This window comes from Knoellia remsis (assembly GCF_003002895.1).
Lineage (GTDB): Bacteria > Actinomycetota > Actinomycetes > Actinomycetales > Dermatophilaceae > Knoellia > Knoellia remsis.
Genome location: NZ_PVTI01000004.1, coordinates 57,672 through 113,409, shown reverse-complemented (window position 1 = coordinate 113,409; position 55,738 = coordinate 57,672). Strand labels below are relative to the sequence as shown.

56 protein-coding genes (2 of these 56 only partly in view) are annotated in these 55,738 nt (G+C 71.5%); 34 read left to right on the top strand and 22 right to left on the bottom strand.

All coding sequences use genetic code 11. From position 1 onward, the window contains the following. On the top strand, positions 1-1,624 hold the 3' portion of the coding sequence (ctaD, locus tag BCF74_RS03990) for an aa3-type cytochrome oxidase subunit I (RefSeq protein ID WP_106296717.1). Its footprint begins 98 nt before the window's first position; the window shows 1,624 of its 1,722 coding nt (coding positions 99-1,722); the start codon falls outside the window, past its left edge; its stop codon occupies positions 1,622-1,624. 3 nt (positions 1,625-1,627) lie between these two features. Further along, the gene (locus tag BCF74_RS03985; RefSeq protein ID WP_106296660.1) at positions 1,628-2,032 is read left to right on the top strand and encodes a cytochrome c oxidase subunit 4; all 405 of its coding nucleotides are present in this window, start codon (positions 1,628-1,630) and stop codon (positions 2,030-2,032) included. Positions 2,033-2,099: 67 nt separating this feature from the next. Here the strand turns inward: BCF74_RS03985 and BCF74_RS03980 are convergent, their stop codons facing one another. Continuing rightward, on the bottom strand, positions 2,100-2,453 hold the full coding sequence (locus tag BCF74_RS03980) for a metallopeptidase family protein (RefSeq protein WP_106296659.1): 354 nt from the start codon (positions 2,451-2,453) through the stop codon (positions 2,100-2,102). 150 nt (positions 2,454-2,603) lie between these two features. Between BCF74_RS03980 and BCF74_RS03975 the strand changes: the two genes are divergently transcribed. Beyond that, complete coding sequence (locus BCF74_RS03975) at positions 2,604-2,897, top strand: DUF167 domain-containing protein (RefSeq protein ID WP_245889198.1); 294 nt, start codon at positions 2,604-2,606, stop codon at positions 2,895-2,897. Here BCF74_RS03975 and qcrB read toward each other — a convergent pair. The 4 genes from qcrB to ctaE all read right to left on the bottom strand — a co-directional run bounded on the left by qcrB (position 2,887) and on the right by ctaE (position 7,458). Beyond that, positions 2,887-4,734, bottom strand: coding sequence for a cytochrome bc1 complex cytochrome b subunit (gene qcrB, locus BCF74_RS03970; protein WP_106296657.1), 1,848 nt, complete (start codon positions 4,732-4,734; stop codon positions 2,887-2,889). The genes BCF74_RS03975 and qcrB overlap by 11 nt on opposite strands. Then, positions 4,731-5,861: a cytochrome bc1 complex Rieske iron-sulfur subunit gene (gene qcrA / locus BCF74_RS03965; RefSeq protein WP_106296656.1), complete on the bottom strand. Its 1,131-nt coding sequence runs from the start codon at positions 5,859-5,861 to the stop codon at positions 4,731-4,733. Before qcrA ends, qcrB begins: the two co-directional genes overlap by 4 nt. Before the next feature lie 64 nt (positions 5,862-5,925). Beyond that, a complete protein-coding gene (gene qcrC, locus BCF74_RS03960; RefSeq protein WP_106296655.1) occupies positions 5,926-6,729 on the bottom strand; it encodes a cytochrome bc1 complex diheme cytochrome c subunit in 804 nt (267 codons plus the stop codon). 60 nt (positions 6,730-6,789) lie between these two features. After that, positions 6,790-7,458: an aa3-type cytochrome oxidase subunit III gene (gene ctaE / locus BCF74_RS03955; RefSeq protein ID WP_106296654.1), complete on the bottom strand. Its 669-nt coding sequence runs from the start codon at positions 7,456-7,458 to the stop codon at positions 6,790-6,792. Between the two features lie 139 nt (positions 7,459-7,597). Here ctaE and BCF74_RS03950 point away from each other — a divergent pair, with 139 nt between their 5' ends. After that, positions 7,598-8,050: a response regulator transcription factor gene (locus BCF74_RS03950; RefSeq protein WP_106296653.1), complete on the top strand. Its 453-nt coding sequence runs from the start codon at positions 7,598-7,600 to the stop codon at positions 8,048-8,050. A gap of 17 nt (positions 8,051-8,067) precedes the next feature. Further along, positions 8,068-9,138 (top strand): anthranilate phosphoribosyltransferase, encoded by a 1,071-nt coding sequence (gene trpD / locus BCF74_RS03945; protein ID WP_177426628.1) that lies wholly within the window; start codon positions 8,068-8,070, stop codon positions 9,136-9,138. A 21-nt stretch (positions 9,139-9,159) separates the two neighbouring features. Here the strand turns inward: trpD and BCF74_RS03940 are convergent, their stop codons facing one another. Together BCF74_RS03940 and BCF74_RS03935 are read right to left on the bottom strand one after the other, a co-directional pair. After that, positions 9,160-9,441, bottom strand: a complete 282-nt coding sequence (locus BCF74_RS03940; RefSeq protein ID WP_106296651.1) for an Lrp/AsnC family transcriptional regulator — start codon at positions 9,439-9,441, stop codon at positions 9,160-9,162. Between the two features lie 54 nt (positions 9,442-9,495). After that, a complete protein-coding gene (locus BCF74_RS03935) occupies positions 9,496-11,217 on the bottom strand; it encodes a DEDD exonuclease domain-containing protein (RefSeq protein ID WP_106296650.1) in 1,722 nt (573 codons plus the stop codon). A 111-nt stretch (positions 11,218-11,328) separates the two neighbouring features. Between BCF74_RS03935 and BCF74_RS03930 the strand changes: the two genes are divergently transcribed. Together BCF74_RS03930 and BCF74_RS03925 are read left to right on the top strand one after the other, a co-directional pair. Then, positions 11,329-11,601 carry a hypothetical protein gene (locus BCF74_RS03930; protein WP_106296716.1) on the top strand — a complete coding sequence of 91 codons (273 nt, stop codon included), beginning with the start codon at positions 11,329-11,331 and terminating at the stop codon, positions 11,599-11,601. 72 nt (positions 11,602-11,673) lie between these two features. Continuing rightward, positions 11,674-12,705: a hypothetical protein gene (locus BCF74_RS03925; RefSeq protein WP_146132867.1), complete on the top strand. Its 1,032-nt coding sequence runs from the start codon at positions 11,674-11,676 to the stop codon at positions 12,703-12,705. Here the strand turns inward: BCF74_RS03925 and BCF74_RS03920 are convergent. Together BCF74_RS03920 and BCF74_RS03915 are read right to left on the bottom strand one after the other, a co-directional pair. Further along, positions 12,662-13,969: a hypothetical protein gene (locus BCF74_RS03920; protein ID WP_177426627.1), complete on the bottom strand. Its 1,308-nt coding sequence runs from the start codon at positions 13,967-13,969 to the stop codon at positions 12,662-12,664. The two genes, BCF74_RS03925 and BCF74_RS03920, sit on opposite strands and share 44 nt — an antisense overlap. Positions 13,970-14,156: 187 nt before the next feature. Further along, on the bottom strand, positions 14,157-15,950 hold the full coding sequence (locus BCF74_RS03915; protein WP_106296648.1) for an AMP-dependent synthetase/ligase: 1,794 nt from the start codon (positions 15,948-15,950) through the stop codon (positions 14,157-14,159). Positions 15,951-16,087: 137 nt separating this feature from the next. Between BCF74_RS03915 and BCF74_RS03910 the strand changes: the two genes are divergently transcribed. From BCF74_RS03910 to BCF74_RS03865, 10 genes are all read left to right on the top strand, one after another. Then, positions 16,088-16,540 (top strand): SRPBCC family protein, encoded by a 453-nt coding sequence (locus BCF74_RS03910; protein WP_106296647.1) that lies wholly within the window; start codon positions 16,088-16,090, stop codon positions 16,538-16,540. Between the two features lies 1 nt (position 16,541). Further along, positions 16,542-17,792 (top strand): ArsA family ATPase, encoded by a 1,251-nt coding sequence (locus BCF74_RS03905; protein WP_106296646.1) that lies wholly within the window; start codon positions 16,542-16,544, stop codon positions 17,790-17,792. Then, the gene (locus tag BCF74_RS03900) at positions 17,782-18,186 is read left to right on the top strand and encodes a hypothetical protein (RefSeq protein WP_106296645.1); all 405 of its coding nucleotides are present in this window, start codon (positions 17,782-17,784) and stop codon (positions 18,184-18,186) included. The genes BCF74_RS03905 and BCF74_RS03900 overlap by 11 nt, the downstream gene beginning before the upstream one ends. Then, positions 18,183-19,139 (top strand): ROK family glucokinase, encoded by a 957-nt coding sequence (locus BCF74_RS03895; RefSeq protein WP_106296644.1) that lies wholly within the window; start codon positions 18,183-18,185, stop codon positions 19,137-19,139. The genes BCF74_RS03900 and BCF74_RS03895 overlap by 4 nt, the downstream gene beginning before the upstream one ends. A 10-nt stretch (positions 19,140-19,149) precedes the next feature. Next, complete coding sequence (locus BCF74_RS03890; RefSeq protein ID WP_146132865.1) at positions 19,150-19,947, top strand: endonuclease/exonuclease/phosphatase family protein; 798 nt, start codon at positions 19,150-19,152, stop codon at positions 19,945-19,947. 80 nt (positions 19,948-20,027) lie between these two features. Next, a complete protein-coding gene (locus BCF74_RS03885) occupies positions 20,028-21,101 on the top strand; it encodes a sigma-70 family RNA polymerase sigma factor (RefSeq protein WP_106296643.1) in 1,074 nt (357 codons plus the stop codon). Then, positions 21,098-21,991 (top strand): STAS domain-containing protein, encoded by an 894-nt coding sequence (locus BCF74_RS03880; RefSeq protein ID WP_106296642.1) that lies wholly within the window; start codon positions 21,098-21,100, stop codon positions 21,989-21,991. The genes BCF74_RS03885 and BCF74_RS03880 overlap by 4 nt, the downstream gene beginning before the upstream one ends. Next, positions 21,991-22,374 (top strand): STAS domain-containing protein, encoded by a 384-nt coding sequence (locus BCF74_RS03875; RefSeq protein ID WP_106296641.1) that lies wholly within the window; start codon positions 21,991-21,993, stop codon positions 22,372-22,374. The genes BCF74_RS03880 and BCF74_RS03875 overlap by 1 nt, the downstream gene beginning before the upstream one ends. Continuing rightward, the gene (locus tag BCF74_RS03870; protein ID WP_106296640.1) at positions 22,371-22,688 is read left to right on the top strand and encodes a phosphatase RsbU N-terminal domain-containing protein; all 318 of its coding nucleotides are present in this window, start codon (positions 22,371-22,373) and stop codon (positions 22,686-22,688) included. Before BCF74_RS03875 ends, BCF74_RS03870 begins: the two co-directional genes overlap by 4 nt. Positions 22,689-22,968: 280 nt before the next feature. Further along, positions 22,969-23,511 carry an ABC transporter substrate-binding protein gene (locus BCF74_RS03865; RefSeq protein ID WP_177426626.1) on the top strand — a complete coding sequence of 181 codons (543 nt, stop codon included), beginning with the start codon at positions 22,969-22,971 and terminating at the stop codon, positions 23,509-23,511. Positions 23,512-23,613: 102 nt separating this feature from the next. Here the strand turns inward: BCF74_RS03865 and BCF74_RS03860 are convergent, their stop codons facing one another. Beyond that, positions 23,614-24,198 carry a hypothetical protein gene (locus BCF74_RS03860; protein WP_106296639.1) on the bottom strand — a complete coding sequence of 195 codons (585 nt, stop codon included), beginning with the start codon at positions 24,196-24,198 and terminating at the stop codon, positions 23,614-23,616. 190 nt (positions 24,199-24,388) lie between these two features. Between BCF74_RS03860 and BCF74_RS03855 the strand changes: the two genes are divergently transcribed. Genes BCF74_RS03855 through BCF74_RS03835 form a run of 5 tightly spaced genes read left to right on the top strand, consistent with a single transcriptional unit; the run spans position 24,389 to position 29,633 of the window. Then, the gene (locus BCF74_RS03855; RefSeq protein ID WP_106296638.1) at positions 24,389-25,198 is read left to right on the top strand and encodes a lysophospholipid acyltransferase family protein; all 810 of its coding nucleotides are present in this window, start codon (positions 24,389-24,391) and stop codon (positions 25,196-25,198) included. Positions 25,199-25,213: 15 nt separating this feature from the next. Further along, positions 25,214-26,398, top strand: coding sequence for a MacS family sensor histidine kinase (gene macS / locus BCF74_RS03850; RefSeq protein WP_106296637.1), 1,185 nt, complete (start codon positions 25,214-25,216; stop codon positions 26,396-26,398). Further along, the gene (locus BCF74_RS03845; protein WP_106296636.1) at positions 26,395-27,132 is read left to right on the top strand and encodes a response regulator; all 738 of its coding nucleotides are present in this window, start codon (positions 26,395-26,397) and stop codon (positions 27,130-27,132) included. The genes macS and BCF74_RS03845 overlap by 4 nt, the downstream gene beginning before the upstream one ends. Before the next feature lie 52 nt (positions 27,133-27,184). Beyond that, entirely contained in the window at positions 27,185-28,537 is a 1,353-nt protein-coding gene (locus BCF74_RS03840; protein WP_106296635.1) for a class II 3-deoxy-7-phosphoheptulonate synthase, read from the top strand. 52 nt (positions 28,538-28,589) lie between these two features. Continuing rightward, positions 28,590-29,633, top strand: coding sequence for a threonine aldolase family protein (locus tag BCF74_RS03835; RefSeq protein WP_106296715.1), 1,044 nt, complete (start codon positions 28,590-28,592; stop codon positions 29,631-29,633). Here the strand turns inward: BCF74_RS03835 and BCF74_RS03830 are convergent. After that, positions 29,614-30,249: a DMP19 family protein gene (locus BCF74_RS03830; protein ID WP_106296634.1), complete on the bottom strand. Its 636-nt coding sequence runs from the start codon at positions 30,247-30,249 to the stop codon at positions 29,614-29,616. The genes BCF74_RS03835 and BCF74_RS03830 overlap by 20 nt on opposite strands. 146 nt (positions 30,250-30,395) lie before the next feature. Between BCF74_RS03830 and BCF74_RS03825 the strand changes: the two genes are divergently transcribed. Then, the gene (locus BCF74_RS03825) at positions 30,396-32,381 is read left to right on the top strand and encodes an HNH endonuclease signature motif containing protein (RefSeq protein ID WP_106296633.1); all 1,986 of its coding nucleotides are present in this window, start codon (positions 30,396-30,398) and stop codon (positions 32,379-32,381) included. A gap of 15 nt (positions 32,382-32,396) precedes the next feature. On the opposite strand, the gene BCF74_RS03820 is transcribed toward BCF74_RS03825, so the two are convergent. From BCF74_RS03820 to BCF74_RS03810, 3 genes are all read right to left on the bottom strand, one after another. Continuing rightward, a complete protein-coding gene (locus BCF74_RS03820) occupies positions 32,397-33,335 on the bottom strand; it encodes a DMT family transporter (RefSeq protein ID WP_245889197.1) in 939 nt (312 codons plus the stop codon). 1 nt (position 33,336) lies between these two features. Next, positions 33,337-35,289: a Stk1 family PASTA domain-containing Ser/Thr kinase gene (gene pknB, locus BCF74_RS03815; RefSeq protein ID WP_106296631.1), complete on the bottom strand. Its 1,953-nt coding sequence runs from the start codon at positions 35,287-35,289 to the stop codon at positions 33,337-33,339. A gap of 62 nt (positions 35,290-35,351) precedes the next feature. Further along, positions 35,352-36,482, bottom strand: coding sequence for a LysM peptidoglycan-binding domain-containing protein (locus BCF74_RS03810; RefSeq protein ID WP_106296630.1), 1,131 nt, complete (start codon positions 36,480-36,482; stop codon positions 35,352-35,354). A 170-nt stretch (positions 36,483-36,652) separates the two neighbouring features. Between BCF74_RS03810 and BCF74_RS03805 the strand changes: the two genes are divergently transcribed. Further along, positions 36,653-37,108: an Rv2175c family DNA-binding protein gene (locus BCF74_RS03805; RefSeq protein ID WP_342747542.1), complete on the top strand. Its 456-nt coding sequence runs from the start codon at positions 36,653-36,655 to the stop codon at positions 37,106-37,108. Between the two features lie 93 nt (positions 37,109-37,201). Here BCF74_RS03805 and BCF74_RS03800 read toward each other — a convergent pair whose 3' ends face one another. After that, complete coding sequence (locus BCF74_RS03800; RefSeq protein WP_106296629.1) at positions 37,202-38,287, bottom strand: polyprenyl synthetase family protein; 1,086 nt, start codon at positions 38,285-38,287, stop codon at positions 37,202-37,204. Between the two features lie 110 nt (positions 38,288-38,397). Between BCF74_RS03800 and metF the strand changes: the two genes are divergently transcribed. Further along, a complete protein-coding gene (metF, locus tag BCF74_RS03795; RefSeq protein ID WP_106296628.1) occupies positions 38,398-39,285 on the top strand; it encodes a methylenetetrahydrofolate reductase [NAD(P)H] in 888 nt (295 codons plus the stop codon). A gap of 26 nt (positions 39,286-39,311) precedes the next feature. On the opposite strand, the gene BCF74_RS03790 is transcribed toward metF, so the two are convergent. Continuing rightward, complete coding sequence (locus BCF74_RS03790; protein ID WP_106296627.1) at positions 39,312-39,734, bottom strand: nuclear transport factor 2 family protein; 423 nt, start codon at positions 39,732-39,734, stop codon at positions 39,312-39,314. A 201-nt stretch (positions 39,735-39,935) separates the two neighbouring features. Continuing rightward, positions 39,936-40,457 carry a YbaK/EbsC family protein gene (locus BCF74_RS03785; RefSeq protein ID WP_106296626.1) on the bottom strand — a complete coding sequence of 174 codons (522 nt, stop codon included), beginning with the start codon at positions 40,455-40,457 and terminating at the stop codon, positions 39,936-39,938. A 171-nt stretch (positions 40,458-40,628) separates the two neighbouring features. Here BCF74_RS03785 and BCF74_RS03780 point away from each other — a divergent pair, with 171 nt between their 5' ends. From BCF74_RS03780 to BCF74_RS03750, 7 genes are all read left to right on the top strand, one after another. Beyond that, complete coding sequence (locus BCF74_RS03780; protein WP_177426625.1) at positions 40,629-40,964, top strand: DUF6504 family protein; 336 nt, start codon at positions 40,629-40,631, stop codon at positions 40,962-40,964. Between the two features lie 12 nt (positions 40,965-40,976). Beyond that, positions 40,977-41,399, top strand: coding sequence for an SAV_6107 family HEPN domain-containing protein (locus BCF74_RS03775; RefSeq protein ID WP_106296625.1), 423 nt, complete (start codon positions 40,977-40,979; stop codon positions 41,397-41,399). Positions 41,400-41,405: 6 nt separating this feature from the next. Further along, entirely contained in the window at positions 41,406-45,329 is a 3,924-nt protein-coding gene (locus BCF74_RS03770; protein WP_106296624.1) for a DNA polymerase III subunit alpha, read from the top strand. 53 nt (positions 45,330-45,382) lie between these two features. Beyond that, positions 45,383-45,871: an iron chaperone gene (locus tag BCF74_RS03765; RefSeq protein ID WP_106296623.1), complete on the top strand. Its 489-nt coding sequence runs from the start codon at positions 45,383-45,385 to the stop codon at positions 45,869-45,871. A gap of 79 nt (positions 45,872-45,950) precedes the next feature. Then, positions 45,951-46,736, top strand: a complete 786-nt coding sequence (locus tag BCF74_RS03760) for a class I SAM-dependent methyltransferase (RefSeq protein WP_245889196.1) — start codon at positions 45,951-45,953, stop codon at positions 46,734-46,736. Positions 46,737-46,752: 16 nt separating this feature from the next. After that, on the top strand, positions 46,753-48,006 hold the full coding sequence (dinB, locus tag BCF74_RS03755; protein WP_106296622.1) for a DNA polymerase IV: 1,254 nt from the start codon (positions 46,753-46,755) through the stop codon (positions 48,004-48,006). A 59-nt stretch (positions 48,007-48,065) separates the two neighbouring features. Next, the gene (locus BCF74_RS03750) at positions 48,066-48,524 is read left to right on the top strand and encodes a DUF3040 domain-containing protein (RefSeq protein WP_342747541.1); all 459 of its coding nucleotides are present in this window, start codon (positions 48,066-48,068) and stop codon (positions 48,522-48,524) included. 8 nt (positions 48,525-48,532) lie between these two features. Here BCF74_RS03750 and BCF74_RS03745 read toward each other — a convergent pair whose 3' ends face one another. Together BCF74_RS03745 and BCF74_RS03740 are read right to left on the bottom strand one after the other, a co-directional pair. Beyond that, positions 48,533-49,030 carry a DUF456 domain-containing protein gene (locus BCF74_RS03745; protein ID WP_106296620.1) on the bottom strand — a complete coding sequence of 166 codons (498 nt, stop codon included), beginning with the start codon at positions 49,028-49,030 and terminating at the stop codon, positions 48,533-48,535. Positions 49,031-49,053: 23 nt separating this feature from the next. Further along, positions 49,054-49,272, bottom strand: a complete 219-nt coding sequence (locus BCF74_RS03740) for a DUF7455 domain-containing protein (protein ID WP_106296619.1) — start codon at positions 49,270-49,272, stop codon at positions 49,054-49,056. A 280-nt stretch (positions 49,273-49,552) separates the two neighbouring features. On the opposite strand from BCF74_RS03740, the gene BCF74_RS03735 reads away from it, so the two are divergent. Both BCF74_RS03735 and BCF74_RS03730 read left to right on the top strand, forming a co-directional pair. Beyond that, positions 49,553-51,700, top strand: coding sequence for a DNA gyrase/topoisomerase IV subunit B (locus BCF74_RS03735; protein ID WP_106296618.1), 2,148 nt, complete (start codon positions 49,553-49,555; stop codon positions 51,698-51,700). A gap of 132 nt (positions 51,701-51,832) precedes the next feature. Then, positions 51,833-53,302: an APC family permease gene (locus BCF74_RS03730; RefSeq protein ID WP_106296617.1), complete on the top strand. Its 1,470-nt coding sequence runs from the start codon at positions 51,833-51,835 to the stop codon at positions 53,300-53,302. A gap of 34 nt (positions 53,303-53,336) precedes the next feature. On the opposite strand, the gene BCF74_RS03725 is transcribed toward BCF74_RS03730, so the two are convergent. The 3 genes in view from BCF74_RS03725 to BCF74_RS03715 are tightly spaced (at most 3 nt apart) and all read right to left on the bottom strand, a layout consistent with a single transcriptional unit that may run on beyond the window. After that, complete coding sequence (locus BCF74_RS03725) at positions 53,337-54,395, bottom strand: LacI family DNA-binding transcriptional regulator (RefSeq protein WP_245889195.1); 1,059 nt, start codon at positions 54,393-54,395, stop codon at positions 53,337-53,339. Positions 54,396-54,397: 2 nt separating this feature from the next. Further along, positions 54,398-55,351 carry a carbohydrate ABC transporter permease gene (locus tag BCF74_RS03720; RefSeq protein WP_106296615.1) on the bottom strand — a complete coding sequence of 318 codons (954 nt, stop codon included), beginning with the start codon at positions 55,349-55,351 and terminating at the stop codon, positions 54,398-54,400. Between the two features lie 3 nt (positions 55,352-55,354). Next, a protein-coding gene (locus tag BCF74_RS03715; RefSeq protein WP_245889203.1) for a carbohydrate ABC transporter permease crosses the window boundary here: on the bottom strand, positions 55,355-55,738 show its final stretch. The gene runs 546 nt beyond the window's last position; 384 of the gene's 930 nt are visible here — the last part of the coding sequence; the start codon falls outside the window, past its right edge; the stop codon is at positions 55,355-55,357.

Below are 55,738 nucleotides of genomic sequence, written 5' to 3'. Positions count from 1 at the left end.
CCTCTACTTCATCACCTCGTTCTTCTGGTTCCTCATGGGCGGCATCATGGCGCTCATCATCCGCGCCGAGCTGTTCCAGCCGGGCATGCAGGTCGTGGACAACCCCGACCAGTTCAACCAGCTGTTCACGATGCACGGCACGATCATGCTGCTGCTCTTCGCGACACCGCTGTTCGCCGGATTCGCCAACGCGCTCATGCCGCTGCAGATCGGTGCGCCGGACGTGTCGTTCCCGCGACTGAACATGTTCGCGTACTGGCTCTACCTCTTCGGCTCGCTCATCACCGCCGGCGGGTTCCTCACGCCCGGCGGTGCGGCCGCCTTCGGCTGGTTCGCCTACACGCCGCTGTCCGACACGTCCTACAGCCCCGGCCTCGGCGGCAACCTCTGGGTCTTCGGCCTGGCGCTCTCCGGCTTCGGCACGATCCTCGGTGCGGTCAACTTCATCACGACGATCCTGACCATGCGCGCCCCCGGCATGACGATGTTCCGGATGCCGATCTTCGTATGGACCGTGCTCATCACGTCGATCCTCGTGCTCCTGATCTTCCCCGCCCTGGCTGCCGCGCTCTTCGCGCTCGGTGCCGACCGCCGCTTCGGTGCGAAGATCTTCGACCCGGCCAGCGGCGGCGTCATGCTCTGGCAGCACGTCTTCTGGTTCTTCGGCCACCCCGAGGTCTACGTCATCGCGCTGCCGTTCTTCGGCGTGATCTCCGAGATCATCCCGGTGTTCTCGCGCAAGCCGATCTTCGGCTACAAGACCCTGGTCTACGCGACGATCGCCATCGCTGCCCTGTCCGTCTCCGTGTGGGCCCACCACATGTACGGCACCGGCCAGGTGCTGCTGCCCTTCTTCGCGATCATGACGATGCTCATCGCGGTGCCGACAGGAGTGAAGTTCTTCAACTGGATCGGCACGATGTGGGGTGGCCAGCTCACCTTCGCGACGCCCCTGCTGTGGGCGCTCGGCTTCCTCGTGACGTTCCTCTTCGGCGGCCTCACCGGCGTCATCCTCGCGTCGCCGGCGCTTGACTTCCACCTCACCGACAGCTACTTCGTCGTCGCACACTTCCACTACGTCGTCTTCGGCACCGTGGTCTTCGCGATGTTCGGTGGCTTCTACTTCTGGTGGCCCAAGCTCACCGGCCGGATGCTCGACGAGACGCTCGGCAAGGTCCACTTCTGGATGCTGTTCATCGGCTTCCACACGACCTTCCTCATCCAGCACCTCCTCGGCATCTGGGGTATGCCGCGCCGTTACGCCGACTACCTGCCGGAGGACGGGTTCACGCTCGCGAACCAGATCTCCACGGTCGGAGCGTTCATCCTCGGTGCCTCGATGCTGCCGTTCTTCTACAACGTCTGGAAGACGTGGAAGTACGCGCCGCTCGTCGAGACCGACGACCCGTGGGGCTACGGCGCCTCGCTCGAGTGGGCGACGTCCTGCCCGCCGCCGCGGCACAACTTCAACTCGATTCCGCGGATCCGGTCCGAGCGGCCCGCGTTCGACCTCAACCACCCCGAAGCTGCGCCCGCCGGCTACGAGTCGACCGGTCTGGTCAAGGCCCTCGGCCCGGCGGACCTCGGCGGCGACGCGATGTCCAACGACGACAAGGAGTCCTGACCCATGCTGGCAATGGAGCGGATCGGCTACCTCTTCGGTGGCTTCGCCGCCCTGATGGCGGTCATCTACGGCTTCTGGAACGACTGGAGCGAGCCGATCGGCGTCGTCGGTCTGACCATGGGCGCCCTCATGGGGTTCATGATGGCCGGCTACCTCGCCATCACCCGCCGCAAGCTCGATGGTGTCCCGCCGGAGGACGACCCCCTCGGCCAGATCGACGACATCGCCGGCGAGTACGGCTTCTTCAGCCCGCACAGCTGGTGGCCGTTCTGGCTCGCCCTTGCGTGCGCCATCATCTTCCTCGGTCTCGCGATCGGCTGGTGGCTCGTCGCGGTCGGGGTGTTCTTCGTCATCCCGGCGACCGTCGGCTGGGTCTTCGAGTACTGGAAGGGCCCGCGCGCTCTCTGAGCTTGACCACGCGACGACGCCCCCGGCCACGGTGCCGGGGGCGTCGTCGCGTGCGAGGCGGTGACGGTCAGCCCCAGCCGAGCTCGTGCAGGGCGGCGTCGTCGATGCCGAAGTGGTGCGCGATCTCGTGGACCACGGTCACGGCGATCTCCTCGCGCAGGTCCTCCTCGTCCTCGCACATGCGCGTCAGCGGGCCACGGAACAGGGTGATGCGGTCGGGGAGGTTGCCCATGCCCCAGCCGAGGTCTCGTTCGGTGAGCGGCACCCCGTCGTAGACACCGAGGAGGTCGGGGTCGTCGGCCGGTGGTTCGTCCTCGACGAGGAAGACCACGTTGTCGAGCATGTCCATGAGGTCCGATGGCACCTCGTCGAGCGCCTCCTCGACGATGGCCTCGAAGTCCGCAGGGGAGATGGGATCCACGCGGCCAGCCTGTCAGACGCGGCGCCGGCCGCCCTCAACCTCGGCGGCGCGGCGGAGCAGATGGTTCCGCTCGGCGACGCGATCTCGACATCCGCGGGAGGCGGCTGCCCCCATTGTGGCGCGGGCGCGGGTGACAATGTGGCGGTGCGCGTGACCGTCAGGGTGAAGCCCGGAGCGTCGAGGACCGCCGTCGGCGGTTCCTATGGGCCTGCCGGAGAGCACGGGTATGCCGGTGAGCCCGCGCTCGTCGTCGCGGTCACCGAGCGTGCCGTCGACGGCGCGGCGACTGCGGCGGTCCTGCGTGCCGTCGCCACGGCCTTCGGGGTGAGGCCGCGCCAGGTCACCCTGCTCAGCGGAGCGACCTCGAGGACGAAGGTCCTCGAGGTCGCTGTCGTTGACGAGACGGCGGGCCGGGAGCGGCTCGCCGCCCTGCTCACTCCCTGAGCCGGCTCGCGCTGCCGATACCGGAGTCGACGTCGGAGTCGCGGTCGGACTCGTCGTCGCGCTTGACGTCGGTGTCGGCGCCTTCTCCGCCCTCACCGCCGGCGTGGTCCTGTCGACCCTCGATGCCCTCGTAGTCGAGCGGCGCCTCGAGCGCCTCCGCCTCGTGGCCGTCGTGGTGGGCCGCCGCGAGCTCGGCCGGCGTGACCGGGTTGACGGCGTCCTTGTACCACCACTGGGACACCTTGGCGCGCAGGCGGTCCTTGCGGGCCGCGGGGCTTGCGACGCCGTTCTCGTCCGCCTCGGCCGTGAGCTGCATGGGCGTGGCCGGCTCGTGCTGGACGAGGATCCACTGGTCGTACTTGTTCAGCGGGTCGTGACGCTCGTGGAAGGAGCCGTCGGCGCCACGGATGATGCGGCCCGACTCGAAGCCGTGCAGCACGGTCTCACGGTCGCGGCGCTGCAGGCTGAGGCAGATCCGCTTCGTCACCCAGAACGCGAGGACCGGGAAGACGAACAGGCCGATCCGGAAGATCCAGGTGATGTCGTTGATCGACAGGCCGAGCTTGATGGCCATGATGTCGTTGCCCGCGGCGAAGAAGAACACCGAGTAGGCGGTGATGCCCGCCATGCCGATGCCGGTGCGGGTCGGGTTGTTGCGCGGGCGCTCGAGCAGGTGGTGCTCGCGGTTGTCACCGGTGACCCAGCGCTCGAAGAACGGGTAGGCCCCGAGCACGGTGTAGACGAGCGGCAGCAGCACGAGCGCACCGAGCGCGATGTTGAGCGACAGCGTGAACCCGAAGAACTCGAACTCCAGCCACCCGGGCAGCAGACGCAGGGCGCCGTCGGCGAAGCCCATGTACCAGTCCGGCTGCGAGCCGGCGGTGACGGGGGAGGGGTCGTAGGGGCCGTAGGCCCAGATCGGGTTGATGGTGAACAGCCCCGCGATGAGGGCGATGACACCGAAGACGATGAAGAAGAACCCACCGGCCTTCGCGGCATACACCGGCATGACGCGGTAGCCGACGACGTTGTCGTTCGTGCGACCCGGCCCGGGGAACTGGGTGTGCTTCTGCAGCGCGACGATGACGATGTGCGCCGTGAAGAGGCCGACGAGGATCGCCGGGATGAGCAGCACGTGGGCCGAGTAGAGCCGCGGGATGATCATCTCGCCGGGGAACGGCCCACCGAAGATCGCGTACGCGAGGTAGGAGCCGATGACCGGAGCCGTCTGGACGAAGCCCTCCATGGCGCGGATCCCGGTGCCGGAGAGGAGGTCGTCGGGGAGGGAGTAGCCGGCGAAGCCCTCGATGATCGCGAGGAGCGCGAGGACGGAGCCGATGACCCAGTTGAGCTCACGGGGCTTGCGGAACGCGCCGGTGAAGAACACCCGGAACATGTGCACCGTGAGGCCGATGATGAACATCAGCGCGGCCCAGTGGTGGATCTGGCGGATGATGAGGCCGCCCTTGATGTCGAACGAGATGTTCAGCGTCGACGCGTAGGCCTCGGACATGCCTTGCCCGCGCAGCGGGACGTAGGAGCCGTCGTACACCGTGTGCCCGGCGCTCGGGACGAACCACAGCGTGAGGAGCGCACCGGAGAGCAGGCAGACGATCATCGAGTACATCGCGATCTCGCCGAGCATGAACGACCAGTGGTCGGGGAAGACCTTGCGCAGCAGGTAGTTGACGCCCTTGGCGGCACTCGTGCGGTCGTCGATCCAGCCGGCGACGCCACCGGCCTTGCGCGCGGCCGCGCTCGGCGCGTGGGCCACGGGGCGGTCGCCGTCGCGGAGACGGTCCGCCGGGCGCCCGGACGGGTAGGTCTCGGTGCTCATGCGGAACCACGCTCCCAGAAACTCGGTCCAACGGCCTCCTTGAACGGGCCCCTGGAGATGAGATAACCCTCGTCGTCAACGGTGATCGGCAGCTGCGGCAGCGGGCGCTTGGCCGGGCCGAAGATCACCTTGCAGTCCTGGGTCACGTCGAACGTCGACTGGTGGCACGGGCACAGCAGGTGGTGCGTCTGCTGCTCGTACAGCCCGACCGGGCAACCGACGTGGGTGCAGATCTTGGAGTAGGCGACGATGCCCTGGTAGCCCCAGTCCTTCTGCTTCTGCGACTTGATGTCGTCCGGGTCCAGGCGCATGAGCAGGACCGCGGCCTTGGCCTTCTCCTCGAGGATGCCCTCCTCCAGGTCGAGCAGGCCCTCGGGCATGACGTGGAAGACCGAGCCGATGGTGACGTCGCTCGCCCGGATGGGCGTGTTCTGCGGGTCACGCATGAGCCGCATCTTGGGGTTCGGGTAGGAGCCGTCCTGCTCCTGCTCGCCGTTCCAGTAGCTCACCGACAGGTCGTCACCCGGCAGCGGACCGAGGCCACCGATCACCGGAAGGACGACGGGGACGGCGAAGAGGCCGAGCGCGCCACCGAGGGCGTACTTGATGAGCGGACGACGGTTGAGGTGGGCGCTCTCGGCACCCTCCGCGAGGATCTCGCCGAACTTCGCGCGGTCCTCGTCGGCCGAGCGCATCGGGTGACGCATCTCGACCTCCTCCTCGTCGGGCATGAGTGTCTTGGCCCAGTGGACGGCGCCGAGGCCGATGCCGAGGAGGGAGAGGGCCATGGTGACGCCGAGTGCGAGGTGCAGGGCGTTCATGTCACCGATGCCGGGCACGAAGACCGCGGCCCGCTTGTCGATGGCGAAGTACGCCACGACGAAGCCGATGGTGCCGAGGACGGAGAGCAGGAAGAGGCCGCCGATGACGCGCTCGGCACGGCGCGCCGCGCGCGGGTCGAGGTCGGTGCCGCGGTGGATGTGCGGCGGGAATCCCGGGTTGGTGAACCGATCGGGGATGCCGCCCTCGCCGACCACATGGCCCTCGTCGAGGCGAACGGCACCGGAGCCGAACTCGCCCTGCTGGGCGACCTCGCTCCCGGTGGTGGGGCTGTCCTGCTCGTTCATCGGGTGATCGATCCTGTCGACGGAGAGTGGGAAGCGGTGGGGTGCATGAGCTGGGCCGGCCGGCTCACGCGGACTTCTGGCCGAGCCAGACGGCGGCGGCGATGAGGACTCCGAGACCGAAGACCCAGGCGAACCAGCCCTCCGTCACCGGCCCGAGCGCGCCGAGCTGGTGGCCGCCCTGGGACGGGGTGTTCTCGACGGACTTGAGGAAGGCGATGATGTCGCGCTTGGACTCGGGGTCGAGGTTGTTGTCGTTGAAGACGGGCATCGACTGCGGCCCGGTCTCCATGGCCTCGTAGATGTGCTTGGGCTCGACGTTCATCAGGGACGGCGCGTACTTGCCGCGGGTCAGGGCGCCACCCGAGCCGGCGAAGTTGTGGCACATGGCGCAGTTGACGCGGAAGAGCTCACCACCGGCAGCGGGATCCCCCTTGGCCGGGTCCACGTCCTCGGCGGACGGCACGCCCGGTCCCGGGGCGAGCGAGGCGATGTAGGCGCCGATGGCGTCGATCTGCTCCTGGTTGAACTCCACGGTGGCGCGGGGGGCCTGCTGCGACGGGGCGCGCATCGGCATCCGTCCGGTGCCCATCTGGAAGTCGACCGCGGCCGCACCCACGCCGGCGAGCGCGGGACCGGCGATCTGGTCGCCGATGCCCGTCTTGCGACCCTCGGCGTTGACGCCGTGGCAGGACGCGCAGTTCGCCCGGAAGAGCTGCTTGCCCTTCTCGACCTGCTCGGCGGTCGTCGCCTCGGCCGACGCCGACTGAGGAGCGACGGCGGCGTAGGCGAAGCCGGTGACGAGCAGTCCGAGCAGGAGCAGCAGAGCGATCGCTGCTGGGTGTCGACGGCGGGCTGCCAGTGCGTTCACGGTGGTCCTGTCGTTGCGGTTCGGGGTGGGGGCTGGTGGTGCGTGCGCTCGGGCCGTCGGCTACTTGAGCAGGTAGATCATGGCGAACAGGGCGATCCACACGACGTCGACGAAGTGCCAGTAGTACGACGTGACGACGGCGCCGGTCTCCTGGAGGTGCGTGTACCGCCGAGTCGTGAAGGTGCGGCCGATGATCAGCAGGAACGCGATGAGGCCACCGGTGACGTGAATGCCGTGGAAGCCGGTCGCGAGGTAGAAGATCGAGGAGTAGGAGTCGGTCGACAGCGTGACACCCTCGGAGACGAGCTTGGCGTACTCGTAGACCTGCCCGGCGATGAAGATCGAGCCGAAGATGTAGGTGAGGACGTACCACTCGCGCATGCCCCACTGCTTGACCTGCAGGAGAGACCCGGTGCGGGCCACCTGACCGCGCTCGGCCCGCCACACGCCGAGCTGGCACCAGATCGAGCTGATGACGAGGATGATCGTGTTCGCGAAGGCGAAGGGGACGTTGAGCATCTCCGAGCGCTCGGCCCACTGGGTCGGCAGCGTGCCGCGGAGCGAGAAGTAGAAGGCGAAGAGGGCCGCGAAGAACATGAGCTCGCTCGAGAGCCACACCATCGTGCCCACCGCGACCATGTTCGGTCGGGTCGCCGGACCGTAGTCCGGGATGCTGGGAACCGGACCGGACACTCGATTCGTTGCTTCTGCTGTCGCCACGCCCGTCATTATGTCGTCAATTGTCGGTGAACGCTGCACCGACCCCCCGCTTTCGGGTGTGCCGTGTCGGGTATGCCGTCCGGTCCGGTCGTGTCCGCCCCTCCCGGGCCGCTCGGGAGGCCACTCGTGGCGTGGCTAGGATGAGCGCATGACCTCAGCGCACGCGGCTCCCGCCACGTCCTCCGCCACGCAGACGGGCTCGAGCGACCTCGTCCAGGCCTCCGTCCTGCTCTACAGCGACGACATCACCACCCGCGACGCCGTGCGTGCGGCCGTCGGTCGTCGGCCCGCTCGCGATGTCGAGGTCACCCGGTGGCTGGAGTGCGCGACGGCCTTCGCGGTCACCGAGGCGCTCGACGCCGGCGGCTGGGACGTCGTCGTCCTCGACGGCGAAGCGGCCAAGAACGGTGGGCTCGGGCTGTGCCGTGAGCTGAAGAACGAGATCTACGACTGCCCGCCGATCCTCGTCCTCACCGGACGCCCGCAGGACGGCTGGCTCGCCGCCTGGTCGCTCGCCGACGACGCCGTGCCGCACCCGCTCGACCCGATCAAGGTCGCGGAGGCCGTCGCCGCCCTGGCGCGCGCCCGCGCGAACCGCTGACCGGGACCGCTGACGTGGTGGCCACGGCCCCCTCGGGCCCGACGTGGCCCCACCTCTACACCCGTCTCCTCGCCCGCGAGGACCTCGGCGTCGAGGACGCCCGCTGGGCGATGCAGCAGATCATGGGCGGCGAGGCGACCCCCGCGCAGGTGGCCGGCTTCCTCATGGCGTTGCGCGCCAAGGTCGAGTCGGTCTCCGAGGTGCGCGGCCTCGCCGACGTCATGCTCGAGCACGCCCGCCGCATCGACGTCCCGGGGGAGAGCATCGACATCGTCGGCACCGGCGGTGACCGCTTCGGCACCGTGAACATCTCGACGATGTCGTCCGTCGTCATCGCGGCGACCGGGCTGCGGGTCGTCAAGCACGGCAACCGCGCAGCGTCGTCCAAGTCCGGCTCGGCGGACGTCCTCGAGGCGCTCGGCGTGACACTGAGCCTCACACCCGAGCAGGTCCGGGCCGTCGCCCTCGATGCCGGCATCACCTTCTGCTTCGCGCAGACCTTCCACCCGTCGATGCGCTTCGCCGGCCCGGCGCGCGCCGAGCTCGGGGTCGGCACGGCGTTCAACCTCCTGGGTCCCCTCACCAACCCCGCGCAGCCCTCGTATGCCGCGGTGGGGGTCGCGGACGCGCGCTTCCTCCCGGTCATCGCGGGTGTCTTCGCGGACCGTGGCCAGACGGCTGCGGTGTTCCGCGGCGAGGAGGGGCTGGACGAGATGTCCGTCGCCGGTCCGACTCGGGTCCTCTGGGTCCGTGACGGTGAGGTGGCCGAACACGTGGTCGAACCCGCGGACGTCGGCCTCCAGGTCAGTCCCATCGACAGCATCCGCGGCGGCCTGGCCGACGAGAACGCCGACGTGGCGCGGCGGCTGTATGCCGGTGAGTTCGGTCCCGTGCGCGACGCCGTCCTGCTCAACGCCGGCACGGCCCTTGCCGTGGCGGCGGGCACGACGGACGGTGCCTCACGCGACGAGGTCGTGACCGGCATACGGGCCGGGATGGACCGCGCGGCCGAGGCGATCGACTCCGGCGCCGCGCAGCGGCAGCTGGAGGCGTGGGTCGAGACCAGCCGGCGCGTCGCGGCCGGCTGAGGTGCCGAGCCCGGCCTCGGGTCAGCCCTCGAGGCCGAGGCTGAAGGCGGCCTCGAGGTCGTGCTTGGAGTAGGTCTGGAAGGCGATGTGCGTCGCCGTGCCGGTGACGCCCTCGACCTTGTTGAGGCGGTCGGCAATGACGCTGGCGAGCTCGTCGTGCTGGCGGACCCGGACCATGGCGATGAGGTCGGCGTCGCCGGCGACGGAGTAGACCTCGCTCACGCCGTCGAGCTCGGCGACCTCCTGGGCGACCTCGGGGATCCGGTTGACGTCGGCGGTGATGAGGACGATGGCGGTGATCACGCTTCGCAGCGTAGTCGGCCCGCCGACACGAGGCGGGCAGGCGTTGGGGGCTCGTCAGGCCGAGCGGAAGCCGGGCGTCGAGCGCCTCGACGCCTCGACGGGCTCGAGCTCGTGCCGCAGCCCGGTCGCGCCGCCCACGGGGCAGGTCCAGGTGCCGTCGATGTCGACGATGCGCACGCCGGGGGCGTCGAGCCAGCGCAGGATCCGCTCGCTCTCCTCCGGAAGCGCGGCCGTGGCGGGCGGCAGTGGGGTGGCGACGTGCTCCGCGCTCGCGCGCAGCGCTTCGACGTAGGGCATGGGGTCGGCGCCGCGCGGGGAGACGCTGCTGCCGGCGAGCCGGCCGTGCCGGATGCACATGAGCTCCCACCCGCCGGTGTCGGCGCGTCTGGCAGCGACGAGCTCGGCCGTGCGCGAGAGCGGGTCGAGGCGCTGCGCCCGGGATGCGCCGCGGACGAGGCTGAGCATGCGGTCGCGCACGACCCCCGCGTCCTCGAACCGCTCCTGGTCGGCGAGCCGGTCCATCCGCTCCCGCCACGTGGTCGCCGCCGGCCGGGCGTCGCCGGCGAGCAGGGCCACCGCCTCGGCCACGACCTCGGCATACTCCTGCGCGCTCTGCCCGCCGACGCACGGCGCACCGCACCGGCCCATGTCGGCCAGCGCGCAGGCCGAGCGCTGCCGCGAGGTCGTGGCGGAGAGCCGGTCGAGGCACTGCCGGAGGGGCACGATCTCGTGGACGGCCGCGACCGCGTCGTCCGCGGACCCGCGGGACGCGAACGGGCCGATGTAGCGGGTGTCGTCGTCGGCGACCTTGCGCACGATGGAGAGCCGGGGGAACGGCTCGACGGTGAGCTTGACCCACCACGCCCGTTCGGGGTGGCGCGAGCGCCGGTTGTAGCGCGGCTTGTGCTCGGCGATGAGCCGCAGCTCGCGCACCTCGGCCTCGAGCGCCGTCTCGCACACGATCGGCGTGACCGACTCGGCGAGCCGCACCATCTCGGCCATCCGCCGACGCTGCTCGGACGCGGTGAAGTAGCTGCGGACGCGCGTGCGGATCGACACCGACGTGCCGACGTAGAGGACCCGGCCCTGCCCGTCTTTGAAGAGGTAGACACCCGGTGCCTCGGGGAGGTGGTCGGCGAGATGGCGCTTGCGCCGGGTGGCTGGCGGGACGCGCCGGGAGTAGTCGCGCAGCTCCTCAAGCGAGTGGACACCGAGGGAACCGACGCGCGCGATGAGGCCGTGCAGGACGTCGACGGTGGCTCGGGCATCGTGCAGGGCGCGGTGGTCGGGTGTCGTGGTGGCGCCGAAAAGCCTTGCGAGAGAGGCGAGCCGGTGGTTCGGCGCCTCGTCGCGGCTGATGAGCTGACGGGCCAGGTGGACGGTGTCGACGACGGCGAAGCGTGGCCACTCGCGCTCGGCCCGGGCGCAGGCGGCCTTGAGGAAGCCGATGTCGAAGCCGGCATTGTGGGCGACGAGCACCGTGCCGGCCGCGAAGTCGAGGAACGAGGCGAGGGCGGTCTCGACGCGCGGGGCGTCGCGCACCATCGCGTCGGTGATGCCGGTGAGGACGGAGATGAAGGCGGGGATCGGCTCACCGGGGTTGACGAACGTCTGGAACTCGCCGAGCACCTCCCCGCCGCGCACCTTGACCGCACCGATCTCGGTGATGCCGCACTCGCTGGGGCTGCCTCCGGTCGTCTCGAGGTCGACGACGACGAACGTCACATCGGACAAAGGAGTGCCCAGGTCGTCGAACGTGCCCTGGACCATCCGCATGCCTGCGACAGTAGGCGCGCCCACTGACAGGGCCGGGGAGGCGCGGCGTCGGGAGGGGCTGTCAGTGGTCGGTCGTAGCGTCGGGGCAACCCGATGGAAGAGGTGAACGACATGACCCACGACCTGACCCACGAGAGCCTGACGATCCTGTGCGACCGGTGCCCGGTGCGCGACCTCCACTGCGCCGACTGCATGGTCACCGCCCTCATCGACATCGAGTCGATGGGCCTGCGCGGGGCCGACGCGACGGAGGAGCTGCCGCTCGACGCCGACGAACGCGCCGCGGTGACCGCCTGCGTACGCGCCGGCCTCATCACCGCCGAGGCAGCGACGACGGTGCGCTCCCGGCGGGTGCCGCTCGCGGCGAGCCGCGCCGTCGGCTGAGAGCGGCAGCTCGACGGGGCCGATCGCCGGTCAGCCGGGGACGCGACATGTCCGGCCTGACACGATGGGCCGGTGCCATCCACCGAGAGCGTGACCCGTATGCCGTGCGGCGGCTCGCGTGTCCGCTCCGCTTCGGTGCATGGCGGGGTCGCCCTGACCCTGTCGGCCGTCGTGGCCGTCCTGGCGGCGTGTGGGACCGGAGGCGCCCCCGAGTCCGCCACGTCGGCATCGGTGGCGCCGCCGGCCCAGACGCCGGGTGTCCCCGAGAGCCCCCGCCCGGCGCCGAACGTCTCACCGAGTGTCTCAGCCTCGCCGCCGGCCGGTGCGCCGACGGCGAAACCTCTCCCGGGCGCTCGCACCGTCACGGGCCGCGCCAGCTCGGTGAGCGGCACCACCGACGAGGCGACGCTCACGGCATACGCCGCGATGGCCGACCGCGCGGTCGCCGCCGTGGAGCAGCACTGGACCCGCGATTGGCCGGGGCGAGTCACCCTCGTCGCGCCCGCGGACCTCACCCAGTTCCGGGAGCAAACCGGCCGAGCAGACGACGTCTCGCAGGTCGCCGCCATCACCGACGGACCCCTCGACGCCGAGGGTCGCGCCACGGCCGACCGGGTCGTCCTCAACCCCGAGGCGTTCGCCCGGCTCACGCCGGAGGGCAGGCAGTTCGTCATCACCCACGAGAGCACCCACGTGGCCCTGCGCAGCTCGTTGCCCGGTGCCGCGCCGCTGTGGCTCGTCGAGGGTTTCGCCGACCACGTCGGGTATGCCGGGTCGTCCCGTTCGCGCGCCGAGCTCGCCGCGGGCCTGCTCGAGAAGGTGCGTGCCGGCCAAGGCCCGACACGGCTGCCGACGCAGGGCGACTTCGACCCGAGCCAAGGCGAGATCGCGCCGGCCTACCTCGCGTCGTGGCTCGCGGTCGACCTCATCGTGCGGAGGTACGGCGAGGCGGCGCTGCAGCGGTTCTACGTCGCGTCGACGGTCAACGCATCACCCGCACAGGCGGACACGGCGATGGACGCAGCCTTCCGCGAGGTCCTCGGCACCACGAGGGCCGAGTTCACGACGCAGTGGCTCGCCGAGCTGCGTCGCCTTGCGGGGTAGCCGGCTCTGGGTCGTCGGTGGCCCGACCGCTGAGGACGGGGACGGCGAGTGACATCGCGACCAGGGCGGCACTGAGCCAGAACTGGTTGTAGAACGCCTGCTTGTTGACGAGGTTCGCGACGAGCAGGACGAACGCGAACCAGCGCAGCAGCTCCCCGAGTTCGGGCTGGCGACGATGGATCGCCCACGCGGCCGCCGCGAGCGCCCCGAGCACGACGAGACCGGTGACCCAGAACGGCAGCGTCACGCCGTGCTCGTTGAGGAACCACAGGTACCACGTGTTCGCGAACCGGATCGGGTGGAAGCCGAGCAGCAGCGTCACGGTGTCGTTCACGAAGTCCGACGGTGACGCGAGGAACCACGGCGCGATGAGCACCCCCGTGAGCGCCCCCGTCGCGACCGCCCGCCGCGCACCGAACGGCCGCCACAGCAGGAGCAGCGGCAGCAGCAGGGCGAGGTGCTGCTTGCTCGCACAGGCCAGCGCGAGCGGGACGACCGCCCACCAGGCGTGTCCGCGCCGGACGAGGACGGCCCACCAGACGATGCCCGCGGCGAGCAGCGGTTCGGTCCAGGCCTGGTCGACCTGGGTCAGCGTGCCGGGCGCGACGACGAGGGCGGTCACCGGGACGGCCGCCCGGAACGCGCTCGCGCACGGGGTGCTCGCCGCATCGCCGGGGCGCGGCCGCGAGAGCGCCCAGATCCCGGCGAAGAGCACGACGGACCAGAACGCGAGCGCCCACCGCACGTCTCCGCCGAGCCAGCGACCGGGCGCGAGCAGCACCGCCGTCCACGGCAGGTAGGTGAACGCGTCCTGGATGCCGGGGGAGTCGGTCCAGGTGAGGTCATAGAAGTTCTCGCCGCGCGCAAGTGCGTCGCTCGCCTGCTGGAGCGTGACCCAGACGTCGATCTTCGGTGCCGGGTCGCCGATCGTCGCGACCGCCGCGGTGACGACGTGGCCGACGACCGCGATGCCGTATGCCGCCCGCGCCCGTGCCGCCGTGGGCGCCGCGAGGAGCGCGGCGCCGGCGACCCCGACGACGGTGAGCACCGTGAGTGCCGCCGTGAGGGCGCCCCCGCCCAGGTAGCTGAACAGCGGGACCGTCCACGTGATCGCGACCGAGGCCAGCAGCACCATCGGCACGAGCCACGGTGGGGCAGAACGGATCTCGGCCCGGCGCCACAGCCAGAGTCCCAGGCCGACCGCACCGGCCGTGAGGGTGAGGACGATCGCCGTCCGGAACCGGACGACGCTCCACTGGAGCACCCCGAGACAGGCGAGCCAGCCCACCGCGAGCGCGCACGCGGCATACGGGAAGGAAGAGGGCCCGCCCGGGGTTGCGCCGTCAGCCGCTGAACTCGTCTGGCGGCTTCCGGCTCCGTTCCCCCGCGTCGGGACTCCTCCGGCCCACGCAAAGCGTGGGACCCGGCCCCACCGCTCCTCCACTACTCCGTCAGCCGCCGTAGAGCGCATCGACCTCGTCCGCGTAGTCCCGCATCACGACGTTGCGCTTGAGCTTGAGCGACGGCGTGAGGTGGCCGGACTCCTCGGTGAAGTCGTTCTCGAGGACCGTGAACTTGCGGATCGACTCGGCCTTCGAGACAGCCGTGTTCGCGTCATCAACGGCCTTCTGCAGCTCGGCCAGGACCTGCTCGTTCGTGCGGGCCTGCGCCGGGGTGATGCCCTCGAGACCGTTGTTCGCGGCCCACATCGGCAGCATCTCCTCGTCGAGGGTGACGAGGGCGGCGATGAACGGCTTCTGGTCGCCGACGACGATCGTCTGCGAGACGAGCGGGTGGGCGCGCAGGCGGTCCTCGAGAACGGCCGGGGCGACGTTCTTGCCGCCGGCGGTCACGAGGATCTCCTTCTTGCGTCCGGTGATCTTGAGGTAGCCGTCCTCGTCGAGCTCGCCGATGTCCCCGGTGTGGAACCAGCCGTCGCGGATGGCCTCGCCGGTCGCGCCGTCGTTGTTGTGGTACGCCCCGAAGACGTTGACGCCCTTGACGAGGATCTCGCCGTCGTCGGCGATGCGGACCGACGTCCCCGGCAGCGGCGGGCCGACGGTGCCGATCTTGAGCTTGTCGGGGAGGTTGACCGTGATCGGCGCGGTGGTCTCGGTGAGGCCGTAGCCCTCGAGGATCGTCACGCCGATACCGCGGAAGAAGTGGCCGAGACGGGTGCCGAGCGGGGCGCCGCCGGACACGGCGTACTGGACCCGGCCGCCCATGGCGTCGCGCAGCTTGCCGTAGACGAGCTTGTCGAAGAGGGCGTGCTTGGCCTTGAGCGCGAAGCCGACCGAGCCCTTGTCCTTCGCCTCGGACCACGCGATGGCGGTGTCCGCGGCCTGGGCGAAGATCTTGCCCTTCCCTCCGGCGACGGCCTTGGCCTCGGCCGAGTTGTAGACCTTCTCGAAGACGCGGGGGACGGCGAGGATGAACGTCGGCTGGTAGCTCGCGAAGTCGTCGAGCAGGGTCGTGATGTCTGCGGAGTGCGCCATCTTCGCCCCGGAGTCGACGCAGAGGACCTCGATGAAGCGGGCGAAGACGTGCGCGAGCGGGAGGAACAGCAGCGTCGATGCACCGGGCGCGCCGACGACGGCGTCGAGCTTGGCGCGGGTGTTCTCGGAGAGGTCGAGGAAGTTGCCGTGGGTGAGCTCGACACCCTTCGGTCGGCCGGTCGTGCCCGAGGTGTAGATGATCGTCGCGGCGCTGGACCGGTCGCGACCCTCGCGGGCGGCCGCGAGCGCGGCGTCGTCGACGCCCGAGCCGGACTCGGCGAGCGTGTCGAGATCGCCCTGGTCGATGACCCACGTGTGGGCGAGGTCCGGCAGGTTCGCCGACACGCTCTGCAGGGCGCGCTCGTGCTTCTCGGACTCGAGGACGACACCGACCGCGCCGGAGTCCTTGAGGATCCACTCGACCTGGTCGGGGGAGGAGGTCTCGTAGATCGGCACCGGCACCGCGCCCGCGGTCCACAGGGCGAAGTCGGTGAGCGTCCACTCGAATCGGGTGCGGCTCATGATGCCGACCGAGCTGCCTGGAGTGACACCGGCCGCGACGAACCCCTTGGCGAGGGCGTCGACCCGGTCGGCGAAGTCGCGCGCGGAGACGTCGGTCCAGCCCGAGCCGCCGGAGCGCACGGCGAAGAGGGCCCGGTCCGGACTGTCCCTGCGGTGCCGTGCGGGCAGGTCGGCGAGCGTTCCCTCGGTCGTGGCGGGGGCGAGGGCTGGGCTGGACTTCTCGTGCACGTGGCTCTCCTTGGGCCGGCCCCGTCGACGTCGTCGAGGCCTCGTCACCAGCGGATGGGCAGCGAGCGCGTGCCCGCCGTGACCCGATCCTAGAGGTAGGCCCATCGGCGCGGACCCGGCCCGGTAACCTGCGCGGTATGACAGAGAGCACGTCGTCCTCGACCCAGATCGCTGCCGAGCCGGGCGCGGTGCTCGACGTCATCGCGGACTTCGAGGCCTACCCCGAGTGGGCCGACCAGGTGAAGACGGTGTCGGTCCTCAGCGAGGACGGCGACGGGTGGGCCGACCAGGTCGAGTACGTCGTCGACGCGGGCGCCATCAAGGACACCTACGTCCTCGAGTACGACTGGGACGGCATCGCCGAGGACGGCTCCGGCACGGTGTCCTGGACCCTCGTGCGCGCCGGCGTCCTCAAGGCCCTCGACGGCACCTACACGCTCACGCCGAGCGGAGACGGCACCCGGGTCGACTACCAGCTCGCCGTCGACGTCCGCATCCCGATGATCGGCATGCTCAAGCGCAAGGCCGAGAAGGTCATCGTCGACACCGCGCTCAAGGAGCTCAAGAAGCGCGTCGAGTCGCTCGGCTGAGGTGACCAACTCCTCGGCGGCGTCCACGGTCCGGGCGGAGGGGCCCCGCGTCGTCCTCGTCACCGGCAAGGGTGGGGTGGGCAAGACCACGTCTGCTGCCGCCCTGGCCGTCGATGCCGCACGGTCCGGTCGGCGCACGCTCGTCATGTCGACCGACGTCGCCCACAGCCTGGGTGACGCCCTCGGTGTCGAGCTGCGGCTCGCGGCCTCGTGGGACGAGACCCTCGAGGTCGAGCCCGGCCTGCACGCGCAGGCCGTCGGTGCCCGCACGAGCGTCGCGGCCGACTGGGGGGTGCTGCGCGACTACCTGCTCAAGGTGCTCGACTCCGTCGGCGTCGACGCCGTCGTCGCCGACGAGCTCACCGCCCTGCCCGGCGCGGACGAGATCACCGCACTGCTCACCCTCGGCCACCACGCGAGCAGCGGCGCGTGGGACGTCGTCGTGGTCGACTGTGCCCCGACCGCCGAGACGCTGCGGCTGCTCGCCCTCCCGGAGGTCCTCGGCTGGCACCTCGACCGACTGCTCCCGGCCCAGCGCCGCCTGCTCACCGCGATGCGTCCGGCCGCAGCCGCGGCCGCGGGCGTCCCGCTGCCGGGCCCCGAGGTCCTCGGTGTCGTCACGACGTGGCGCGAGCACATGGCGCAGGTGCGGACCATCCTGACGTCGGAGTCGTCGAGCGTGCGGATCGTCCTCACTCCCGAGAACGTCGTCATCGCGGAGGCCCGCCGCATCCTCACCTCCCTGTCGCTGCACGGGTATGCCGTGGACGCGGTCCTCGTGAACCGGGTCATCCCCGTCGACGACGACCCGTGGCGCGCGGCGTGGAACGCCGCGCAGGCCGCGGGACTGACGACGATCACCGAGTCCTTCCACGGCATACCCGTCCTCACCGCTCCCTACCTCGCCGGCGAGCCGACCGGGACCGAGGCTCTGGCCGAGCTGGCGGCACGGACCGAGGTGCTGGACGGTGACCTCGCGCCCCTCGAGGCTCCGGTGAGGGGGACGGCGCTGCGCGTCGAGGAGGACGGCGCCGAGTTCGTGCTCGCCCTCCCGCTGCCGCTCGCCCGCTCGGGGGACGTCGACCTCGCCCGGCGCGGCGACGACCTCGTCATCGATGTCGGGGGAGTCCGGCGCGTCCTCGCGCTCCCGTCGGTCCTGCGCCGCTGCATCGTCAAGAATGCAGGGGTGCGCGCAGGCGAGCTGCGGGTGCGGTTCGTCCGGGACGAGGAGGTGTGGCCGCGTGGAGGGTGACGCAGAGGCGCGACTCGACGCCGCGGTCGGCTCGGTGGCCGAGGAGGCAGCGCGGTTGCTCCAGGCACTGGGCCGAGCGCCGTCGGAGGCTCCCGCTGCCGAGCCCGCGCCGGCCGTGGGGGAGGCGGCGGAGCCGCACGAGCACGTGGCCATGGGCGATGCCGAGGCCTGTTCGTGGTGCCCCGTGTGCCGGGCCGTCGTCATCGTTCGTGGTCTCTCGCCCGAGACGCTGACCCGGCTCGCCGACGTGGCGACGGCAGCGGCGACGGTCCTCGGGGACCTGGCGACACGGCATACGGACACCGCCCGCGAGGGCGACGCGACGACGCGCCGCCCCGCGGCGGCCACCCCGACGGAGCCCATCACCGTCGTCGACGAGGAGGAGACATCGTGAGTGCCGCCATCGGCATCGACATCGGCGGGACCAAGGTCGCCGGGGGAGTCGTCGACGAGAACGGCGAGATCCGGTTCCGGGCCCGTCGGGACACTCCGCACCGGTCGAAGCGGCCACAGGTCGTCGAGGACACGATCGTCGACGTCGTCGAGGAGCTGCGCGAGCAGGCGCCGGACGCGGTCGCCGTCGGGATCGGCGCCGCCGGGTTCGTCGACGCGGACCGCGCCACCGTCGTCTTCGCACCCCACCTGTCGTGGCGGCACGAGCCGTTGCGCGACGCCCTGAGCGAGCGCATCGACCTGCCGATCGTCGTCGACAACGACGCCAACGCGGCGGCGTGGGCCGAGTGGCGCTTCGGCGCGGCGCAGGGCGAGTCGCACGTCATGATGGTCAACCTCGGCACCGGCATCGGCGGCGCGATCGTCATGGACGGCACGGTGATCCGCGGCCGCTACGGCATCGCGGGCGAGTTCGGCCACATGCAGGTCGTGCCCGAGGGGCAGCGCTGCGAGTGCGGCAACCGCGGCTGCTGGGAGCAGTACGCGTCCGGCAACGCCCTCGTGCGCGAGGCCCGCGCGATGATCCTCGCGAACTCACCGGTCGCAACCGACCTCGCCGCCCGCGTCGACGGTCGCGCCGAGGACCTCACCGGGCCGATCGTCACCGAGGCGGCCCGCGACGGCGACCCGACGGCCACCGAGCTGCTCGCCGAGATCGGGCACTGGCTCGGCATCGGCATCGCCAACCTCGCGGCCGCGTTCGACCCGGGGACGTTCGTCATCGGCGGTGGCGTGTCGGCGGCGGGGGAGCTGCTGCTCGGGCCCGCGCGTGAGACGTTCCGGCGCCGGCTCACCGGCCGCGGCTACCGGCCCGAGGCCCGGATCGTCGCGGCCCGGCTCGGCAACGAGGCCGGCCTCATCGGCGCGGCCGACCTCGCGCGCGCCGCGGCCTGAAGGGGCGCCGATGCGGACGATGCGCGTCGCGAGCTACAACACGCGTGACTTCCTGGGCGACCCGTATGCCGCCGCGCGCGTCGTGCGCGCGATCGACCCGGACGTGCTGTGCCTCCAGGAGGTGCCGCGGCGGCTGTTCTCGTCGCAGCGGGTCGCTGGGTTCGCGCGCGACTGCGGGATGTTCTGGTCGGGCCGTCACCGGGGGAGCGGCGGGACGACGATCTTCACCTCGCTGCGCGTCGACGTCGTCGAGTCGCGCCACCACCGGCTGCGGGTGGCCCGGCTCCAGCGGACCCGCGGGTTCGCGCTCGCGCGGGTGGCGGTGCCGGGTCGAGAGCCCGTGGCGGTCGCCAGCGTGCACCTCAGCCTGGACGCCGCGGAGCGGGCGGCGCACGCGAAGGTCATCCTCGACACGCTCGGTCGGGACAGCGAGCTCGTCCTCGCGGGCGACCTCAACGAGACCGAGACCGGTGCCGCGTGGCAGGCCTTCGCCGGGGTGATGCGGCTCGTGTCGCCGACGACGCCGACCTACCCCGCCGCCCGGCCCCGGCGGGTCCTCGACGTCATCTTCGCCACGCCTGGGCTCGAAGCGGCGCCCCACGCCGATGTCGAGCTGTCGGAGGAGGACCTCGTCGCGGCGAGCGACCACCGGCCGACCTGGGTGGACCTCGTCATCGACGCACCGACGGCGGCGCAGGAGCAAGCGGAGGAGGGCGCCGAGGCGGTCAGTGAGACCGTCACCGAGGAGTCGGTGGCCCGGGCCGAGGCGTCCGCGCAGGAGGCCGAGGACACCCCGCAGCCTGGGTGAGCGGTGGTCGCCGCAGACCCGCAAGAAATCCGCAACTGCGCAGGTCAACACGGGTGCCGGGGCTGACCTACGATGCCGGAGTGGGTGCCGCGGTCGTTGACTCAGGTGCTGACGGGCCGCCCGAACCGTCGGCGGCCGAGCTGCACCTTCTCGTGACCCGGGTCGTGCGCGCCCGGGTGGGCAACCACCCCGCGGCCGAGGACCTGGTGCAGGAGACGGTGGCTCGTGTCCTGGCCGCGTCCGACCGCATCGACGGCGGCATCGAGGCCTATGCCGTCACCACTGCACGCAACGTCATCGCCACGATGTGGCGCGACGAGGCGCGGTTCCAGCGCTACCAGCCGCGGATGGTCGACCTCGACGAACCCGATGCCCCGGACATGGGCGTGCTGGCGGGGGAGGACCAGGTCGCCGTGCGTCGAGCGCTGGAGTCCCTGTCCGTGCAGGAACGTTCTCTCCTCCTGGCCCACGAGGTCGACGGCACCTCGCTCGCCACCCTCGCTGCTCGCGAGGGCACGACCGCCGGCGCCCTCGGAGCGCAGCTGCGTCGGCTCCGTGCGCGGATGCGCGCCGAGTACCTCATCGTCGCCTCCCATCGGGAACCACCGACCGAGCGGTGCCGACCCGTTCTCGTGGCCGTGGCGCTGCGCGACCAGCGCCGCTGGCGTGAAGCCGGCGTCGACGACCACTTGGCGGGCTGCGACTTCTGCGCCGACGTGGCCGGGCCGCTCCTCGAGAGCTCTCAGCAGGACTCCGGCCGCGTCGCCATCGACGTGGCCAAGGACCACGACGTCGTCGAGGCGCGGGTGGCCGTGCGTCGCCTCGCCGCCGACCTCGGGTTCGACCGGTCCGACGTCACGCTCGTCGCGACGGTCGTGTCCGAGATCGCCCGCAACATCGTCAAGTTTGCGGAGCGGGGGCGGATGACCTTCGAGCCGGCCAGGTCACGACCGGGGATCCGCATCGTGGCGCGCGACCGTGGTCCGGGCATCGAGGACGTCGAGCTCGCGATGCGCGACGGCTACACGACCTACGGAGGGCTGGGCCTCGGCCTTCCCGGCGCCCGGCGGATCATGGACGAGTTCGACATCGAGTCCGTCCCCGGCCGAGGCACGACGATCACGATGACCCGGTACCGAAAGGACACGAGATGAACGACACCTTCACCGAACCCGGCTCCTGGGACCATGCCCCCGCCGAGGACCTCGAACAGCTGCTGCCCCAGCTCGTCGCGCACCTGCGCGAGCGACGCGCCGTGCTGCAGGAGCAGTGGTCCGCCCGCATCCAGGAGGCCCACCTGCTCGAGGCGATGACGCCGCAGGAGATCGCCGCCGAGACGGAGTCGGTCTACGACAACTACGTCGAGGTCCTCGAGACCGGCAGCGTCGAGGCGCTCCAGGACTATGCCCGGGACCTGTCCGAGCGGATCATCCCTCGGGGCGTCGAGACCCACGAGGTGGTCGGGATCGTCCTGCTCCTGCGCGACGTGCTCGCGCGCTCCCTCTTCGAGAAGTACCAGCAGGACTTCGACCTGCTCAACCGAGTCCTCGACGCCTACGAGCCCGCGGCGAACCGCATCGCCAACACCGTGGCCGTGAGCTTCGTCGACGAGCGCGAGCGGGTCATCCGGCAGCAGCAGGACGCCTTGCGCGAGCTCTCGACGCCGGTGCTTCCGGTGCGCGAGCGTCTGCTCGTGCTGCCCATCATCGGCGTCCTCGACGGAGAGCGTGCCCGTCAGCTCACCGAGCAGCTCCTCGACGGGATCAGGCGGCACCGCGCCAAGGTCGTCGTCATCGACATCACCGGCGCTCCCGAAGTGGACGCGACGGTTGCCAACCACCTCGTCCAGACGGTCGACGCGTCACGGCTCATGGGCGCGAGCGTCATCATCACCGGATTGTCCCCGACGATCGCCCAGACCCTCGTCACCCTGGGCGTGGACCTGAGCAAGATGAACACCATCGGGGACCTGCAAGGCGGTCTGGAAGAGGCCGAGCGCCTGCTCGGCTACGTCGTCACCCGTGAGGAGGCCAGCGCAAGCTAGTGGACACCGAACCGGCGCTCTTCTCCATCCTGCGACAAGGCCAGGTCCTTGTGGCGTCGGTCCACACTGCCCTCGACGACTCCCAGCTGCTTCGGCTGCAGCGTGACCTCGTGGGTCGCGTGGGCACGGATCGCGCCCGGGGGATCATCATCGACGTCGCGGCCCTCGACGTGCTCGACAGCTTCGGGAGCAAGACGCTGCGAGACATCGCCGAGATCGCGCGTCTGCGCGGAGCCCTCACGGTCATCGTCGGCATCCAGCCCGACGTCGCCCAGGCCATGGTGGAGCTGGGCATCGGCACCGGAGCGGTGGCCACGGCGCTCGATCTCGAAGAGGGAATGGCCCACCTTGCGGCGGCTCTCGGGCCCGCGTGGACACCATGACCGTCGATGCCGTCGACCGGGTGCGCCAGAGCTACCGCGTGGCCTTCCTGCGCTACCTTCCACGGCGGGAGGAGGCCGCCCTGCTCACCGGCTACGACATCGGCCGGGCGGCCCTGAAGGAACGGGTCAGCGTGGTGGCCCTCTCGGCGATCCATCACGAGGTGCTCACCGAGGCGCTCCTCGAAGACGGCGCCGACGCCGCCCACACGATCACCTCGGCCGAGCAGTTCCTTGCCGAGGTGCTCGCTCCCTTCGACCTCGCGAGCGGTGTGGTCGGTGACCTCGCGCCGAAGCCCGGCGCCGCTGGTCGGTGAGCACCCGCTGACCGAGCCGCGGTCACGCAGTCCTGCCGGCCCTGCGATCGGCCCGTCCCGTGATCGGCCGTGCCCATCCGATCACCATGACGTCGCAGGCCGCCGTCGGTGACGCGTGATCTCGTCGGGGACCGCTCGCCGCCCCTGCTCGGCAGGCTCGGGCCGTCCCTGTGATCCAGATCACAGGAATGGGACTCGCGTCACGGGTCGACGGTTCATGGCTCTCCCTCCCTGACAGCGGCACATCCCGCCGCTGGACCCTTCACATCAAGGAGAGACCATGAAGATCCGACTCGTTTCCGTGGCCACCGCCGCCGCCGTCGCCGGCGTCTTCGCCGTCGGGCCCGCCGCCACCGCCCAGGCCGCCCCCGCACCGGCCGCAGCCGCCGCCAAGGCCGCCGCGAAGCCCGCGGCCACGACCCTGCCCGTCGCCGGCACGCTCGCCGACGGCACGGCGTTCACCGGGGCCCTGAGCAACCTGAGCACCGAGGTCGTCAACGGCGTCCTCCAGCTCACCGGCACGGTCACCGGCACCGGTCTTCCCACCGGCGGCACGGACTTCACGGCACCGATCCAGAACCTCGCCGCCCCGAAGGGCTGCTCGATCCTCACGCTCGACCTCGGCCCGCTGAACCTCGACCTCCTCGGGCTCGTCATCGACCTGTCGCCGATCAGCCTCGACATCACCGCGGTCCCGGGTGCGGGCAACCTCCTCGGCAACCTGCTCTGCGCCGTGGCCGGCCTCCTCGACGGCGGCGGTCCGCTCCAGGCCATCTCGGCACTGCTCGACCGTCTCCTGCGTGGCCTCGGCCTCGGCGGATGACCCACCACTGAGGGGCATCGCACGGACGGCTCCTCGCGCGGAGGAGCCAGCCTGACTCAGGTCAGGCGCGACGGTGCTCGGGTCCGACCGACCAGTCCCCGGTCAGACCCGGGCGCCGTCGTCGTCGTCGAACGGGTCCCGGTGGCGCGGCATCCTCATGACGAGCAGGGCGAAGCCGCCGAGGAAGATCCCGATGCCGCCGAGCGCCCACCAACCGGCGTAGAACGGTGACGAGAGCACGACCCAGATGAGGACGAGCGGCCCTCCGACGAGCCCGGCCAGCGCACCCCAGTAGCCGATGTCCTCACCCGGCGGCAGCGCCACCGGCGCCGGCTCGAAGTGGTCGTCCTCGTCGTCGACGCTCGGACCCTCCCGCCACGCGGTGTGCCCGGAGCCGAGCTCGGAGGCCGACGCGTCGCTGTCCTCCCGTGCCCCGTCATCGTGGGCGTCACCGGAAGGCTGCGCGCTGGAAGGCGCGTCGGGCTCGGGACGCGAGAGGGCGGCATACGCCGCGCTGATGTCGTGGACCGTGAGCGGGGGCGCGGCCGGGTCGACGGGCGGCTGCGGCGACGTCACCGACTCCGGTGAGGTGGGCTCGGCGGGCCGCTGGGCGCTGCGCTCCGGCGCCGGTGCGTCCCACCGCGCGACGATGGCATCGAACTCTGCGTCGACGTCGCGCTCGTTCATGTCGGCCTCGATGGACGGTCTCGATGGACGGTGGGGCGGGCGCCGCGGCCGAGCCGACTGCGACGTCAGGGGTGACAGCGAGAATCCTGCCACGTCCATTCCCCGGGCGGAACGGCTCGACCGCGCCGAGCGGGCTCGGGTGCATCGTGCCGTGGTCTAGAGTCGCACCGAACGGACGGAAAGGACGCTGGTGTTCTACTGGGTGCTCAAGATCGTGGTCCTCGGACCGATCCTGCGCGTGCTGTTCCGGCCGTGGGTCGAGGGTGAGGAGAACATCCCCGAGACCGGTGCGGCGATCTTCGCGAGCAACCACCTGTCCTTCTCGGACTCGATCTTCCTGCCGCTCGTCGTGCCGCGGCGGATGACCTTCCTCGCCAAGGCCGACTACTTCACCGGCGTCGGGCTCAAGGGCCGGCTCACCGCCGCGTTCTTCCGCGGTGTGGGCCAGGTGCCGGTCGACCGCTCCGGCGGCAAGGCGAGCGAGGCCGCGCTGCGCTCCGGCCTGAAGATCCTGCGTCGCGGCGAGCTGCTCGGCCTCTACCCCGAGGGCACGCGCTCGCCGGACGGCCGGCTCTACAAGGGCAAGACAGGCGTCGCCCGGATGGCCCTCGAGGCGGGCGTTCCCGTCATCCCCGTGGCGATGATCGACACCGAGAAGGCCCAGCCGACCGGCAAGATCATCCCGAAGATCATGCGCGTCGGGGTGCGCATCGGCACGCCGCTCGACTTCTCCCGCTACGAGGGCATGGAGGACGACCGCTTCGTCCTGCGCTCGGTGACCGACGAGATCATGTACGCGCTCATGGAGCTCTCCGGCCAGGAGTACGTCGACATGTACGCCGCGTCGATGAAGGACCGGCTGAGCAAGGCCAAGCGCATCCTCCAGCGCGAGCAGGCCGAGGCGGCCAAGCCGGGCCGCGCGGCGGACGAGCTCGAGCGCGAGCTGGACGGCGGGATCGAGGACGAGTCCGACACGCGCGGCGAGCAGCGCGCGGGCTGACCGGGCGGTGGCTCGATGATCCTGCGGGGGGCGCTGGTCGGGGTGACCGACCGGTCGGTGCGTACGGGACGGCCCGAGCCGATCGTCGTCGAAGCGTTCTCGCGAGGGCTCGACTGGTTCCGTCCCGCGGCCGCGGCGTATGCCGGGTGGCTGGCGTGGCAGCGGCACGACGCGATGGCGCGGCCGTGGGTGGCCTATGTCGTCGTCGCCGTGCTCATGGCCTTCAGCCTCGCCCTCCTCGCGTACCGCCGCCGCACGACGCTGCTGCTCGGTGTCGAGGTGCTGCTGGCCGTCGCCGGCATCTTCGCGACGCTGCTCGCCGACCGCCCCGAAGCGGTCGCGTCCGGCCAGTTCACCCTGCCGACGATCTGGGCCGCGGGCTGTGTCGTCGGTGCTGCCGTCCTGCACGGTCGTCTCGGAGGTGTCGTCGTCGCGGCACTCATCGCCGTCGCGGACGTCCTCGAGGTGGGCACACCAACGGTGACGACGTGGCACAACATCCTGCTGCTCTTCCTGCTCGGCGGGCTCATCGGGCTCGCCGTCGACCTCGCCCGTGAAGGCCTGACCCGCTACGCCCAGGTCGTCGCCGAGCGCGAGCGGCTGCGCGAGCGCGAGCGGCTCGCGCGCGTCGTCCACGACGGAGTGCTCCAGACGCTGACCTTCATCCACCGTCGCGGCGACGAGCTCGGTGACGGCGGTGCCGAGCTGGCGTCCCTCGCGGCCGACCAGGAGCGCGCGCTGCGCCGGCTCGTGACGCAGGACCTCACCGACGACTCGCGCGTCGGGGTCGTCGCAGCGGAGCGCGACCTCCGACCGCTGCTCACCGCGCGCGAGGCCGACCGGGTCACGGTCTCCCTGCCGGCCGATCCGGTGACGCTCCCCGCGGAGCGAGCCGTGGAGCTCGACGCCGCGGTGGGGGCTGCGCTCGACAACGTCATCCAGCACGCCGGCCCGGGGGCGACGGCGTGGCTGCTCCTCGAAGAGCGTGGCGACGACGTCTCGGTGACCGTGCGCGACAACGGCGTGGGCGACGACCTCGACCACCTCATGTCCGCTGAGGACCGCGGGCGCCTCGGTGTCAGCCAGTCGATCATCGGTCGGGCCCGGGACCTCGGCGGCACCGCGTCGGTGACGACCCGACCCGGCGGTGGCTGCCGTGTCGTCATCACCGTCCCGCGCCGCGAGAAGGAGTCCGTATGACCGCGTCGCCGCCTCCCGAGGCCCGCACCACCGTCCTCGTCGCCGACGACCACCCCCTGTGGCTCGGGGCGCTCGAGCGCGACCTCGTCGAGGCCGGGCTCGACGTCGTCGCCACCGCGGGCGACGGGCCGTCGACGGTGCGGCGCGCGCGGGCGACCCGGCCCGACGTGCTCGTCCTCGACCTCAACCTGCCCGGGATGCGCGGCGACGAGGTGTGCCGCGCTCTCGGCGACCTCGAGACGCGGGTGCTCATCCTCTCGGCGAGCGGCGAGCAGCTCGACGTCCTGGCCGCGATCAAGGCCGGAGCGACCGGCTACCTCGTGAAGTCGGCCTCGGCGACCGAGATCGTCGACGCCGTCGTCGCGACGGCACGCGGCGAGGCGGTCTTCACCCCCGGTCTGGCCGGGCTGGTGCTGGGGGAGTTCCGACGCATGGCGACGGCGGGCGACGGTGACGCGGCGCGCTCGTCGGCCGCCGGGGAGCGGCAGCGCGCCGCCGACCGGCCGATTCCCGAGCTCACCGAGCGGGAGACCGAGGTGCTGCGGCTCGTCGCGACCGGCATGTCCTACAAGGAGATCGCCGCCGAGCTCGTCCTCTCGCACCGCACCGTGCAGAACCACGTCCAGAACACCCTCGGCAAGCTCCACCTGCACAACCGGGTCGAGCTCGTCCGGTTCGCGCTCGCCCGCGGCCTCGAGGACCCGAACGGCGACGCCGCGGGCGTCGGCGACTGACCGGCATACGGGCGCTGGCGGGCCCACGCGCACGCGCGCCTATCCTTGACGGGTGAGCACGACGACCGACGCCGACCTGCGCACCCCCGCCGAGGTGAGCACCGCCCTGCCCGCTGCCCAGCAGCCGGTGTGGCCGGACCGCTCCGCCCTCGACGCCGCCGTGGCCGAGCTCGGGACCTATCCGCCGCTCGTCTTCGCCGGCGAATGCGACGTGCTGCGCGACCGGATGGCCGCCGCGAGCCGCGGTGAGGCCTTCGTCCTGCAGGGCGGCGACTGCGCCGAGACCTTCGCGGGAGCGAGCGCGGACAACATCAAGAACCGGATCAAGACGATCCTGCAGATGGCCGCCGTCCTCACCTACGGCGCGTCCGTCCCCGTCGTCAAGGTCGGCCGCATGGCGGGGCAGTTCGCCAAGCCGCGCTCGAGCAACACCGAGACCCGCGAGGGCGTCACCCTGCCGGCCTACCGCGGCGACATGGTCAACGACTTCGAGTTCACGCAGGCCGCGCGCACCCCGGACCCGCAGCGCCTCGTCAAGGCCTACCACGCGAGCAGCGCGACGCTGAACCTCGTGCGGGCCTTCACGACCGGTGGCTTCGCCGACCTGCGCCACGTCCACGACTGGAACCGCGGCTTCGTCGCGAACGCCGCGAACCAGCGCTACGAGAAGCTCGCCCGCGACATCGACAAGGCGATGAAGTTCATGGCTGCGTGCGGCGCCGACTTCGAGGCGATGCGCACGACCGAGTTCTTCGCCGCGCACGAGGCACTCGTCCTCGACTACGAGCGGCCGTTGACGCGCGTCGACTCCCGCACCGGCGACCTCTACGACACCTCCGGCCACTTCATCTGGGTCGGAGAGCGCACCCGTGACCTCGGCGGCGCCCACCTCGACTTCGTGAGCAAGGTGCACAACCCGATCGGCGTCAAGGTCTCGGCGAACGCCCAGCTCGACGACCTGCTGCGGATGATCGACCTCGTCGACCCCGAGCGCACGCCGGGCCGGCTGACCTTCATCACCCGCATGGGTGCCGGCCGCATCCGTGAGGCACTGCCGGCGATCGTCGAGAAGGTCACCGCGAGCGGCGCCGCGGTGACGTGGGTCTGCGACCCCATGCACGGCAACACCTTCGAGTCGGCGTCCGGCTACAAGACTCGTGACTTCGACGACGTCGTCGACGAGGTCCGCGGGTTCTTCGAGGTCCACCAGGGACTCGGCACGGTGCCCGGCGGCCTGCACGTCGAGCTCACCGGCAACGACGTCACCGAGTGCCTCGGCGGCTCGGAGAAGATCCTCGACGCCGACCTCTCCCAGCGCTACGAGTCGGTGTGCGACCCGCGCCTGAACCACCAGCAGAGCCTCGAGCTGGCGTTCCTCGTCGCCGAGATGCTCGGCCGCGACTGACGTCGTGGTCACGGGTGCGCGCGGCGGCGCCGCGTCGGGCGAGGCGTCTCGTATGCCGGGTGTGTTCGTCGCGGACCTGCTGTCCGACACGGTGACCCAGCCGACCGAGGCGATGCGCCGGGCGATGGCGGAGGCGCCTGTGGGGGATGACGTCTTCGGCGAGGACCCGACGGTGGTGGAGCTCGAGGCGCGGGTGGCCGGGCTGCTGGGTCACGAGGCGGGCCTGTTCACGCCGACCGGCTCGATGGCCAACCAGCTCGGGATGCGGCTGCACGTCGAGGCCGGTCAGGAGGTCATCGCGGACTCGCTCGCGCACGTGCTGCGGGCCGAGCTGGGTGCCGCGGCCGTGCTGTCCGGCATCTCGTCGCGGTCGTGGGCGAGTGTGCGGGGGCGGCTCGAGCCGGCCGGCCCGCTCGGGCTGATGAGCGTCGGCGCCGGGCCGTATCAGGTCGGGACCGCGCTCATCGTCGTCGAGAACACACACAACTTCGGCGGGGGCACGGTGCAGCCGCTCGAGGTGATCCGGGAGGTGCGGTCGGTGAGCCGCGAGGCCGGGGTCGCGATGCACCTCGACGGGGCACGCCTCTGGAACGCGCACGTCGCGACGGGTGTGCCACTCGCCGACTACGGGCGCGAGTTCGACACCGTGAGCGTCTGCCTGTCCAAGGGGCTGGGCGCTCCCGTCGGGTCGGTGCTCGTCGGCTCGCGCGAGCTCATGGAGCGAGCGCGGGTGTGGCGCAAGCGTTTTGGTGGCGGGATGCGTCAGGTGGGCATCCTCGCGGCTGCGGGCCTGCACGCCCTCGACCACCACGTCGAGCGGCTCGCCGACGACCACGCGAGGGCCGGACGGTTCGCCGCAGCGGTCGGTGAGGTCGCGCCGTCGGTCGTCTCTCCCGGGGCGGTCGAGACCAACATCGTCATGCTCGACCTGACCGAAACCCGTTGGACGCCAACGGAACTCGTCGACGCAGCGGCCGCGCGCGGCATACGGACGTATGCCGCCGGACCGAGCGCGGTGCGCCTGGTGTGGCACCTCGACGTCGACGACGTCGGGACCGACGCGGCGACCGAGGTCTTCAGCGACCTGCTGCGCTGACGCCCCGCCAGCGCAGGACGCCCGCGACCGGGGGCGCATCCGCGCTGTGCTCCTCGCCCTGGAGGAGGATGTCGAGAGCGGTGCCCACGCGGTCGTCCCCGACGACATCGACGCTGCCCAGGGTGCGCAGCCACTCGGCGTTGCGCGCCACGATGGGATCGGACTGCTGGAGCGTCGCGAACTCGGCGTCGAGATCGGCGGTGTTGGCGCCGGGCGGCGACGTGAGCGCGCGCCGCAGCAGGTCGACGTGCTCGTCGGCGCCCATGAGCCGCAGGCCCTGCAGGACGTGGTCGGTGACGTCACGGCGGCCACCGGCGAGCTCGAGGTAGGCCGCGATGCCGGAGGTCGTCACGGTCGCCTCGTAGAGGTCGGCGTAGTAGCTGCGCAGGGCGTCACGCGAGACGTGCTCGGGGCTGTCGACGCGGTCGAGGACGGTGTTGACGACGGCGACGTTGCCGTCGACGACCTCACGGTCGGTGCCGTTCGCGGCGCTGTGGGGGAGCACCATGCGCCGCGTTGTGTCCGTCTCGCAGCGCAGGATGTCGTCGATGAGGTCGTCCGGGTACTCGACCGCGTCGAAGGACTGCTGGCCGTCCTGCTGACCGTCGGTGCGCATGGGAGCGAGACTAGGGCGCCCCGGGCCGTTCGTGCCCGGCGGATGCTGAACGACAGGCGACGGCTCGGTGACGTTTCCGCCGCCGGCGTGGCCTTCCCGGAACTCGGCGCGAAGGCGCTGTCGGTGGTCGGTGTTTGAGTGGGGTCATGGACCTCACCGGAGTGGTTGACGCGATGCAGCGGCTGTACGCCGCGGTGTCGGCGCCTGCTGCGGAGGGTGGTGCTGGGTCCATGGAACTGCCGGGGCTGTTGGAGCTCGTCGAGGAGATGCAGCACGTGCAGAACGTCGCGGCCGCGGTGCAGTCGCGGGCGTTGGCGCACGTGGCTGCTCACGATGAGGAGCCGGCTCCGGACGCGCCTCGGGGCTGGGTGTGGAAGCGGCACGCACTGGGACACATCAGTGATGAGGCGGCGTCGCTGGTCGCCGATCGTCTGGGCGTGTCGGTGCCCGTGGCCACACGGAGGGTCGAGGACGCGGTCCACCAGACACGGGTGACGCCGCGGCTGCTCGACGCCGGTGGTTCGGGGGAGCTGGACGCTTGGCGGACACGGCTGGTCACCGCCGAGCTGCGGGTGACGGAGGACGAGTCAGTGGCTCGGGAGACGGTGGACCGGCTGGCGGACCTGTTCACGAAGCGCGGCCGGTGGGGCGAGACGGCGGGGCCGCTGAGTGCGCGCACCGCCCGGCTGGTGCGGCGCATCGACCCGTCCGTTGCGGCCGGAGACGGTGAGCGGGCGCGGCGGGCGCGGTGCGTGAGCCGTCGCGCGGACGGGCCGGCAGCGGATCAGTGGTTCGCCCGGCTCCCGGTGGAGACGTCGTTGCCGATGTGGGCGGCGGTGGACGAGCGGGCCCATCAGCTGCAGCGAACGGACACGACGCTGACGCTGGAGCAGGCGCGGGCCGACGCGTTGGCCGAGCTCGTGCTGGACCGGACGTCGGTGACGGTGCACCTGCACGCGACAGTCCCCGCAGGAACTTCGGGTGTGGGCGTGCAGGCGGAGCTCGACGCGGCGGCGGCCGGTGGGGCGGTGCGTGCACCCTCTGCCGACGGACCAGGGAGCGCGGAAGGGCGTGACAACGGCAACCCCGGGGCTGTGGACGCGGCCCGGACCACCGCCTTCGTTGCGGGCGGGGTGGTCGAGGCCGGCGGGCTCGGGAGACCCGGCACCACCACGCTCGACCCGGCTCGACTTCCCGACGTGGTGCGGGTCGTGGAGTCGACGACCCTCACCTGTGACCCCGACACCGGCGCCCTGGTCGCCGGGTACGTGCCGGCGTCCCTGGCTCCTCGAAGACATGGCCGGCCGCGACCCGCCGACCCCGCGGACAACCACGCGGCTGCCGAAATGCACGCCACCGACACTGTTGCGGACAGTGCCCATGAGGCAGACGGCGCGACTGTGGCAGATGACCCGGGGGCGGCTGAGGTCGGCTTGCGCGTGGAGCCGCAGTATCGACCCTCCGCCGCGCTGCAACGGCTCGTGCGCGCCCGCGACGGCACCTGTCGCTTCCCCGGGTGTCTGGTCCCCGCGCGGGACTGCGACCTCGACCATGTCATCCCCTGGCCGGACGGCCCGACGACCGCGGCACATCTCGCGTGTGGATGTCGACGACATCATCGGGTCAAACAACGTCCCGGATGGAGTGTGCGCCTCGAGCCCGACGGCGTCATGCACTGGACCGACCCCACCGGGCGGACGATGACCACCTATCCGGTGGACCACCTTGACAGGCTCATGCCGCCGAACGGGATCACCGAGCGCGGATCGACGGGCGGTGCGAGCGTGTCGCAGCGTGCCGGAGCGCCCGAACGCCCGCGCGACGCGAGCCTGTCCGCGCGCATGGGCACGGTGGACGAGTCCGCGGGTGTCGCTGGCGTCGTCCTCGGGCGGCGCACGCAGGCCGCCGACGCGGCGACGCTGGGCGAGCTCACCCTGGAGCGGTTCCTCGCCCTCGTCAGTCCGCGACGCCGACAGCTCGAGCCGACACCACCTGGTCGCCGGGACCTCCAGCAGGATCCGGCGCCACCGTGGCTCGATGCGTTCGTTCTCGATTCGGCGGCATATCGCACCGCGCAGCAGGCTGCGGTGGCTGCGCACGGTGCGCCCGTCGTCGAGGAGCCGCCGTTCTAGGTGTAGGTCGACTGCTCAGACGTCGTGGTGCAGCGCTTCGGCGGGCGGGTCCTCGAGAGCGGTGAGGTCGTCGTCATGGGAGGTGGCGCGCAGCTCGACGAGGTACATCGCACCGAGGACGAGCGAGCCACCCACGAGGAGCCGCCACGTCACGGACTCGCCGCCGAGCAGCACGGCGAAGAGGGCGGCGAAGACGGGCTCCATCGCCATGACGATCGCCGCCCGGGTCGCCGTGAGGTGCGCCTGTGCCCACGTCTGCGCGATCAGCGCTCCGGCCCCCGCAACCACGGCCATGTAGAGCAACGACATCCACTGCCCACCCGTCGCGGGCAGCGTGAGCCCGTCCGGCAGGGCCGCGGCCCCGCAGACCACCGCGATGACGGCGGCCTGCACCGTCGACAGCCCCAAGGCTGTCCGCGCCGTCGACCAACGGCCGAGCGCGAGGATGTGCAGGGCGTAGACGAGGGCCGAGCCGAGCGTGAGGGCCTCACCGAAGCCCATGGCGAGTCCGGACAGCGACAGCACACCGATGCCGACCATGGCGATGACCGCCGCGACCCAGGCCGTCCGCGGGATCTCGTCCTTGAGCAGCAGCGCCCCGAGCACCGGCGTCAGCACGATGTAGGTGCCCGTGAGGAACCCCGACACCGAGGCAGCCGTCGTTTCGAGGCCGACGGTCTGCAGGAGCTGCGCCACGGCATACAGCACGCCGAGTCCGGCGCCGAGCGCCAGCTGGCGCCGGGTGAGCGCGAGCGTCTGCCGGTGGAAGACGACGAACATGAGCACGGCCGCGATCGCGAACCGGACGGCGAGGAAGTCCGCCGACGGCACGTGCTCGACGAGGTCACGGATGAGGAAGAACGTCGACCCCCACACGGCCGTGACGGCAAGGAGCAGCAGGACGGCGAGACGCGAGTGCCTGTCCACCGCGGGGGCGGGAGCGGGACGGGTCACCTCAGACCGTCGTCAGGGTGACCGTCGAGCCCTTGGGCAGCTGCGTCCCCGCCGCCGGGTCCATCGCCTGGACCGTCCCGAAGTTGAGGCCCGGGATCGCCTGGCGCACCGCGACCTTGAACCCGGCCGCCTCGAGGATCTGCGTCGCCTCGCCGACCTGCTTGCGGGTGACGTCCGGGACGGCGACGAGCACCGGACCCTTGGAGACGACGACGGTGACCTTGCCGCCCTTGAACAGCGTGCCACCGGTCGGGTCCTGGCTGATGATCGACCCGGCCGGGATCGTGTCGTGGTTCTGCTCGCCCGAGACCTCGAGTGACAGTCCGGCCTTCTCGAGTGAGGCCTTCGCGGTGTCGAGCGGCTTGCCGGTGAAGTTCGTGACCTCGATCGGCTGGCGTCCCTTGCTCACCGTGAGGGCCACGGCGGCGTCGCGCTTGAGGGCCGTGCCCGCCTTGGGGTCGGTGGCGATGACCTGACCCTCGGGGACCTTCTCGTCGAACTTCTCGGTGACCTTCCCCGCGGTGAGGTTGAGGTCGCCGAGACGCTGGCGGGCCTCGGCGAGGGTCACCCCGGCGAGGGGCGGGACGGCATACCGCTCCGGCCCCTTGGAGACGACGACGGTGACGGCGGTGCCGCGCCGCACCTCGCGGCTCGCGACGGGGTCGGTCGAGATGACGAGGCCCTTGGCGACGGTCTCGCTGAACGCCTCCTCGGCGTTGGGGTCGAGGTGCTGGGCGCGCAGGCTCGCCTCGGCGGCCGCCAGCGGCTGGTTCACGACGGCGGGCACGATCGTCGGGGCGCCCGGGCCGGCGAGGAAGAACCATGCGGTGACGGCGGCGATGGCTGCCGAGACCACGACGAGCAGCCACGGCCACACCGCGCGGCGCCGCAGTCCGGGGTCGCGCGCCGGGCGCGTCGCGACACCCGCCGTCGCGGGAGGGGCCCCGCGCACCTGCTCGCGCAGGGACGGACCGTCCACGGGGGCAGCCGCGACGGTGGCCGGGGTCTGGTCGCGCGTCGGTCGCTCGAGCGGGAGTGCGGTCGTGCGGGCCAGGGTGGACTCGCCGTCGGCCGCGGTGGCCGGGCGGTCGTCGAGCTCACCGGGCGTGAGCTCTCGCCGCGCCGTCCGCGCCATCGCGGCGAAGGCGGCCGCGTCGACGGGACGCTCGTCCGGGTCGCGAGAGGTCGCGGCCGCGACGAGCTCGTCGAGGACGTCGGGCGCGTCCGGCATCCGCGAGCTCAGCCGCGGCGCGCCCCCGTGGACGTGCTGGTAGGCGACGTTGATCGCCGTGTCCCCGTCGAACGCCTTGGACCCGGTGAGCATCTCGAACAGGACGAGCCCCGCGGCATACACGTCGCTGCGGGCGTCGGCGATGCCGCGCTCGACCTGCTCGGGGGAGAGGTAGGACACCGTGCCGAGCAGCAGGCCCGACGACGACGTGACGGTCTGGGACGTGACGGCGCGGGCGAGCCCGAAGTCGGCCACCTTGACGGCGCCGTCCTCGCGCAGGATGACGTTCTCGGGCTTGACGTCGCGATGGACGATGCCGGCCCTGTGTGCCGCGCCGAGGGCGTCGAGCACCGGCACGATGATGTCGAGGGCGGCCCGCGGGGTGAGCCCACCCTCGGCGCGGATCACCTCGCGCAGGGTCTGCCCCGGGACGTACTCCATCGCGAGGAACATCGCGCCGTCGTCCTCGCCTTGGTCGAAGACCGCAACGATGCCGGGGTGCGACAGGCGCGCCGCGGAACGGGCCTCACGGTGGAAGCGCGACCGGAACGCCTCGTCCTGCGCGAGGTGTGGCCGCATGACCTTGAGGGCGACCTCGCGGTCGAGGCGCGTGTCGACCGCGAGGTAGACCGTCGCCATCCCGCCGTCGGCGAGACGCTCGAGGACCCGGTAGCGGCCGTCGAGAATCTCTCCGACGAGGTTGTCGGTGGAGGCGGTGGACACCCGTCGAGTGTACGGACTCGACGTGCTCCCTCCGTGGACCTCGCGGTCGGCCGCCGTGGATGTCACATACGGCCCTTGAGTGCCTTGACGTTCGCGACGTAGGTCTTGGTGTCGCTGTACATGCCGCGGGACTTCACCGAGGCATATCCCTGGTAGTAGCTCGCGATGGCGACGTTCTCGGAGCCCGACATGCGGATGAGCGCCCGCAGCATGACGACGCCGGCGGTGGCGTTGTCCTTGGGGTCGAGCAGGTTGAGGTCGCGCCCGACCATCGACGAGGCCCAGTCACCCGCGGAGGGGATGACCTGCATGATGCCGACGGCGTTCGCCACCGAGACCTGCCGCTGGTTCCAGCCCGACTCCTGCATCGAGATCGCGAGGGCGAGGCTCGGGTCCACGCCGTGCCGCCGAGCGGTCGCGGTGATGAGCGCCTTGGTCTGCGCCCGCGTGGGGAGCGTGCGCGCGGCGAGGATCTCGCGGTTGCGGGCGGCGTTGCGGACGACCTTGTCGGGGTAGGTGCGTCCCGCGAAGGTGTTCGGCAGGGGCTTGGGCGCCGTCTTGCGCGCTGCGGCGCCGGGGATGGTGAGCCTCTGTCCCGGATAGATCATCGTGCCGCGCAGGTTGTTGGCCTTGACGAGGGCGGAGACGGTGCGGCCGTGCCTGCCGGCGATCCCGAGCAGGGTGTCACCGGCCTTGACCGTGTATGCCGCCCCGCTCGCCTTCGGGGTGCCCTTCGCGGCCTTCGCCGCGGACGCCCGGCCGGGTGCCCCCGGGACGCGCAGCTGCTGCCCCGGGTGGATGAATGCCCGCGGCGAGATGCCGTTGGCCTTGGTGATCGCGGGCAGCGTCGTGCGGTAGCGGGCGGCGATGCCGTAGAGCGTCTCCCCGGCGCGCACCGTGTGGACGCCGAGGGCGCGGCTGGTCGAGCGGGGGGCGGCCTTCGTCGTGCTCGCCCCACGGCTGGGGACGAGGATTGTCGCCCCGGCCCACAGGCGGCGCCCATCGCTGATGTGGTTCTTCGCCGCGAGGGCCTGCGCCGTCGTGCGGAACGTCGCCGCGAGGCCGTAGAGGGTGTCGCCGTTCTTGACCGTGTAGCTCGTCCAGCCGCTGGGTGCGGGACTCGGCGTCGTCACGGTGTGCGCGGGAAGCACGGCGGTCGGGGGGACGGTGGCAGGGGGCAGGGCGATGACCATGGGGTCGTCCTTTCCGGGTCGTCGCGGCGGCGGTGCCGCGGCGATGGTTTGAGGCGCCTGTCGAAGGGGTACCTGTGGGACTTCTGTGACAGACGTGGCCAGAGTAGCGGGTGTGACTAGTTCAGGCGAGGGATGTCATCCACCGGACGTGCGTGTGGCACCCTGACGCCGTGAGTGACACGCCCGACCAGCACGCCCAGGATCGCGACATGCCCGCCGCGGAGAATGCGGAGGCGGCGTCCACCTCCTCCGCCTCCGACACCTCCGCGAGCTCCCTCGAACGCCTTGTCGGCGACTGGCTCACCGTGCCCGACCTCGCCGAGCGGCTCGACGTCCCGCTCTCGAGTGTTCGTCGGCTCATCGACGACCGGGAGCTCCTGGCCTCCCGGGTCGGCGAGCGCAACGTCGTCGCCGTCCCCGCCAAGTTCCTCGACGACGAAGGGGTGCTGCCCGCGCTCAAGGGAACCTTCACCGTCCTCGCTGACGGCGGCATGAACGACGAGGAGATCCTGCGCTGGCTCTTCACCCCCGACGACACCTTCCCCGTCGAGGGCGCGCCGATCGACTCCCTGCGTGGCGGGTTCAAGACCGAGGTGCGTCGGCGGGCCATGGAGCTCGCCTTCTGAGCCGAGTCCTCAGAGGGGCTCGTCCTGCGAGCCGGCCCGTGGCGAGCCGGCCCGTGGCAGGCAGGCCCGTGGCAGGCGGGTCTGTGACGGGGGCTACGTGCTGCGCGCGGTCGAGGTCTCGACGAGGGCGGCGAGGACGGTCCGCGACTCGTCGGTGATGGAGCGGGCCTCGGCGAGTGCCGCGAGGGCGCGCGAGGCGAGCTCGCCGATCTCCCGTTCGACGGCGTCCACGGCGCCGGAGGCGACGATGACGGCACGCAGCTCGTCGACCTCGGCATCGCTGAGATCCGGTCGGCCGAGGGAGGCGTCAAGGAGGGCGCGGCCCGCAGCGTTGGTGCCGCTCAGCGTGTGCGCCATGAGAACGGTGCGCTTGCCCTCGCGCAGGTCGTCGCCGGCCGGTTTCCCCGTTGCCGACGGGTCGCCGAAGACACCGAGCAGGTCGTCGCGCAGCTGGAAGGCGTGCCCGACGTCGAGGCCGTAGGCCGAGAGCCGGTCGAGGTCGCTCGCGCCGAGTCCGCCCGTCGTCGCCCCGATGAGGAGGGGGTGCTCGACGGTGTACTTCGCGCTCTTGTAGCGGATGACCCGCTGCGCGCGCTCGATGCGCTCGTCCTCCGCGAGGTCGTCCCACGGCCGGACCGAGTCGACGACGTCGAGGAACTGCCCGGCCATGAGCTGGGTCCGCATCCGGTCGAAGACGCCCCGTCCGCGCGCGAGGTCGGCCGCATCGAGACCGCTCGTGGCATAGAGCTCGTCGGTCCACGTGAGGCACAGGTTGCCGGCGAGGATGGCGCCCGCCTGGCCGAAACGCTCGTCGTCACCGCCCCAGCCACGCTCGGTGTGGGCGGTCGCGAGCGCACGGTGCGCGGACGGCATACCGCGGCGCGTGTCCGAGTCGTCCATGACGTCGTCGTGGATGAGCGCGGCGGCCTGGAAGAGCTCCATCGAGCTCGCGAGCCGGACGAGGGCATCGGAGTCCGGGCGTCCGGCGGCGCGGTGACCCCAGTAGAGGAACGCCGCGCGCAGCCGCTTGCCGCCCGAGAGCAGCGAGCCGATGCGGTCGAGCAGGTCGGAAACGTCGGGCCCGAGCTCGGCGAGTACGTCCGCCTGGTGATGCAGCTCGCCGTCGAGGCAGGTCTGCACCCGGGCGCGCAGGTCTGCCTCGTCCAACGGGCTGGTCACGAGCACTCCTCGGCTGAAGTGGCGGGGGCGGCGCGGGGGCGTCTGGCGCGGCCATCTCACGGTGTGTGGGCCCGAGCCTACGACCTCGCCCCTCGACTACCCTCACCCGCATGACGCCCCGCTCGATCCCCGGACTGCTCGCCAGTGAGCGGCCCTCGGTGAGCTTCGAGTTCTTCCCGCCCAAGGACGACGCGTCCGAGGCGGGGCTGTGGGACGCCATCCGCCGGCTCGAGCGGGTCCACCCGGACTTCGTCTCCGTGACCTATGGCGCGGGCGGCAGCACCCAGGACCGCACCGTGCGCGTCACCGAGCGCATCGCGCGCGAGACGACCCTCACCCCGCTCGCCCACCTCACGTGTGTGGGCGCCTCGGTCGCCGACATCCGGCGCGTCGTCGGGCAGTATGCCGCCGCTGGAGTCCGCAACATCCTCGCCTTGCGCGGCGACCCGCCGGGCGACCCGGGTGGCGAGTGGGTCGCCCACCCTGAGGGGCTCGACCACGCCACCGACCTCGTGGCGCTCGTGCGCACCCTGGGGGACTTCACCATCGGCGTCGCGGCGTTCCCCGACAAGCACCCCGCCTCGCCCGATCTCGACCACGACGTCGAGATCATGGTCAAGAAGGCCGACGCGGGCGCGAGCTTCGCCGTGACGCAGATGGTCTTCGACGCCGACACCTACCTCCGCCTGCGCGACCGGGTGGCGCAGCGGCGCGACCTCCCGATCACGCCCGGGCTCATGCCGGTGACGAACCTGAAGCAGATCACCCGGATGGCCCAGCTCATGGGGACACCGCTGCCGCCGGCCGTCGTGAGCCGTCTCGAGGCCGCGTCCGGGTCTCCCGAGGACGTGCGTGCCGTCGGTGTCGAGATCGCGACCGAGCTCGCGCAGCGCATGCTCGCCGAGGGTGCGCCGGGGCTGCACTTCATCACGATGAACCGCTCGACCGCGACACTCGAGGTCCACGACAACCTCGGTCTGTCCACCGGCGCCCGCTGAGGCAGGCAGAGGCAGTCCGGAGCCCTTCATCGGCGGCTCGGGTCGGGTGTGCTCACCTCCGCCCACACCTCGGTGAGTTCGGTGACAAGGCCGCCGCGCACCCGGGCGAACGTCGCGACGTGGTGCACCTCGTCACTCTCGCCCGTGGCGTCGCTGACCCGGGCCCGCAACGCACCCACGTCGCCGCCGTCGACCACCTGCTGGTGCTCGAACCGCCACGAACCTGGGTAGTCGCGGTTGAGGGCGACGAAGCCGTCGCGATCGAAGGTCTCACCAGTGTGGACGTAGGTCGCCTCGAACTCCGGCTCGAGCAGGGCGCCCAACGCCTCCCAGTCCTGGGTGTCGATGGAGTTCGCGAACCGCACGAGGATCTCTCCAGCGGTGGCCGTGGCCGAGGCGGTAGCGGCCGAGGGCTTGGCCGAGGCGGGAACGAGGTTCGATGTCGTCATGGGCCCAGCATGGACGAGCCCGCCGACAGTCCCGGGTTGAGTAGGTCGTCCGGGTGAATCTGAGTATCCGTACGGATCCGTCCGCCCGGCCCGAACCGCCAGAGTGATGCCTGCGGCCGCGTTGCCGGGTGGATGAGTGTGGAGGGGCGCTCGTCATCCCGGCAACGCGGCCCTTCTCGTCGGGACCGCCGTCGGGTGCGGTCAGTCGACCTCGATCGCCTTGCCGCCGGTGATGCGGAGCAACTCGTCGTAGGTCGTCTCGAAGACGGAGTGGCTGTGTCCGGCCGCGGCCCACACGTGGTCGAAGCCGCCGAGGGTGACGTCGACGACGGTCCGCAGGGGAGCAGGGTGCCCGATCGGGGCGACGCCACCGATGGCGAAACCGGTCCACTGCCGGACCTGTTCGGGAGTGGCCTTGTCGAGCGCGGCGAGGTCGAGCAGCCCGGCGACGCGGTCCTCGTCGACCCGGTGCCCGCCGGAGGCGAGGACGAGGACGGGTTCGACCGAGCCGTCGTGACCCTGTCCTGCGAAGACGAGCGAGTTGGCGATCTCGGCGGGGGTGACGCCCAGCGCGTCGGCGGCCGCGCGGGCCGTCCGGACGGCATCGGGGAGGTAGCGCACCGTCGGCGAGATGTGGTGTGCCGCAAGGGTGTTCAGTACCACGGCCACGGACGGGTGGGTGCTGAGGTCGCGCTCCGGGACGAGTTCCCCTGGCTCGGTCATGGCGTCAGCGTAGGGGGTTGACGGCCTCGCGTCCGCCAGTTGTAGAGTGACAGTAGTTCGAACGTGTGTTCGAGACGCGTCACATGGCCGCGGTCGCACGTGTCGACTGTCCGAGGCGGTGCCGGTGGCTCACCGGCCGCCCGATCCATCCTGCCCGAGGAGGCTTCTGTCGTGGTGCGCCGGTACGAAGAACGCGTCGAGGTCCGGGTCGAGGCGGCCTCGCCTGCCGGGGTCGACCCCGCCGGGGGTGCCGTCGCGGTCCGGCCCCGGCCGCGGGCCTTCGTCTGGCGCGGGCGCATCCTCGTCGTCCGCGAGGTGCTCGACGACTGGAGCGAGCGCCGAGCCTGGTGGCGCGACCTCGGCGAGGCGGGCGACTCCGAACGCCACGAGCGGCACGTCTGGCGCGTCGTCGCCGGCAGCGCCGCGGGCACCGGCGTCTACGACCTCGCCTCCGACTCCGCCGACGGCTGCAGCGACCCGTGGGTCCTGCTGCTCGCCCAGGACTGAGGGGACCCCACCATGGCCGCCGCACCCGCCCTCGCCCTCCTCGAGCAGTCCCGGGGCTCGCTCGCCGACGCGTATGCCGCCGAGCTCGCCACGGCGCGCTTCGTCGCCGCCCTCGACGCCGCCATGCGCGCCGCCGCCGCGCACGTCGCCGGTCGTCCCGCCACCCGCCGCGGTGGCGCCCGCCGCGCCCGCCGCGACCTGTGGCCGCTCCTCGCCGCGGACGCACCACAGCTGCGCGAGTGGGCCGAGCACTTCGCCCTCGCCGCCGTCCGCCGCGAGGAGATCGAGACCCGTCGCACCCACGTCACGGTCCGCGAGGCCGACGACCTCCTGCGCGCCGCGGAGACCTTCGTCGACGTCGTCGCCGCAACGCTCGGTATGCCGGGTGGCGCGCGGACGGCATACCGTCTCGCCGCCGCGCGCGAGAGCGGATAGCGGCTCATGGCAACGGAGTTCGTGCACCTGCACGTCGCGTCGGGGTTCTCGATGCGCTACGGCGCGTCCACCCCGCAGGCCCTCGTCGAGCGCGCCGCCGCCGACGGCCAGCCCGCGCTCGCCCTCACCGACCGGGACGGTCTCTACGGCGCGGTGCGCTTCGCGACCGCCTGTCGTGAGGCCGGGATCGCGCCGATCCTCGGGGTCGACCTCGCCGTCGGGGAGGACCCCGGCGGGCGGTCACACGGGCCGCAGCGACCCGCACGACCCGCGCCGAAGGTCCGCACCCCGGTGCGCGGCGGCGCCATCGTGGACCCGCGGCTGCCCCGGGTCACCGTCCTCGCCCGGGGGCGCGGAGCCGCGGTCGGGCGGGGCCTCGGCTGGGCGGCGCTGTGCCGGCTCGTCACCGACACCCACCTGCGCGGCGAGCGCGGCACACCGGTGACGACGCCGCGGCTGCTCGACCGCTGGTGCCGTGGGGGAGCAGTGATCGAGCCGGATGAGGCGAGTCGGCTGCGGGTGCTCCTCGGACCCGACTCCGACGTCGGGCGGGCCCTGCTCGCCCGCCGGCTCGGGGAGGCCCGCGCCCGGCTCGAGGCGTGGCGGGAGCTGCTGCCACCGGACGCGCTCGCGATCGAGGTCGTCATGACCGGTGGCCCCGAGGGGACTCCCGGCTCCCGTGCCCACGCCCGCCGGCTGCTCGGCCTCGCCGACGAGGCCGGGGTGCCGGCCGTCCTCACCGCCGCCGTCCGGCACGCCGACCGGGGCGAGGTGCGCACCGTCGACGTCTTCGACGCCGCCCGCCGCCTCGTCGTGCTCGACTCCCGCCACCTCGACCGGGTCACCGACGCCGGACACCTTGCAAGCAGCGCGCAGATGTGGGCCCGCGCCCTCGACGTCACCGGCGACGACACGCGTGCCGCGGCCCTGCTCGCCGTGACCCGGGACCTCGCCGACGAGTGCGTCCAGGATGCCCGCACCGACCTCGGTATCGGCGCCGTCCACCTGCCCGAGCCGGGAGTCCTGAACATCGCGCCCGGCGACGACCCGCAACGCGTCCTCGACGAGCGCTGCCGCGCCGCCGTGAACGCGAGGTACCCCGATTCCGGTGCGGCGCAGCGGCATACGGTCCTCTCCCGGCTCGACGACGAGCTGCGCGTCATCGCCCACCTCGGCTACCCGACCTACTTCCTCACCGTCGCCGAGGTGACCGACCTCATCCGCGAGCGCGGCGTGCGCGTCGCGGCGCGGGGCTCCGGCGCCGGGTCGCTCGTCAACTACCTCCTCGGGATCAGCGGCATCGACCCGATCCGGCACGACCTGCTCATGGAACGGTTCTGCTCACCGCTGCGGGCCGAGCTGCCCGACATCGACATCGACGTCGAGTCCGCCCGACGCACCGAGATCTATGAGGCGATCCTCGACCGGTTCGGCGGGGACCGGGTGACGTGCGTGTCGATGATGGACACCTACAAGGTGCGTCACGCCGTGCGCGACGTCGGCGCCGCGCTCGGCATGCCGCCGGTCGAGGTCGACGAGATCGCCAAGGCGTTCCCGCACATCCGCGCCAAGGACGCCCGCAGCGCCATCGCCGACCTGCCCGAGCTGCGCTCTCGCGGGCTGGACTCCGCACGCATGGACACCTTCTTCGAGCTCGTCGAGCGCCTCGACGGCCTGCCCCGGCACATCGCCCTCCACCCGTGCGGCGTCGTGCTGTCCAACGCCGGGCTGCTCGACCGCACCCCGGTCGAGGCGAGCTGGCTCGGCTTCCCCATGAGCCAGTTCGACAAGGACGACGTCGAGACGCTCGGGCTGCTCAAGCTCGACGTCCTCGGCATCCGCATGCAGTCTGCGATGGCGCACGCGCTCGCCGAGGTGCGGCGCGTCGACGGCGTCGACGTCGACCTCGACGACGAGGCGCAGGTGCCGCTCGACGACGAGGCGACGTTCCGGCTCATCCGCACGACCCACACCCTCGGCTGCTTCCAGATCGAGAGCCCGGGTCAGCGCGAGCTCATCGGCAAGTTCGGGCCGGAGCGGTTCAACGACCTCATCATCGACATCTCCCTCTTCCGGCCGGGGCCGGTGAAGTCCGACATGATCACGCCGTTCCTCGAGAGCCGGCACGGCTGGTCCAAGCCGCGCATCCTCCATCCGACGCTGTGGCCCGCCCTCGCCGAGACCGAGGGTGTCGTCGTCTTCCACGAGCAGGTGCTGCGCATCGTCGCCGAGACGACCGGCGTGACCCTCGCCCAGGCCGACGAGGTGCGCCGCACCATGGGCACCCCGCGCGGCCAGGAGGAGATCGAGGCGTGGTGGCGCCCCGCGGCAGCGGCGCGCGGCTACACGCCAGAGGAGGTCGACCTCATCTGGGCGGTGCTGAAGTCCTTCGCGTCGTTCGGGTTCTGCAAGGCGCACGCCGCCGCGTTCGCCCTCCCGACCTACCACTCGGCGTGGCTCAAGACCCACCACCCGGCGGCGTTCCTCGCGGGAGTCCTCACCCACGACCCGGGCATGTACCCGAAGCGGCTCATCCTCGACGACGCCCGCTCGCTCGGGATCAGCGTCCTCGGTCTCGACGTCAACGCCTCCGGCGACACCTACCGCATCGAGCGTCTCGACGAGGGGGATCGCGTCGGTGCCGTCGTCGGTCCAGCGGGGTCCTCCGAGCCGTATGCCGCGCAGCGCGCCGTCGTCCCGGCGCACCCGGACCTACCCGACGCGAGCGACTACGGCATCCGTCTCTCGCTCACCGACGTCAAGGGGATCAGCGAGGCCGAGGTTGCGAGCATCGTTGCGGCACAGTCGTTCTCGAGTCTCGGTGACTTCTGGACCCGGGCCAGGGTGAGCCGCCCGGTCGTCGAGCGGCTCGTCCTCGCGGGCGCGTTCGACGCCATGCACGGCATCGGCCCGGCGGGCTCCGGCCTGGGCCGGCGCGGCCGGATCACCCGGCGCGACCTGCTGCTCCACGTGAGCGAGCTCGACCGGTGGGAACGGGCGACGACGCACACCGGCGCCGGACGCGCGGGCCGGCGCGGACGGCATACGCCACCGCCGGTCATCCCCGGAGGGCGTCTCGAGGGAGACGGCCGTGGTGGAACCCTGGTGCGCGAACGCGCTGCCGCCCAGTCGCAGGCCGCACGCCCCGTCGTCGCCGCCGCGGACCAGCCGGTCCAGCTCGCCCTCGACCTCGGCGACCGGCCCGAGCTCACCCCCGGCGCCGGGCTGCCCGAGATGACCGGGACCGAGCGGGTGCGGGCCGAGCTCGACGTCCTCGGGCTCGACGCGTCCGCGCACGTCGTCGAGTTCTACGGGCCGATGCTCGACGCGCTCGGCGTCACCCGCAGCCGCGACCTGCTGCGCGCCCGCAGCCGCGGCGAGGTGTGGGTCGCCGGGGTCAAGGTCGCCACCCAGACCCCGCCGATCCGGTCGGGTCGCCGGGTCGTCTTCCTCACCCTCGACGACACGACCGGGCCGGTCGACGCGACCTTCTTCGAGGACGTCCAGGGTCCGTATGCCGCGACCGTGTTCCACTCGTGGCTGCTCCTCGTGCGCGGCGAGGTGCGGCGGACCGGGTCGCGCGGCATCTCGGTCCGCGCCACCGGGGCGTGGGAGCTCGCCGGGCTCTGGGAGGCCTGGCGTGACGGCGGGCTGCCCGCGGTGCTCGCCGCCCTCGAGGCCGCCGACGCCGAGGGGCGCGCCCGGGCCGAGGCAGGGGAGGCGGAGGCCGAGGCGAGCCGGACCCGGTCGGGTCGGAGGGTCCTCGTCCACGCGTCGGGGTTCCGGCAGTCGCCGTATGCCGACACGCGCCCCGCGGGAACGCCCACCTCCGACGGCCACCGCGTCGGGAGCATCGTCCCCGCCGTACCCGACCACGGCACCCCGTCGCGCAAGCTGTGGCACTCCAGCCCCGGCAGCTCTGGCCACTGACATGGTCACGAATCGAGAAGCAGACGGCCACGGCGCCGACCTAGCGTGGAGCCATGACCACCGCCAAGAAGTCCACGAGCACGAAGTCCACGAGCACGAAGTCCGCGAGCAGGAACACCACGAGCGGGTTCAGCGCCGACGAACGCGCCGCGATGAAGGAACGCGCCAAGGAGCTGCGCGCCGAGGAGAAGGGCGCCAAGAACCGCGTCAAGGGCGAGGCCGACCTCCGCGCCAAGATCGACGAGATGCCCGACACCGACCGGGCCCTCGCCGAGACGATCCACCGCATCGTCACCGAGGTCGCACCCGACCTGTTGCCGAAGACCTGGTACGGCATGCCCGCCTGGGCCAACGCCGACGGGAAGACGGTCTGCTTCTTCAAGGCATCCTCGAAGTTCGGCTCGCGCTACTCCGAGCTGGGGTTCAACGAGGACGCGAAGATCGACGACGGTACCATGTGGCCGACCGCCTACGCCATCACGGCTCTCGACGCCGAGCAGGAGAAGTTCATCGCGACCCTCGTGCGCAAGGCCGTCGGCTGACCTCGCCGTCACCGCCGCCAACTAGGCTGGCCGGACACGCTGCGGCGTCCGCCGCCGCGCCCTCCCGACGAGAGAAGTGGTGACCTTCGTGACCGAGGACGCGACGACCGCGCGCCACACCGGCGTCTCGGCCTCGCCCCGCACCGCCGCCATGTGGGCCGCCGTCGACGAGGTCGTGACGCACCGGCAGGCCGAGCTCGGCCGGCCCCTGCGCGTCATCGACCTCGGTGGCGGCACGGGCGGTCTCGCCGTCCCGCTGGCCGTCGCCGGACACGACGTCACCGTCGTCGACCCGAGCCCGGACGCCCTCGCCTCCCTGCGTCGCCGCGCGGCCGAGGCCCAGGCGTCCTCCCGGGTCAGCGCCGTCCAAGGGGATGCCGACACCCTCGAGTCCCTCGTCGGGCGGGACCGACCCGACCTCGTCCTCTGCCACGGCACCCTCGAGTACGTCGACGACCCCGAGGCCACGCTGCGCCGCATCGCCGAGGTCCTCGCGCCGGGCGGCATCCTCAGCCTCGTCGTCCCGCAGCGGTCAGCGGCGGTCGTCGCACGAGCCCTCGCCGGCCAGTTCGCCCAGGCCCGGGCCGCCCTCGACCGACCCGACGGACGCTGGGGCGACGCCGACCCGGTGCCGCGCCGCTTCGACAAGGGCGCCGTCCTCGCCCTCGTCGAGACCACCGGCCTGCGCGCACAGCGCGCACACGGCATACGGATCTTCAGTGACCTCGTGCCGTCGGCGCTCGTCGACTCCGCCGCCGACCGGAGCGCGCTCGTCAACCTCGAGCGCGCCGTGACCGAGCACCCGGACTTCGCGGTCCTCGCCGACATCGGCACCTCCCTGCACGTCATCGCCACCCGCCCCTGAGGAATCCCCACGGGTCATGTCCCGCCGCCAGTTCAGCCTCCCCGAGCGCTCGTCGAGCGAGCCGCCCGACGACACCGGCTGCACGATCCTGCACGTCGACATGGACGCCTTCTATGCGTCCGCGACCCTGCTGTCGCACCCCGAGCTCGTCGGGACCCCGGTCATCATCGGCGGCGGCAACCGCGGCGTCGTGCTCTCGGCGACCTACGAGGCCCGCCGCTTCGGCGTCACCTCGGCCATGCCGATGACCCGCGCGCGCCGGCTCTGCCCGCAGGCGACGGTCCTCCCGCCGGAGCACGGCCTGTATGCCGCGATCAGCTCCGCAGTCATGGAGACCTTCCGTTCGGTCACCCCGGAGATCGAGCCGCTCTCGCTCGACGAGGCGTTCCTCGACGTCTCGGGCGCGGTCCGCCGGCTCGGGTCGCCCGCGACGATCGGCGCGCTCATCCGCGACACCGTCCACGACGAGCAGGGCATCACCTGCTCGGTCGGCGTGGCCCCGACGAAGTTCGTCGCGAAGATCGCCTCCGGGCTCGCCAAGCCAGACGGCATGGTCGTCGTGCCGCGCGACGAGGTCATCTCGTTCGTCCAGCAGCTGCCGGTCGCGGCACTCTGGGGCGTGGGGGAGCGCACCGAGGAGCAGCTGACCCGTCTCGGGCTGCGCACCGTCGGCGACATCGCGCACACCCCGCTGCCCACCCTCGTGCGCGGGCTCGGAGAGGCCACCGGCCAGCACCTGCACGCCCTCTCGTGGGGGCGCGACCCGCGCCCCGTCGAGCGTGAGCACCGCGAGAAGAGCATCGGCGCCGACGAGACCTTCGAGTACGACATCGACGACCCGCGTGAGATCCACCGCCGGCTGCTGCGCCTGTCCGACAAGGTCGCCGCGCGGCTGCGCTCGGCCCGGCTCACCGGCCGCACCGTCTCGATCAAGGTCCGCTTCGCCGACTTCACGACGATCACGCGTGCCCGCACCCTGCGTGAGCCGACCGACACGAGCCGGGCGATCTACGAGACGGCGACGGGGCTCTTCGACGCCCTCGGGCTGCAGCGGGCCCGGATCCGGCTCGTCGGCGTGCGCATGGAGAAGCTCGTCGGGCTCGAGGCCGCCCCGATCCAGGGCATGCTCGGCGAGTCCGAGCACGGCTGGCGCGAGGCCGACCGGGCCGTCGACCGGGCCAGCGCGCGCTTCGGAGCGGGCTCGGTTCGCCCCGCCAGCCTCATTGACACCAGCCGACCTTCCGCGCGCGGCGATGGGGACCTATCCTGAAGGGACCAGCACCGCCGCTGGGCCAAGCAACGAAACCGTGGTCTCGTGCGTTGTGGTGAGTGAAACCCCGAACTCACCGCACCAGCACCACACACCGGGAGGACGCCGTGCCGCTGTCGGAGCACGAACAGAGGATGCTCGACCAGCTCGAGCAGGCACTCGCGGCCGAGGACCCCAAGTTCGCCTCGAGCATGGAGGGCTCACGCCGCGGTGGCCCCACGCGCACCCGCTGGGTCATCGCCGTCGTCGGCGTCGTCGCCGGCCTCGGGCTCGTCCTCCTCGGCATCAACACGACGATGTGGGTCGGTGCCGCCGGCTTCGCGGTCATGGTGGCTGCGGTCGCCTACGCCCTCGCCCCGCCACGCAAGGGCCGAGGCGGCCTCGCCGCGGTCCGTGCGGACGGCACGACCGGCCCGAGCCGCGGGCACGGCGGTGGAGGCCGTCAGAAGAGCGGCTCCGGCTTCATGGACAAGCTCGACGACCGCTGGGACCGGCGCAGCCAGGACGGTTGGCGCTGAGCTGAACCCTAGGTCGTCGCGAGGACGCCGACGACCCACGTCACGGCGATGAGGACGCCGGCGCACAGCTCGATGCCCATGCTCGTGACCACGGCGACAAGGGCGTGCTTCGTGCGAGCCCATGCCTGCGCCCGGTTACGGCTGCGACCCTGCTCGACGAGGAAGATGCCGCCCACGAAGCCGATGAAGAAGCCGACGACGGGGATGACGACCATCCCGACGAGGCCGAGCACCACGGCGAGGAACAGCGTCGAGGTCTTCACGCCCTGCTGACGCAGCTTCTTGCCCGGCACGAGGAACTGCACGACGACGCCGACGAGGTAGATCGCCAGGCACACCCCGAAGAACGTCCACGCGGTCGTGCCGCCGGTCTCGTACGCCCAGAGCAGCACACCGAGGACGGCGACGAGCAGCCCCGGGATGACCGGAACGACGATGCCGACGATCCCCACGAGGATGAGGATCGCCGGCACCCAGATGCTGGTGCCCTCCGGCAGGAGGTTCACGCGGTGGTCAGGTCAGGGCCGCGTCAGGCCTCGACGTCCGCGACGGTCGGGGGCTCGGTGAGCCGGTCGCTCTCGTCGGTGATCTCTGCGTGGTCACGCAGCTTGGGCAGGTGCTCCCGGCCGTGGTGCGCGCAGAACAGCAGCTCACCACCGACGTGGAGACGAGCCCGGATGTAGGCCTGGGCGCCGCAGCGGTCACAACGGTCCGCAGCGGTCAGGGTGGGTGCCAGTGCGGTGTTCACATCGGCCTCCTCGGCTGATCTCGTCAGTGGAGCCCACACACCTCGTGCGGGCTTCGAGCGTTGCAACAGTCAAACACGTCGACCTCTTCCCGCGCGGGAGTTGTCCCGTGTTGTGACCTTTCCGATGCCCCTCCGGGACTTCGGGACGTATGCCGTCCGCCCCCGTCAGCGTGCCGCTGCCCGGGTGCGTCCGTGCCCGGACGTAGCCTGAGGACGACGCACGACAGGCGCGCGGCCGGCATACGACGATGTCGCACGCCACCACGATCGATAGGAACGCATGAGCCCCACGTCCACGGCCAAGAAGGCCGCGACGAGCAAGTCCTCGTCCGACTACAGCGCGCACCACCTCCAGGTCCTTGAGGGGCTCGAGGCGGTCCGCAAGCGGCCGGGCATGTACATCGGTTCCACCGACAGCCGCGGGCTCATGCACTGCCTCTGGGAGATCATCGACAACGCCGTCGACGAGGCGCTCGGCGGCTTCGGCGACCGGATCGAGGTCATCCTGCACAAGGACGGCTCGGTCGAGGTGCGCGACCAGGCCCGGGGCATCCCCGTCGACATCGAGCCGCGGACCGGGCTCACCGGTGTCGAGGTCGTCTTCACCAAGCTGCACGCCGGCGGCAAGTTCGGTGGCGGCTCCTACACCGCGTCCGGTGGCCTCCATGGCGTCGGGGCCTCCGTCGTCAACGCCCTCTCGGCCCGTCTCGACGTCGAGGTCGACCGCGGCGGCAAGACCTATGCGATGAGCTTCCGGCGCGGGGAGCCCGGCTACTTCCCCGACGTCGCGAGCGACGACAAGAGCCCCGACCACGAGTTCACGCCCTATGAGCGCTCCTCCGAGCTCGCCGTCATCGGCAAGGCCAAGCGCGGCGCGACCGGTTCGCGCATCCGCTACTGGGCCGATCCGCAGATCTTCCTCAAGGACGCCGAGTTCGACTACGACGGGCTGGTCCAGCGCGCCCGCCAGACGTCCTTCCTCGTGCCGGGACTCACCCTCGTCATCCGCGACGAGCGTGGCCTGCCCGGGACCGCGGGGGAGAACGGGCCGCACGAGGAGGTGTTCGTCCACGACGGCGGCATCAGCGAGTTCGTGGAGTTCCTCGCCCCCGACCCGTCGGTGACCGACGTGTGGCGCCTGCAGGGCAGCGGCAGCTTCACCGAGACCGTGCCCGTCCTCGACGCCAAGGGGCACATGACCCCGCAGGAGGTCGAGCGCGAGTGCGAGGTCGACATCGCGCTGCGGTGGGGCACCGGCTACGAGTCCAAGGTCCGCTCCTTCGTCAACATTATCGCCACGCCCAAGGGCGGCACCCACCTCGCCGGCTTCGAGCAGGCGCTGCTCAAGGTCTTCAAGAAGCAGCTCGAGGTCAACGCCCGCCGCCTCAAGGTCGGCAGCGACAAGGTCGAGAAGGACGACATCCTCGCCGGCCTCACGGCCGTCGTCACGGTCCGGCTCGCCGAGCCGCAGTTCGAGGGGCAGACCAAGGAGGTGCTCGGCACCAACGCCGTGCGCGCCATCGTCGCCCGCGTCGTCGAGCGGGAGCTGACCGCACGGCTCACCTCGACCAAGCGCGGCGAGAAGCAGCAGGCCGCCCTCGTCCTCGAGAAGGTCACCGCGGAGATGAAGTCGCGCATCAGTGCGCGGCTGCACAAGGAGACCCAGCGCAAGAAGAACGCGCTCGAGACGTCCTCGCTCCCCGCGAAGCTCGCCGACTGCCGCAGCAACGACGTCGAGCGCACCGAGCTCTTCATCGTCGAGGGTGACAGCGCGCTCGGCACGGCCAAGCTCGCCCGCGACTCCGACGTCCAGGCGCTGCTGCCGATCCGCGGCAAGATCCTCAACGTCCAGAAGGCCTCGCTCACCGACATGCTCGGCAACGCCGAGTGTGCCGCGATCATCCAAGTCATCGGGGCCGGGTCGGGGCGCACGTTCGACCTCGACGCCACCCGCTACGGCAAGGTCATCATCATGACCGACGCTGACGTCGACGGCGCGCACATCCGCACCCTGCTGCTCACGCTGTTCTTCCGTTACATGCGCCCGCTCGTCGAGGCGGGCAAGGTGTATGCCGCGGTGCCGCCGCTGCACCGCATCGAGGTCTCGGGCGCCGGGTCGCGCAAGGGTGAGCTCATCTACACGTACTCCGAGCCCGAGATGCGCAAGACCGTCGCCGCCCTGACCAAGAAGGGCAGGACCATCAAGCAGCCGATGCAGCGCTACAAGGGCCTCGGAGAGATGGACGCCGACCAGCTCGCCGAGACGACGATGGACCCGCGCCACCGCACCCTGCGCAAGGTCACCCTCGCGGACGCCGAGCGGGCCGAGGAGATCTTCGAGCTGCTCATGGGCAACGACGTCGCTCCCCGCCGCGACTTCATCGTGCGCGGCTCGGCCGACCTCGACCGCGAGCGCATCGACGCCTGAGGCGCGGGGCGCACGCACGGCGACTTCGTGGCATACCGCGCGTGAGCGTTGCCCTCACGCGTGATGTGGGCCACAGTATGCGGTTAGCAGGCGCGGGGTTCTCCCGCGCCTGACGGGCCAAGGAGGGTTCACATGAGTGGTCACACCGACGAGCGGGGCGACACCGACGTCATCAACCCGGAGACCGGTCAGCACGAGCTCAAGCGGGTGATGGGGCCCAAGCTCCTCCTGCTCTTCATCGTCGGGGACATCCTCGGCACCGGCGTCTACGCGCTGACGGGTGCCGTCGCCGGCGAGGTCGGCGGTGCGGCGTGGGCGCCGTTCCTCGTCGCCTTCGTCATCGCGACGATCACGGCCTTCTCCTATCTCGAGCTCGTGACGAAGTACCCGCAGGCGGCCGGTGCGGCGCTCTACACGCACAAGGCGTTCGGGATCCACTTCCTCACCTTCCTCGTGAGCTTCGCCGTGATGTGCTCGGGCATCACCTCCGCCTCGACCGCCTCGAACGCGTTCGCGGGCTTCCTGCGTGACGGCATCGGCGCCGAGTGGGAGTCCGGCAGCGGCCCGATCCTGCTCATCGCGCTGGGCTTCATGGCCCTCGTCGCGGCGGTGAACTTCCGTGGCGTGGGGGAGTCGGTCAAGGCGAACGTCGTGCTCACCATGGTGGAGCTGTCCGGTCTGCTGATGATCATCCTCATCGGTGTGTATGCCGTGACGCAGGGCAAGGCGGACTTCTCCCGAGTCGTGGTCTTCGACTCGCCGAGCGACAAGAGCACCTTCTTCGCCATCACGGCAGCGACGTCGCTGGCGTTCTTCGCGATGGTCGGCTTCGAGGACTCGGTCAACATGGCCGAGGAGACCAAGGACCCGGTGCGCGACTTCCCGCGGATGATGCTCACCGGCCTCGGCATCACCGGCCTGATCTATGTGCTCGTCTCGATCACCGCCGTGGCCCTCGTGCCGGTCGGGCAGCTCGCCGACCCCGAGGCGGACTCCGCGCTGACGCAGGTGGTGCGGGCCGGCGCGCCGAACTTCCCGTTCGACCAGGTCTTCCCGTTCATCGGCATGTTCGCCGTCGCGAACTCGGCCCTCATCAACATGCTCATGGCGAGCCGGCTGCTCTACGGCATGGCGAAGCAGGAGGTGCTGCCGCCCTTCCTCGGCAAGGTGCACCCCGGCCGTCGCACCCCGTGGGCCGCGATCCTCTTCACGACGGCCATCGCGTTCGGCCTCATCTACTTCGTCGCGACCAGGTCGGACTCGGACATCATCGCCGCGCTGGGTGGCACCACGGCGCTGTTGCTGCTCGGCGTCTTCACCATCGTCAACATCGCCGTGCTGGTGCTCCGCAAGGACGTCATCGACCGCAAGCACTTCGTCGCCCCGACCGTGTTGCCGGTGCTGGGTGCGATCGCCTGTGCGTTCATGGTCGGCCCGTGGACGGGTCGCGACACGATCCAGTACAGGATCGCCGGCTACCTGCTCCTGCTCGGTGTCGTCCTGTGGGCGATCACGTGGGTGGTCAACCGCTTCGTCTACGCGAAGAAGACCTACATGCGTGACCCGGAGGAGCTCGGCGACCCCGACCACGAGCACCACTGAGCACGCGCCGCGCTGCCGGCTCCGGCTGGGTGTCTCAGCCCGGGGCGGCGGTGCTGCGTCGGGTGACGAGGTCGGTCGGGACGATGACCTCGGTCCGGGCCCGACTCGTGCCCTGCTCGGCTGGCTCGGGTCCCACGACCCCGAGCTGGCGCAGCAGGATCTCCGCGGCGATGCGGCCCTGGGCGGCGACGTCCTGACGGACCGTCGTCAGCCCGAGGACGTTGGCGTGGACGTGGTCGTCGATGCCGATGACGGACAGGTCCTCGGGGACGCGCAGGCCCTGGTCGCGGGCGGCGGCCATGACGCCGATGGCCATCTCGTCCGATGCGGCGGCCACGGCGGTCGGTCGCTCGGGGGAGGCGAGCAGCTCACGCGTGTCCTCGGCGGCGCTGTCGGCCGTCCACGCGGACGAGAGGATCCACTGTTTGTGCTCCTCGAGCCCGTGGTTGCGCATCGTCTCGCGGAAGGCGTCGAGGCGCGCCTGCGGCGTCTGGATGTGCGCGACGTTGGTCGGGACGGCACCGACGTAGGCGATGCGCTCGTGGCCCAGTGAGATGAGGTGCTCGGTCGCGATGCGCATGACCTCGGCGTCGTCGATGCGGACGTTGGGCCGGTCCGCGACGGGCGTTCCGATGGCGACGAGGGGGAGGCCGAGCCGGTCGACGAGCTCGAGCTCGGCGTCGGTCATCGGCAGGTTGAGGGTGATGACGCCGTCGACGCGCTTCCAGAGCATGTTCTGCGAGAGGGGGAGCCGCTTGTCGTAGGTGTCGTCCTCGAGGTCGAAGAGGAGGACGTGGTGACCGTGCTGGCGCAGCGTCTTCTCGATGGCGCTGACGAGCGTGGCGAAGAACCACCTCGTGAGGAACGGCGCGACGACACCGACGACCTGGGTGCGCCCGGAGGCCAGGGACGTCGCCGTCGGGCTCGCGACGTAGTCGAGCTCCTCGGCGACGCGCAGCACCCGCTCACGGGTGCGTGGGCTGACCCGGTCCAGGCCCCGGAGGGCGCGGGAGACCGTGGCCACCGAGACCCCGGCCTCCCGCGCGACATCCGTGATCGTGCTCATCCGCCGACGGCGGTCGCCCGCGCTCATGGTCAGCCCTTCAGGCCACCCGCGAGGAGGCCGCGGACGAAGAACCGCTGGAGCGAGAGGAACACGACGACCGGGACGACCATCGAGATGAAGGCGCCGGCGGACAGCAGGTACCACGCGCTGCCTCTCGACCCGGACAGCTCGGCCACCCGGACGGTGATCGGTGCGTACTCGGGGCCGCTGAGGAAGACGAGGGAGACGAGCAGGTCGTTCCAGACCCAGAGGAACTGGAAGATGCCGAACGCGGCCAGCGCCGGGGTGAGGAGCGGCAGCAGGATCTTGAAGAAGATCGTCACGTGCCCGGCACCGTCGACGCGCGCCGCCTCCATGAGCTCGCCGGGCAGCTCGCGCATGAAGTTGTGGATGAGGAACGTCGCCAGGGGCAACGCGAAGATCGTGTGTGAGAGCCACACGCTCCAGTAGGACTGTCCGAACCCGAGCTTGTTGGTGTAGATGTCGAGCAGCGGGATGAGGGCGATCTGCAGGGGCACGATCTGCAGCGCGAAGACCGCGACGAAGAGCGCGTCCCGGCCCGGGAACGGCATCCACGCGAACGCGTAGGCCGCGAGCGAGGCGAGGAAGATCGGCAGCAGCACCGCGGGGATCGTGATGACGACGGTGTTGATGAGGTACTGCGTGAAGCTCGACTGCGCACCGGGCTCGAGCGCCTGCCGGTAGTTGTCGAGGGTGAGGCCGCTCGGGTCGGTGAAGACCGTCCACCACCCGCTCGTGTTGATGTCGCGAGCGGAGCGGAACGACGTCACGAGCAGGCCCAGCGTGGGGGTGGTCCACAGGACGGCGATGAGGACAGCGACGAGCGAGGCCCACCGGGACCCCAGGGCGCCGGCAGCCTTGCTCGTGGCGCCCTTGCCGCGACCGACACGGGACCCGGTGACGGTCTCGCCGCTCTCGGTGGGGAGGGACTCCGGCGTCGCAGCCGGCTGGAGGGTGCTCACGGCTCAGGCCTCCTTGCGCATCTGGACGATGTTGTAGACGACGATGGGGATGACGAGAACGAACAGCAGGACAGCCAGTGCGGCACCGAGTCCCTGCGCGTCATACCGAAAGCTCTGGTTGTAGAACTCGTTGGCCACGACCGAGGTCTCGAACTGTCCGGCGGTCATCGTTCTCACGATGTCGAAGACCTTGAGGGTGGCGATGCCGATGGTCGTGAGGACGACGACGACGGCCGCGCGGATGCTCGGCAGGGTGATGTAGCGGAACATCCGGAACCCGGAGACGCCGTCGAGGCGGGCGGCCTCGATGATGTCGTCCGGAATGGCCTTGATCGCGGCCGACAGGACCGTCATCGCGAAGCCCGCCTGGATCCACACCATGACGAT

What these genes read in the sequence shown, in the direction of transcription:
- BCF74_RS03985 (WP_106296660.1), top strand. Translation starts at nt 1,628, where the DNA reads ATGCTGGCAATGGAGCGGATCGGCTACCTCTTCGGTGGCTTCGCCGCC.
- qcrB (WP_106296657.1), bottom strand. Translation starts at nt 4,734, where the DNA reads ATGAGCACCGAGACCTACCCGTCCGGGCGCCCGGCGGACCGTCTCCGC.
- qcrA (WP_106296656.1), bottom strand. Translation starts at nt 5,861, where the DNA reads ATGAACGAGCAGGACAGCCCCACCACCGGGAGCGAGGTCGCCCAGCAG.
- ctaE (WP_106296654.1), bottom strand. Translation starts at nt 7,458, where the DNA reads ATGACGGGCGTGGCGACAGCAGAAGCAACGAATCGAGTGTCCGGTCCG.
- BCF74_RS03950 (WP_106296653.1), top strand. Translation starts at nt 7,598, where the DNA reads ATGACCTCAGCGCACGCGGCTCCCGCCACGTCCTCCGCCACGCAGACG.
- BCF74_RS03935 (WP_106296650.1), bottom strand. Translation starts at nt 11,217, where the DNA reads ATGCGGATGGTCCAGGGCACGTTCGACGACCTGGGCACTCCTTTGTCC.
- BCF74_RS03930 (WP_106296716.1), top strand. Translation starts at nt 11,329, where the DNA reads ATGACCCACGACCTGACCCACGAGAGCCTGACGATCCTGTGCGACCGG.
- BCF74_RS03910 (WP_106296647.1), top strand. Translation starts at nt 16,088, where the DNA reads ATGACAGAGAGCACGTCGTCCTCGACCCAGATCGCTGCCGAGCCGGGC.
- BCF74_RS03890 (WP_146132865.1), top strand. Translation starts at nt 19,150, where the DNA reads ATGCGGACGATGCGCGTCGCGAGCTACAACACGCGTGACTTCCTGGGC.
- BCF74_RS03880 (WP_106296642.1), top strand. Translation starts at nt 21,098, where the DNA reads ATGAACGACACCTTCACCGAACCCGGCTCCTGGGACCATGCCCCCGCC.
- BCF74_RS03870 (WP_106296640.1), top strand. Translation starts at nt 22,371, where the DNA reads ATGACCGTCGATGCCGTCGACCGGGTGCGCCAGAGCTACCGCGTGGCC.
- BCF74_RS03865 (WP_177426626.1), top strand. Translation starts at nt 22,969, where the DNA reads ATGAAGATCCGACTCGTTTCCGTGGCCACCGCCGCCGCCGTCGCCGGC.
- BCF74_RS03860 (WP_106296639.1), bottom strand. Translation starts at nt 24,198, where the DNA reads ATGAACGAGCGCGACGTCGACGCAGAGTTCGATGCCATCGTCGCGCGG.
- macS (WP_106296637.1), top strand. Translation starts at nt 25,214, where the DNA reads ATGATCCTGCGGGGGGCGCTGGTCGGGGTGACCGACCGGTCGGTGCGT.
- BCF74_RS03845 (WP_106296636.1), top strand. Translation starts at nt 26,395, where the DNA reads ATGACCGCGTCGCCGCCTCCCGAGGCCCGCACCACCGTCCTCGTCGCC.
- BCF74_RS03835 (WP_106296715.1), top strand. Translation starts at nt 28,590, where the DNA reads ATGCCGGGTGTGTTCGTCGCGGACCTGCTGTCCGACACGGTGACCCAG.
- BCF74_RS03830 (WP_106296634.1), bottom strand. Translation starts at nt 30,249, where the DNA reads ATGCGCACCGACGGTCAGCAGGACGGCCAGCAGTCCTTCGACGCGGTC.
- BCF74_RS03825 (WP_106296633.1), top strand. Translation starts at nt 30,396, where the DNA reads ATGGACCTCACCGGAGTGGTTGACGCGATGCAGCGGCTGTACGCCGCG.
- BCF74_RS03810 (WP_106296630.1), bottom strand. Translation starts at nt 36,482, where the DNA reads ATGGTCATCGCCCTGCCCCCTGCCACCGTCCCCCCGACCGCCGTGCTT.
- metF (WP_106296628.1), top strand. Translation starts at nt 38,398, where the DNA reads ATGACGCCCCGCTCGATCCCCGGACTGCTCGCCAGTGAGCGGCCCTCG.
- BCF74_RS03790 (WP_106296627.1), bottom strand. Translation starts at nt 39,734, where the DNA reads ATGACGACATCGAACCTCGTTCCCGCCTCGGCCAAGCCCTCGGCCGCT.
- BCF74_RS03785 (WP_106296626.1), bottom strand. Translation starts at nt 40,457, where the DNA reads ATGACCGAGCCAGGGGAACTCGTCCCGGAGCGCGACCTCAGCACCCAC.
- BCF74_RS03775 (WP_106296625.1), top strand. Translation starts at nt 40,977, where the DNA reads ATGGCCGCCGCACCCGCCCTCGCCCTCCTCGAGCAGTCCCGGGGCTCG.
- BCF74_RS03770 (WP_106296624.1), top strand. Translation starts at nt 41,406, where the DNA reads ATGGCAACGGAGTTCGTGCACCTGCACGTCGCGTCGGGGTTCTCGATG.
- BCF74_RS03765 (WP_106296623.1), top strand. Translation starts at nt 45,383, where the DNA reads ATGACCACCGCCAAGAAGTCCACGAGCACGAAGTCCACGAGCACGAAG.
- dinB (WP_106296622.1), top strand. Translation starts at nt 46,753, where the DNA reads ATGTCCCGCCGCCAGTTCAGCCTCCCCGAGCGCTCGTCGAGCGAGCCG.
- BCF74_RS03735 (WP_106296618.1), top strand. Translation starts at nt 49,553, where the DNA reads ATGAGCCCCACGTCCACGGCCAAGAAGGCCGCGACGAGCAAGTCCTCG.
- BCF74_RS03730 (WP_106296617.1), top strand. Translation starts at nt 51,833, where the DNA reads ATGAGTGGTCACACCGACGAGCGGGGCGACACCGACGTCATCAACCCG.
- BCF74_RS03725 (WP_245889195.1), bottom strand. Translation starts at nt 54,395, where the DNA reads ATGAGCGCGGGCGACCGCCGTCGGCGGATGAGCACGATCACGGATGTC.